Origin of the sequence: Chitinilyticum litopenaei DSM 21440 (assembly GCF_000428145.1) — a bacterium.
Taxonomy (GTDB): Bacteria; Pseudomonadota; Gammaproteobacteria; order Burkholderiales; family Chitinibacteraceae; genus Chitinilyticum; species Chitinilyticum litopenaei.
In genome coordinates, this window is sequence record NZ_ATZJ01000005.1 from 1 (window position 1) to 57,671 (window position 57,671).

Below are 57,671 nucleotides of genomic sequence, written 5' to 3' on the forward strand. Positions count from 1 at the left end.
AGCCAGCGCCAGGATGCCGAGCACCTGCACCGCTACCAGGCCGACCAGCTCGGCGAAGCCGGCCCCTGGCGCTACCGCTACGACGACTGCGGCCGTGTCATCGAGCGCAGCGAACACCGCCCGGGCTTCCGCCCGCAAACCTGGCGCTTCGCCTGGGACGAATTCGGCCACCTGCGCCAGGTGGATACGCCGGATGGCGAGCGCTGGCAGTACCGCTACGACGCCTTTGGCCGCCGCACCGCCAAACAGTGCAGCACGCCCACCCGCAAACAGGCGCCGCGCCAGCACTTCCTCTGGCTGGGCAGCAAGCTCATCGAACGCTGGGACTGGCGCGACGCCGACCAGGCCACGCCGGATGCGCCGGCTACTCCGCCATCAGTCACCCGCTGGCACTACCGCAGCGGCAGCTTCACGCCGCTGGCACAGGAAACGCTGCGCCAGCCCGACGACCCCGCCAGCCAGTGCTACCCGCTGGCCAGCGACCCCAACGGCAGCCCGCACACGCTGTTTGCCAGCAACGGCGACATCCTGTGGCGCGCCAGCCACACGCTGTGGGGCGCCGCCGTCCCCGCGCAGCTGGCCGCCCTCACGCCACACTGGGGCAGTTCGGCCAATCACGCCCCCGATTGCCCGCTGCGCTTTGCCGGCCAATGGCACGACGCAGAAAGCGGCTTGCATTACAACCTGCACCGTTATTACGATCCTGCCAGCGGCCAATACCTCAGCCCCGATCCGCTGGGCTTGGCCGGCGGCCTGCGCACGCATGCCTATGTGCACGATCCCTTGCAGTGGATAGATCCGTGGGGGTTAATCAAATGTGGGCTTACCGGAAACGATGTTGGCGATGCTACAAATTTGCCTATTATAAAACCTGGAACCCCTTTATGGAAGCAGGCTGTAAATACCATAAAAAATGGTGGAAAATCAAACTTTAGAACGGCCAACAAAGCAGATGCAGAAAAATTATTAACCGAATCCAAAGGGAGTATTGAGAAAATGGATACATATACAGAGACACCGTACAAAAGGGGCTATGAAAACCATCCAAATGAGCAAAACACAGCAAACGCCCCAGAAAATAATTTGCCACACATAAAATGGAAAGACTGGTCAACCGGCAAGTCAAGCGGCGGAACAGGGCATATTTTTCATGAATAAATTAATACTATTCAACGAAAACACCCACCCAGAGTCATGGCGAATTAACGACCCATCCTGTACATTATCAACAAGTAAAAAGAAAGAACTAATTTTTTTTGATAAAGAGCACTCAAAAAAATTATGGCACAACTGCATATCAAAAAAATACACCCACCTGTTACTACTAAATGAAAGCCAAATAAAAATCAGACACTCAGAGACTCTTGATTTCACAAATCCAAAAAAAGGCGAACTCTTCTTTAAAAATCATTTGAAAAACGCAACCCTCGTTATTTTTTTTTGGGGCCCCCTTTGTTCATGCCTGGCACCAGCAAAAACAGTGAGTAAACATTGGAATGATTTTTTCCTCCCCTCTGACGAAAACTCAATAACATATATACCAAACACAAATAAAATCATATTTTCTTTCGAAGAAAGATTTTTTGCAGGAACTATAAAAAAGTGAGAGGACATATAGGAGGCACCCATGGGCACTACAACTTCCCATAAAAATCAGATTGACGCCATATCTAACAATCACTTTTTGAAAAAAATATTCGACAGCGACATTTTTGGAGGCGCCCGATTAATAGGGATAAATTTGCACGGCGGCAACATAGCCACCTTTACACTACAAACACATGAAAAACCCAGCACCGAAGTGGGCAAATGGGGCACATTTAACCAAGACTTCAACACTATTTGCATTGAATTAACAGCCAGCCATGTGGAAGAACTAACCCTAAGCGAATGGCGTGCAGACACTCCAATAATCGGACTGAATATAATTGATGACGGCCAATTAATAACAATAACTAGCACACCCCCCCTGCATTTAAATTGATCGCTCACAGCCTTAATTTTCAACGATGTTCAACATACATACTTTCAGATGATGCAGAATAACCGTCTGCAAAAACATCCGAGCAAAGATAAGAACTGGTCACATGCTTCCAATCAAGACATCAATTAAAAACTTAGGAAACGACCTGGTTCAGTCCGGGTATGTACCACTGTATGGTCTATGGGATAGTGGATTCTATGGCTGGGGCAAAATGCTCAGCCAACAACCCATCGTTTGCAGCTATGTTCATGCATACACCAGCAAGCAAGATGGGCAGCACTGCGACATGATAATTGGACAAATCGAAGAGTTGGACAATAGCTGGATTTCATCGCCTTATGCACTAGGCCTTGAAGTAGCGGAAAACTGGGACAAGGACAAAGAATTTTTTGATCTGGTCAGCAAGAAAATTCAAAACACTGAGCCATCATTTACTCAGTTGCAACACGCCATCATTGCCGAACTGAGCAATCCAAGCCATATTTGCAAACGCGGGAAAAACCCAGTGAGGGAAGATAATTTATTGCTGGAAAAAGCTCTGCTCGAAGCAGCAATCCATTCTGGCTGGCATGCTGATCTCCGCACTGAAAATCTTGCATTATGGGGACAGAAAAACAGGGTAAATATGCCTTGCTATCCGATGTGCACTATCAAGATCTTACAAATAACTTGCCGCCATGGCTGATTTCCAACGACATTTTGAAGCTCGTTGGAACGAAAAAATGGGGACTTGAACGGCAGCTATATCAATACAATGTGCTCAGCAAGGCTTTTCTGCAAACCTGAGGTGCACTGATTTTCTCTCCACACCTGCCATACAGCACATCTTGAAAAACCTGTGCTGTCCGCGTATCCGTCGCAGCTTTCTCGTGCTGATTCAAGCCTGTATTTCAGCCTGAGTGGTCGGTGTTTCTGCGGTGGCAGTGCAGAAATTAGCGCAACGCCTCTGCTGAATTGCTTGTTTTTTCAGCAAACCAGCCGGTTTTTCCGGCGCAAGACGAGCAAAACGCACCAGGCTGCGGACAGCGCGGATGCCGGATGGTGCTGTAATGATAAACAGTTCGTCAGAAGTCATGCCTAGCCGCCCGGCATTCGGTCGGGACGGGTGTAATGTGCCTAGCCGCGCCCTTCCCGGACATCGGCCTAGGGCAAGCCGTGCTGGTGCGGGTGGTGGCCATTGTCATGATGTAATGGTATATGGCCACAACCATTTATTAGTAATGGCTGTAGCTACATACCCAAGCAACACAGCTACCAGAGGGACGCCACCGGCCGCCTCACCGCCATCCGCGAACGCCAGCACGGCAGCGAGATCAGCCAGACCCGCTTCGAGTACGACCCGCGCGACCAGATCACCGCCGTGCTGCGCGAACAGCGCCTGCCCGGCCAGGACCCGCAGCAGCGCGAACACTACCGCTACGACGCGCTGCAGCACCTCAGCAGCAGCCAGCGCCAGGATGCCGAGCACCTGCACCGCTACCAGGCCGACCAGCTCGGCGAAGCCGGCCCCTGGCGCTACCGCTACGACGACTGCGGCCGCGTCATCGAGCGCAGCGAACACCGCACGGGCTTCCGCCCGCAAACCTGACGCTTCGCCTGGGACGAATTCGGCCACCTGCGCCAGGTGGATACGTATCCAGAAAGGGGAAGCGGACTGCACTTCCCTGCTTCCGCAACCTTGCCAGCCGACATCGCTGCGCTGCATGACCCCGGCCAACGCATCACCGGTGCAGGCTGCCCTGCCCTGCGGACTGCCTCGCTGGCGAACGCGGGCTTATCCGGTCGGTGGTAGCCCGTCCCCGCCCTTGGCTGGCTTGCCGGCGCGGCGCAGCTCGATATCCAGCTGCTTGATCTGTTCGGAAATCTGCTGCACGCGATCCCAAATGTCGTGATCGAGCCGGATTTTGTGCTGCATGGCGCTGATGACCGGGATCAGCGCGTTTTCATAAGCATGCGCCAGCCCCTGCAGCACCTTCACCATTTCCGGCTGCGGCTCGATGTTCACCTCTGGGCGGATGGCGCGCAGCGCTTCGTCGATGCGTGTCAGGCCGTCACGGCATTCGCGCGCGATCACCATGCCGGGCTGCGTTTTGTCGAGCTGGGCACCAATGCCGGCCAGCGCGTCGGCGATGCGCAGGCTGGGGCGTTCATCGGCCAGCCGGCCATCGATGGCGCTCAGCGTTTCCGCGAGATGCGAGACCTGCTGCGCGATCTTGGTGGCGCCGTCGGCGTCGGCGCCGCCCATGCGCTTGTGGTGCAGGAAATCACGCTTGATCTGCGCCCAGCGCTCGGCCTCCTGTGGCGTGAGTGCGCCCTGCAGTTCGGCGAGCTTGAGCAGGTTTTCCTCGGCGCCGTGTGTCAGTGTTTGCGCCTCGCCCAGATAGTGGTCGCGCACCAGATTGATGAGTTCGGCCTCGTTCATGATCGCTGACACGCGCGCGGCCAGCTTGGCCATATTGCGGTAACTGCCCTGCAGCTTGAACGGCGGCTCGACACGGTAGGCATCGGCCTGTGCGGCAGACGCAATGTAGGCGGCATTCACCTTCATCAGCAGTTCGCGCACGACAAACAGCTTTTGCAGCACGCTGACGATTTCGCCGGCTTCGGCCGCGCCGTAGGCATGCTTGAAGTCGGTCAGCGGCACCGTGTCGCCGGCGGCCAGCCGCAGGAAGCGCTGGATGTCGGCCGGATCGCGGTTGGAGAGCGGCGCCAGCACCGGATTGGCGGTGAGGCTGTTTTCGATGTAGGACAGCGCAAACAGCGCCTCGCGGCCGGACAGCACGTCGCCAAGGTTGTAGATGTCGGCGCGGTTGGCCAGCATGTCGGGAATGCGGAAGGCCTCGCCGGTTTCGGTGTAGGGGTTGCCCGCCATCACCATGCAGAAGCGCTTGCCGCGCAGGTCATAGCTGCGCGCCTCGCCGCGCCACAGCCCTTCGATGCGGCGCGTGCCGTCACACAGCGCGATGAAGCGCTGCAGGAATTCGGAGTTGGTGTGCTGGATGTCGTCCAGGTACAGCATCACGTTATTGCTCATTGCCAGGCCGAAGTTGAGCTTTTCCAGCTCCTGGCGCGCGGCGCTGTTGCCGGCCTGCGCCGGGTCGAGCGTGGTGACGTCGTGGCCCAGCGCCGGACAGTTGATGCGCACGAACACCAGCCCCAGCCGGTTGGCGACGTATTCCATCAGCGTGGTCTTGCCGTAGCCCGGCGGCGAAATCAGCAGCAACAGGCCCATCAGGTCGCCCCGCCGGGTTTCGCCGGCGGTGCCGATCTGCTTGGCCAGGTTGTCGCCGATCAGCTGCAGATACACCTGGTCGATCAGCTGGTTGCGCACGAAGCCGGACAGCGGCTTGGCCTGGTATTGCTCCAGACGCAAGGCTTTACGGTGCTTGTCGACGCATGCCTGCCGCAGTTTCTGCAGCTCGGCAAACGGCGGCACCACCTCGTGATCGTAGGCCGAGAGGCGCAGGCGGAATTCGTTGAGATCCAGCGCCAGCTGCCCGTCCTGCACGCGCGGGTGCTGGCCCAGCAGGCCAGCCAGCGTCACGGTCAGCGCCACATTGATGCGGCGACGCGGCAGCTCGACCAGCAGGATCGCGGCGGCTTCCGGTGCGTAGTTTTGCGGCAGGTTCAGGCTGGCGGCAATGGCCTCGCACCAGTGCAGTGCCAGCTGCCAGCGCTGCGCCAGCGTGCCGGCCTGCAGGCCTTCGTGCAGCGCACCGCTGGCGCCACGGCGCTCCAGTTGCTGGCGCAGCTGCGCGACCAGATCGAGTGCATCCCCGCTCGCCGCCCAGTCGGGCTGGCCGCTGGTGAGCTCGGCCAGCAGGTAGTCGACGCTGGCTGCGAGCAGCGCACCAGCCAGCGGCAGGCCTTCGCGCTCGGCAAAGGCTGCGCAGTGTGCCTGCAGGCTGTCACGCAAGGCATCCAGCGCGGCGTTGTGGCCGAATTCCTGCGCGATGCGCCGCGCATTGTCGGCGCGCACGCGCCACACCGCCTTGTCGTTTTCCCACACGCCGAACTGCCAGCACAGCACGGCCAGTGCGCGCGGCAAGGGACCGAAGCGCAGCAGGCCGGCGTCACGATCCATCGGCAGCAACGCGGCGAGGATCAGACTGGCGTCATGGTCGTGCACGCCCTTCTGATAGCCTTCCTGATAGCGCGGCGCAGCGTAATCGCGCACCAGCGGCAGCAGGCCGCCTTCGCTGTTCAAGGCGGCAAACAGGGTATCGCTCTGCAGCTCGCCGGCGTGAAGGGCTTTGAGCATATGCCATACCAGGTATTCGGCGCGGTAGACATCGTCGTTTTCCGACACCAGCGCCTGCGCCCAGAAGGGCTTGAGTGCGTCCAGCGCCGGGTCGCGCACGGGGTCGAAGAATTCGGTGCCGGTGACATGCAGGCACAGCTCGCCGTCGCGGTTGACCAGCGTGAGGTCGACCGCCTGCGTGGCCACCGTGAAGGTGTGCTTGCCCAGCCGGATGCCCTCGGCGGAGAACAGCTCGCCCTTGTCGCGCTGAATGCGCACGGCGTTGTCGCGCAGCGTCTTGGCGCGCGCTTCCAGCGTATCGGCCTGCACGCTGTCGCCCAGCTCGCGCAACTGGCTGATCAAGTCACGCAGCTTGACGACCATCGCGTCCGCCGCGAAATAACTGTGCAGCTCTTCTGCCGTGGCAAAGCGGCTGATGCGTTTTTCGATGCTGGCCAGAATGCGCTGCGCGGCAGCCGCCAGTGCTTGCGCGCGTTGCTGGCGGGCTTCCAGCAGAATCTGCCGGCGGGCGGCGAAGGCTTCCATCACCGCCTCGCGCTTGGCGAGGATGTCGGCGAGGAAGGTTTCCTGGCCGCCGAAACGGGTTTCCAGGTCTTCGAGCTGGGTCAGCAAGGCCGTTTGCGCGTCGTCGCACTGCTCAGGGCTGGCGGCCAGATCGAGTGCATTGGCGACGCTTTGCGCGAAGAGCTTGAACTGCGCGCCGAATTCGGCGCTGGATTCGGCCACGGCCAGCGTGTCGCGGCGGCTGCGTGCGGCGGCGCGCACCTGGTTGAGCCGCGCATACACCTCGCTGACCGCATCAAGAATGCGCGTGCGTACCGTCGGATCGCCACTTTCCAGCCCCGACAGGAGTTCGGTCAGCAGATCCAGCCCGGCGGCAGTGGCGTCGAGCGCCTGCAAGTGCGGCTCCAGCAGCGCCACGCTGGCGACCACCGGCAATTCGCCGGCGATGCGCTCCAGTTCATGGTGATACGGCGCAAAGGCCTTTTCATCGGCCAGAAAGCGGATCGTCTCGTCGGCGATGCGCGTCTGCTCGCCGGCCAGCGCAGCATCGAGCTGCTCAAGGCGTACCAGATCGATATAGCGCTGCTCGCGCAGGCCCAGCAGCTCGCCGCGCTGGCGGCGCAGGCGCGCCAGGGCATCGACAAACTGCTGCGGCAGACGCCAGATGGTGGCGGCGATGTCGGTCAGCAATTGCTTGTTGCCGGCTTCGGCTTGCGCCAGTGCCTGCGCGGCCGCCTTGCGGATGCTCTGCACCTTGTCGAATTCGTCGAGCGTCAGCCTGGCCGTTTCGGCGATGGCCTTCAGTGCGCGATCCAGCTGGCCGGCCTCCTCGCTGTCCAGCCAGAAATAGCCGTCGAGAATGCGCGCAATGGCGCGCAGCAACTCGTCGTACACCAGGCGGCTGGGGCTTTGTTCGCGCGTGCTGCGGGCAATGCCGTACAGCTCGGCAATGCCGCGCACCAGTTCGGCATTGCCGATGCGGCCGAAAAAGCCCGGCGGCGGCGCGCTGGCAGCGTATTCCTCGCTGCAAAAGGGGGTAATCCAGAGCTGCATCGGATGCGTGCGGCCAGCCTCGGCCTCGGCGGTAAACAGCAGCACGCGGCCATCGTCAAAGCGCGCGTAACCGTTGGAAAACAGCGGCGAAGACAGTGTTTTCTCGATCAGGTTGTAGCCCAGCAACGCCAGCCGGCCTGCCTCGGGCGCGTAGAACACATACAGCACGTCCTCGCCATTGGGCGAGCGGATCATGCGCTTGAACTTGAAACCGCTGACATCCTCGGCAAACGTCTTGTATTCACCGCTTTGCAGATAGCAGCCGCCCGGAAACACGATGCCGTGGTCTTCCGGCAACTGCACGCACGATTGCCCGATCTGGTCGATGCGCATCACCTGCTGCGTGCGCGCATTGAACACCAGATAGCGGTATTCGGTTTCGCGATAAGGCAGGATTTTCAGCAGGATCAGCGTGCCAAGCTGCACGTAGCTGATTTCGGCATCGTTGAGCGACTGGTGGGCATCCTCGACCGGCTCGCTGTAAATGCCCCGGCCGACTTCGGTATTGTTTTCGACCTTGACCGTCAGATCGCCGCCGATGGTTTCGACGAACAGCGTATCGAGCACATTGACATGCGGGTGCTTGCCGTTGACATGGTCGGCACGCGTCGTCGGCGTCCATTCGAAATCGTGGGAAGGCGGCAAGACAATGTCGCGCTCGCCACGATTATCGATGTATTGCGCCACAGCCCCCGTCTTGTCGAGCTGCCAGCGAAATACCCGGGTATCGGTAATGCGCTGGCCGATCTGGAAGGCCACCAGCAGCTTGTCGGTGGTGACGCGCAGCTGTAGCAGGCTGGCGTTCTTGTAATAGGCGTAGAGTTCGCGGAAATCGGCGGCAAAGCGCGGATCATCCAGAAAGCTGCCGGCAGTCGCCACGCTTTCCAGCTCGATCTGCTCGCCTTCGCCGGTCAGCCGATAGAGACTGAACACATCGTCGATGCGGGTTTCCTTGCGCAGACCGATGTAGACGTTGTAGCCAAACAACAGCAGCTCGCCGACGCGCACCAGATCGCGCGCCATGCAGTTGTTTTCGGTGCGTGCGCGGGTGCGCCCCAAGAGGCGCAGCTCGGCACGGCCAAAGGCGGCAAGGCGCGCTTCGTTGAGCTGCCCGGTTTGCGCCGCCAGCGCCTCGCCCTGGGTCGCCAGGCGCTGGCGCAGCAAATCGTAACCGCCACTGGCGGCAAGGTCCTGGTCTACGGTGGTCATGGGCAACCTGCTTAAACGTCAGCGGAAAATTTCGAGCTGACTATCAAAAAAAATCCAGCACGTTTGAAAAACATCCGGGGCACAGACTGGAAAGGCGCAGCGACATCCGGCAGGGATGAGCAGCAGAACCGAGCACTAATCGCGAGCAAGCGCGCTCCTGCAAACACTCGATCAGCACTAGGCAAGCACAGCGCCTGGCGATACTCAATTCGCCGGCTTTTGCAGATAGGCCAGCAGCTCGGCACGCAGCGGATGGCTGTCCAGCCAGCTGCGCACATCCTGCAGGCGGCGGTAATCGACCGCGCCAAAGCGGCGCAGGTCGGCCTGTTCGCGGCGCTGGCGCGCTTCCATTTCGCGGATTTCGCGCTGGCCGCGGTCATTGAGCACGCGCAGCAGTTCGGTGGTTTCGCCCTGCTGCTGCAGCACCTGCCATTCCGGCGCATCAAGCCAGACCTTGCCGCAGGGCGAGCAGCGGTCGATGCGCACCGGCAATTGCGGCGACAACCGGTATTTGTGCAGCATCCTGTCGCAATCGCTGCAGAACAGCGCATGCGGTGATTGCTCGCTGACCTCGACCAGCGAGGAAAAATCGCCCTCATGCACGACGATGGCCGTTTGCAGCAGCCACTCCTTGTACTCGTCCAGATCCAGCCAGACGCCACCACAATCGGCGCAGACCTGCGCCTTCAGGCCATGCTGGATTTCGCTGCGCTGCAGCTTGCCTTCACAACTGATGCAACTGATGCCACTCATTGGGTATTGTCACCAAATCAATACTGTAAATAGGCTGCAGGCAGATACCCTCCAACCAATCGCATGAGGCGGCCCGGTTTGCGCGCGCCGCCCACTTGCTCTTACTTGCCGGGCCGGAACGACTGCAGCAACTGCGCCAGCGCCTGCTGCGTGGCCGGATTGCCGTCGGTGCTGACCTTGTGCAAGAGGCTAGCTACCGAGAGGTTCTGCAGCTCGTCGGCGGAGTTGCCGAGGCTGGACAGCAGGCCCTTGGCGTCAGTGATCAGGTCGCGCTCGCCGGCCAGATGGTCCTTCAGTGCCAGCTGCAGCATGTCGCTCTTGTTGATCGTGCCGTCGATGGCCTTGCCGATGGCCAGCGAATTGACGAACTTGCCGAAGTAATCGCCCTCGCCGCCGACAATGTCGATGCGTGCCTTGGACAAGGCTTCGCCAAGCACCACAGCCTGTTCGCGGGCGATGCCGGTATTGGCTTCGATGGCTTTCATCGTTTCGATGTGCGCGTAGTCCAGTCGCAGGCGGAATTCTTCGTGCGCGCGCACCGCATCGCTCATGCTCTGCATCGCGCCGAACTTCTCGGCCAGGCCCTTCGATTCGGCAGACAGGCGCGCTTCGATCACCGCCGCTTCGGCTTCGCCGCGCTTGGTGACGGCAAAGGCCGTGGCCTCGCCCTGCTTGGCGACCGCCTCGGCATCGGCGGCCTTCACCTGCACGTCGGCCAGACCCAGTTTCTCGCGACCGGTGGCTTCGGCTTCCATCTTCAGGCGCAGCGCCTCGGCTTCGGCGGCGCCCTGCTTGGCCACCGCGTCGGCATCGGCGATCTTGATGCGGGCTTGTGCCAGGCCATCCTTTTCCTTGGCATCGGCCTGCACCAGCATGACCTTGGCGGCGGCCAGCCCCGGCGCGGCGTCCAGCGCTTCCACGCCTTCGGCTTCGCGCTTCTTGGCTTCGGCGTCCTTCTCGGCCACCTTGAGCTTGGCGTCGGCCAGCGTCATTTCTTCGTTGGCCTTGAACTTGGCGCGGCGCTCGTCGGCCTCGGCGGCCTTCACCTGCAGCACCAGCTGCTCTTCGGCCTGTGCTTCGGCGCCGATCACCACGGCCTTGCGGGTGCGGTCGGCTTCGGCAACCACGCGCAGTTCCTTGATGGCCTCTTCCTGCTCGGCCACGGTGCGTTCGACGACGATGCGCTCGCGGATCACGTCGGCAATGGCCTTCTTCTCGACTTCGATCGCGCGTTCCTTGTTGATTTCCTGCAGCGCCACTTCGCGTTCGCGGTCGACGATTTCCAGCGAGCGGGCGCGGGTGACCTTTTCTTCCTCGATGGCCACGGCACGCTTGCGGTTGTTCTCCGCGACTTCCTTCTCGCGCTGCATGTTCTCCATCTGCACGGCGATCTGCTGGTCGGCCTGGATGCGCGCCAGTTCGGCCTTGGCGTGCTCCTCGGCGGTCACACGGTCGGATTCGGACTTCTCGCGCGCCTGCACCGAGGCGATCTCGCGCTGCTGGCGCGCTTCGGCTTCGGCCTGCTGGCGCTGCAGTTCCAGAATCGTTTCGGTGGTTTCCACGTCCTTTTTCTTGATCTGCATCTGCTCGTTGCGCTGCAGCTCGTTGGTGGTGACGTGCTGGATGGCGGTCAGCTCGGTGATCTTGCGAATACCCTGTGCGTCCAGGATGTTGTTCGGGTCGAGGCGATCCATCGGCGTCTGTTCTAGGTAGTCGATGGCCGCGTCTTCCAGCACATAGCCCGACAGGTTGTCGCCGATCTGGCGGATGATTTCATCGCGGAACTTGTCGCGTGCCTGATAGAGGTCTTCGAAGTCCATGGCCTTGCCGACGGTTTTCAGCGCCTCGGCAAATTTGGCGGCAAACAGTTCTTCGAGCGTTTCCTGGCTGGAGGCGCGCTCGCAGCCCACCGTTTGCGCGACGCGCAGTACGTCCTCGGCCGCCTTGTTGACATGTACAAAGAAGGTGACTTCGATATCGGCGCGGATGTTGTCGCGGCAGATCAGCCCGGCGTTGCCCGCGCGCTTGATGACGATGGTCTTCAGCGAGATGTCCATCAGCTCCATCTTGTGGATGACCGGATAGACCATGCGGCCGGTGAAGGTGACTTCGGGCTCGCTGCGCAGCGTGTTCACGATCATCGCCTTGCCCTGCTCCACCTTGTGGTAGAACTTGATGAACATGAGAAAGCCGCAAAACAGGACGAAGGCAAAAATGCCGATCGCCAGTACGATGGGGGTCATGGCTGCTCCGGTTTCGAGTAATTCATTCATGGGTATAAGTCCAAAGGTCAATAAGTAATTGGCTTGCGTTAAAATACCCCGTCATCCAGCTCGGTGACGGTAAAGGTGTCGCTGGTGGCGTCGTAATCGGTAATGAGCGCCTTGCTGCCCTTGGCCAGCGCATTCGGGCTGGTAGCGCTGATGCGGATATTGAAGGGTGCGCCGCCGCTGGCCACCTCGGCGCGGCCGAATTTCTCGTCGACGCTTTGCGTGCTGACCTTGCAGACGCTGCCGACCAGCACCGCCTTGTTGATGGCGTTGTGCGTGACAAACAGCCCGCGCAAGGGGCGCAGCGTGATGGCGGTGGCCGGCAGAGACAGCGCGAAACTCGCCAGCAGCAGCACCGCGCCGACCAGGTAGTGCAGCAGCGGTGGCAGCCACAGCAGGAACTGGTGCACCAGCGCGGAGGTCAGCCAGCCATACAGCGCAATCAGTGTCACGACCAGCGAGAACGGCACGCCGCCCAGGCCCATGGCCATCAGCTTGGCGGCGAAATCGCCCATTTCATGACCATCGGCATGCAACTCGGCATGCGCGTGGTGCTGAACATGCAACGCGTCGTCGACCAGACCGATCAGCGAAGCCAGCCAGTAGAGCAGCGCGACACCCAGCAGCACCGTCCAGATGGCGGTGGGAAAGGTGGTGATCGTGGCGATCAGGCTATCCATAGTCTTGTTCCTGCAAATGCAGAATTGTTATTGTCAGCACGCCGCTGAATTCACCGTTCTTCTTCGCGCCAGAGCGGGGTTTTGCAGTGCGCACACACAATCCGCCGGCGGAAATCGGTGTGGCGCAGCAAGCCCGTATCCAGTGTTTCCTGCGCACCACAGCAGCGGCAAACCAGTCCGCCATGCCGGTCGCGATAAACGTCGCGCTCGGGAAGCGACTCCCACTCCTGCTGTGCGCCGGGTGGGTAAATGGCAAGCCAGTAATACAGGCCTGCCAGCAGCAGCAAGAACGGCGGCCCCCATATTTCAGGCATCATACGCTTTCCTTACTGGCAAACTCAATCAAAGCCTGCAAGACGCGTTCCTTGATTTCCAGCCGCTGCTGCTCGGCCAGCCCGTAGCGCCGTGCCAGCTCGCGGTAGTCGTCATCCGACAGCGTAACGGTCAGGCGCGGGCGCTTGGGACGGCTGGAGACAGAGAGGCCGAGCACCTTGCGAATCTGGTCCGAGTTGCTCAGATTGTGTTCAAAAGCGGCGCGGCGCACGGCCTGCAGCACGCGATCCTCGACATCGAAAGCCACCTGGACGGCGCGGATCGCGGGTTCGGACGTCTGCCAGCGCTCGGGCAGCTTGCGGCTGCTCATGCGTCATCTGCCGGCTTGTCGCTGGCGCCCTGCTCCGGATTGGCCTCGGGCTGCGCGGCGCCGGCGCGGCGCGCCTTGAGGCGGGCCAGCACCTCACCCTTGCGGGCGCCGGTGTCGCCAATTCCGGCGTCGGCCAGACGCTTTTCCAGCGCCCGGTTGCCAAATTCGGCATCCAGTTCTTCGGCGGCGGCCATGCGGTCGGCGGCCTGGGTATGGCGCTGCTTGATCCGCTCCAGCGACTCGCGTGCATTGCCCAGCGTGGAGGCGCCGCTGCCCATGCTGGTGGAAATCGACTCGGTCGCGCGATAGACGCTTTCGGTGGTCTTGGCGACGGCCAGCTCGCGCTCATGCTCGCGAATGCGCGTTTCCGCCGTGCGGATCAGCCCCTTCAGATTGACGATGTGGCCGGCAAACTCGGCCTGTGCCTTGACCTGGGCAGCCCGTTCGGTTTCCAGTTCGGCGATGTGGGCGGCCACCTCTTCGGCCAGCTTTTCCTCGGTCTTGTCGAGTGCGGCCAGCGCGTGCTCTTCGTAACGGGAAACTTCCTTGTCCAGCCGTTCAATTTCTCTCTGGGCGGCCTTTTCCTGCGCCATCACCAGCGTCAGGTCCTGCTTGGCCTTGGCAATCGCAGCCTTGGATTCGTGGATTTCCTGTTCGTAGATGCGGGTGGCGTTGTTGTCGACCACGCTTTCGCCGATTTCGCGGGCGCTGCCGCGCAGGGCGGTAAGAATCTTGCTGAAAATGGACATGTCGTTCTCCTAGCTGCGGTGCATTTGCCTGCAAGGGACAGACAAATGCCGGGTAAACACAAGGCGGACTTGCTCAGCGCACCTGCGGCCGGTCAGTGCAGGTACTCGGCCATGGCTTCGAGCGCATCGATGGCGTTGTCGCTGAGCGCGAGCAGATCCTGCACCAGATCGTCGGTGCCGGCGTCGCAGGCCAAGGCGCCATACAACAGGTATTTGTCAGCGATGCGGCCAAAGGACGACAGCGGAATCGCCACGTTCAGGTCGAGCATGGCTTCGAGCATCTCCAGGCGCCGTGCCGGCAGTACATCGGCTTCGGTCCACACATAACAGATGCAGAGCAGCTGGTTGTCGGCCTGGGTGATGAAAATCGGCAGCTCTTCCCTGCCGGCAATCGTCAGGCGAAAAACCTCGACCTCGCCGCTGATGCGCGCGGTTTCCACTGCCCCCAGCACCGTCGCCAGTTGCTGGCCGGCGGCCTGAATGCGTTGATGCAAAGCTGTTTCCATGGCCTCTCCTCGCTGTTGATGACTCAGACTAGGCCTGCCGACATATGATGTCAAGACATTTTATGACGAACTTTGCGTATGTCGTTCAGTGCGCGACAAGCGGAGTGAAAGCATGGCCTACAAGCGCAACAAGATCGGCCAGATACGACGCTTACTGGCGCAGTGCGGCGTAGATCGCTTCCGCCAGCGCGGCATGAATGCCATCGACCTGCATCAGATCGGCCACGCTGGCCGCCTTCACGCCCTGGATACCGCCAAAGCGGGTCAGCAGCTTCTGCCGGCGCCTGGGGCCGACGCCGGGAATGTCCTCAAGACTGGAGGCCACGCGCGTCTTGGCGCGCCGTGCGCGATGGCCGGTAATCGCGAAGCGGTGGGCTTCGTCGCGCACCTGCTGGATCAGGTGCAGGCCGGGGTGATTGGCGGGCAGACGCACGCTGGCGTGCGTGCCCTCGACAATCAGCTGCTCAAGGCCGGCCTTGCGGGTTTCGCCCTTGGCCACACCCAGCAGCACCGGATCAGCCAGGCCGATTTCCGCCATCACGGCCTCGGCCTGCGTCAGCTGCCCCTTGCCGCCATCAATGAGGATCAGGTCTGGCACCACGCCTTCGCCAGCGGCGATCTTGCTGTAGCGGCGCGTCAGCACCTGCTTCATCGCGGCGTAATCATCACCGGGCGTGATGGCATCGGCGCGCGCGGCCTCGCCGGGCTTCAGGGTAGCGATGTTGTAGCGGCGGTATTCCTTGGGCTGTACATCGAAACGGTCATACACGACGCAGGAAGCCACCGTAGCTTCGCCCATGGTGTGCGAGATGTCGAAACACTCGATGCGGCGGGTGTCCTCGGGCAGATCCAGCGCCTCGATCAACGCCTGCAGCCGCCCCTGCTGCGTGGCAGTAGCGCTTTGGCGCTGCAGGATGGCCAGTTCGGCATTGCGGCGCGCCATTTCCAGCCAGACGCGGCGCTCGCCCTTGGGGTTGCTATTGAGGTATACCTTCCTCCCCGTTTGCTCGCTTAGGGTTGCAGCCAATACCCCTGAGTCGGCAGGTTCGGGAGTACAGAACAGCACGGCCGGTACAGTGCGATTCAAGTAATGCTGCGCGATGAAGGCGGCCAGCGCCTCGGCTTCATCGTATCCCTCGGCATGGCTGGGAAACAGATTCTTGTCGCCCACATGCCGCCCGCCACGCACCATGGCCAGATTCACGCACAGCAGCCCGTCCTTGAGCACACAGGCCAGAATATCGGCATCCAGATCGCTGCCCTTGCTTTCCACGGCCTGCTGTTCCTGCGCACGCGCCAGCGCGGCAATCTGGTCGCGCAGGACCGCCGCTTCCTCGAACTGCCATTGTGCAGCATGTTCGTGCATGCGCACCTCCATGCCGGCCAGCAGCTCGCTGGTCTTGCCCTGCAGAAACTGCACGGCCTTGTGCACGTCGGCCCGGTAAGCTTCCTCCGAGATCAGCCCGACGCACGGCGCGGTGCAGCGTTTGATCTGGTGCAGCAGACAGGGCCGCGAACGGTTGGCGTACACGCTGTCTTCACAGGTACGCAGCTTGAAGACCTTCTGCAGGAGCTGGATCGACTCCTTGACGACATAGCCATTCGGATAGGGTCCGAAATACTGGTGTTTCTTGTCCAGTGCCCCGCGGTAATAGGCCAACCGCGGAAAGGCATGGCCAGACAGCATCAGGTAGGGATAGCTCTTGTCATCGCGAAACAGGATGTTGTAGCGCGGACTGAGTGCCTTGATCAGGTTGTTTTCCAGCAGCAGCGCCTCGGCCTCGCTGCGCACGACCGTGGTTTCCAGTCGCGCCACCTGCGTGAGCATCAGGCGGATGCGCGGGCTCTGGTCGGATTTCTGGAAGTAGCTGCCAACCCGCTTTTTCAGGCTGAGCGCCTTGCCGACATACAATACCGTGCCGTCGGCGGCGAGATAGCGGTACACGCCGGGCAGATCGGGCAGGCTTTTGACTTGCTCAAGCAGTTCGGGCGAAAAACTCGGAGATTCGGCAGGCATGGGCAACAGTACGGCAAGCAAACCTGCCGATTCTAGCCCGGAATTCATCCGCACGACGCCGAATGGCGCGGTTATTCTGGTTTTCTGCGCCCTTATTGGAACGAGACCGCAGCCAGGGTGCGTCTTGCGTGAGAAACCAGCAAAAACCGAGAAGAACAAGCCAGGCTCGCAGCAGCAAGCATCCGGGCACAGCACACGCCAAATACAACAAGCAAACCCGCAGCGCGGACGATGAGAAACTACTCGGCAAGCGACCGCGGCAGGATCGGGAAATGCTCACGGCCAAGAACCGTACGGGCAAGGTACTGCAGAAGCCTGCCCTGCCGACTTACAGATAGAACAGGCTGAAGATGAAGAGCGCCAGCATCGTACAGGCCAGCACCATCAACAGCGCAAAGCCTGGGGCACCAGGGTCGGCATTGAGGTTTTCACGGCTGAGCACGCCGTTGGTTTTGCTAAGCCTGGGCAGGTTTCGGCAACTGATGCTGAGCACCGTACAGGGAATTTCGGGCCGCGTTTCCGCCCGGCGCGCCCCACTGAACAGCAGCCAGGCCAGCAAGAGCGCCACCAGCAACACCACTCCAAGCAGCAGCAAGCGGGACAATTCCATCGGGATAGAACCCTGCGTATCGACCCGCCAAATCTAGCAGCAAAGAAAGTTTATTGCAAGAATTAGGAAATACTTAAATAGATATTCCCCATCGCCAGCTGACCCGGCTCAAAAAATCACCAGGGCAATTCTTCGCCGTTATAGCGGTAAAAACGTCCGCTGTGCCCGTCATGCAAACCGGCGATGACGGCGCGCATGCCGCTGACGCTTTCTTCGGCGTCGATCAGCGCGGCGCTGCCGCCCATATCGGTGCGCACCCAGCCCGGATGCAGCAGAATCACCGGATGCCGGCCGTACAGGTCGACCGCCATGCTCTTGCCGATGGCATTGAGCGCTGCCTTGGATGCCCGGTAGGCATAGTCGCCACCGGAGCCGTTGTCGGCCATGCTGCCCATGAGGCTGGTGACATGCACAATGCGTGCCGCAGGCCGCAAGGCAGACAGCAGGGCCCTAGTGAGCTGGAGTGGCGCCAGGGCATTGATGGCCATGACCCGCATGAACTCGCCCGGGTCGAGATCGGACAATTGCTGATGTATGCCGCCGTAAACCCCGGCGTTGTTGATCAGCAGATCGATACCCTCACCTGCCAATGCCTGCGGCAAGGCCGCGATGGCTGCGGGGTCGGCGACGTCCAGTGCGTACTGGCGCAAGTGCTCTGGATGATCTTGCTGCAATTCGTCCAGCCAGGCATTGCCCTGACGGCGGGCGGCGATGACCCGCCAGCCCTCGCGCAGATACTGGCGGACAAACTCCAGACCCAGGCCGCGGCCAGCGCCGGTAATGAACACGGTTTGCATGTTTGTGCCCTTGTACGTCAGAAGCCGCGATTACCGCCGCCACGGTTGCCACCACCACGATTTCCGCCACCACCACCACCGCCACGATTGCGGCGCGGAGTGTCGCCAAAATACGCCCAGAGTGGCGTATTTTCATTGCTCAGCGGCTGTGCGTCGGGGTCACGGCGACGGGGATTGTCCTGCGCCGCTTTGGGCTTGCCCTGGCCCTGGCCCTGCGGCTGAGCCTGCGGCTTGCGCGGCTTTTGCTCACGCGGCTGGCCATTACCGCCCCCCTGCCCCTGTCGGGGCTGACCGTTGCCAGCCTGACCCTCGCGGGCGCCTGGCTTGCGACGGCGGCGCTTGTTGCCGCCATTGCGCGGCGCCTGGCCATCCGCACCGGCATCACCGGCCTGCGGCAGGTCTGTGGCGGATGCTTCAGTACCGGCTGGCGGCACGGCATTGTCACTGACACCACTGCCACCCATCAGGGCAGCGACCGGAGCAGCCTTGCGTGCACGCGGGGGGCGCTTCGGAACATCCTGTGCCGGCTGTTCCGCAGCCGGCGTAGCCGTCGCAGCGGACGGCTTGGCCCTGGCTGGTGCGCGCGGTGGCTTGGCCGCCCGCGGAGCACGAGGCTCGCGCGGTTCACGCGGCTTGCGCAGTGGTTCCGGCGCAACGCTGAGATCGGCCTCGAAGCCTTCGAGCGTAAAGCGCGGCAGTTCGCGTTTCAGCAATTTTTCGATATCGGCAAGCAGCTTGAATTCATCAACGCACACCAGCGACAGCGCTTCACCTTCAGCACCAGCACGGCCGGTGCGACCGATACGGTGCACATAGTCTTCCGGCACATTCGGCAGTTCGAAATTGATCACATGCGGCAATTCGGTGATGTCGATGCCGCGCGCTGCGATGTCGGTAGCCACCAGCACCTGCAGTTCGCCGGACTTGAATTCGGAAAGCGCCTTGGTGCGCGCGTTCTGGCTCTTGTTGCCATGAATCGCCATCGCGGTGACGCCGGACTTGTTCAACTGTTCGGCAAGGCGGTTGGCGCCATGCTTGGTGCGGGTAAACACCAGCACCTGGTGCCAGTTGTTGTCCTGGATCAGCTTGGTGAGCAGCTCGCGCTTCTTGTCACGATCAACGATGTGGACACGCTGCGCGATCGTTTCGGCGGCGGCATTGCGGCGCGCCACTTCAATCAGGACAGGCTGGTTCAGGAGCTTGTCGGCAAGCGCCTTGATTTCATCGGAATAGGTGGCCGAGAACAGCAGGTTCTGGCGCTGGGGCGGCAGCAGGGCCAGCACCTTCTTGATGTCATGAATGAAGCCCATGTCGAGCATGCGATCGGCTTCATCAAGAACAAGGATTTCAATGCCGGACAAATCCAGCGTGCCCTGCTGGGCATGATCAAGCAGGCGGCCCGGCGTGGCCACCAGGATGTCGACGCGCTTTTGCAGCTTCTTGATCTGCGGATTGATGGCAACACCGCCGAACATCACCATGGAGGGCAACTTCAGATGGGCGCCATAGGCCTGCACGGACTCTTCGACCTGTGCGGCCAGTTCGCGAGTCGGCGCGAGAATCAGCGCGCGGATCTTGCCATCCGCCCGGGGCGGGCGGGTATTGAGCAGCTGCAGCAGCGGCAGGACAAAACCGGCGGTCTTGCCGGTGCCCGTCTGGGCGCCGGCGAGAATGTCGCCACCGGCCAGCACGGAAGGAATAACCTGGGTTTGAATGGGGGTGGGCGTGGTATAGCCACGCTCCGTCACGGCACGGACGATTTCGTCCGACAGGCCGAGGGCGGCAAACGACATGCAAGCTCCGGAGTGCATCGTTGCATCTGCCAGCCACCGTCGGGAGACGGCACCAGTCTGCGGCAGCGCGAATCAATCAAAGGGAATCGATTTTTCGTCACGCGCAGGACGCGCGCGGGTCATCAGACTGGAGGATGACACTCGCGCATTATAAGCACGCGTCCGGCAAACATGAAACCGAAATCTTGCCGGCCGGCACCATGGCAAGAACAGCGGCAACTATCCCTGCCGCAGGGCGGACAGACGGTCCAGCTCATCAGCATGCAGCTCGGGGCACACGCGCAGCCCTGTTTGCGCACTCGCCAGTGCCGCCTCCAGAATCGCCATCACCGCAACGCCTTCCAGCGCACTGACCGGATTGACGCCCTGCTGGCGGATCGCCGCAGCCACCGCTGCGTAATAGGCCGGATAATCACCGGCAGGCAGATCAATACCCCCCTCCCGCATCACGCCATCCGCAAAGAGCTGATTAGGGTTTGGGTCAATACCCCACTCCGCCACCCCGGGCCGCAGGCCGGCCTTCAGCTGGGCCTCCTGCTCGTCCAGCCCGTACTTGATCCAGCTGCCACGCGTGCCATGCACGGCAAAGCGCGGCACACCACCACTGACCAGCATGGACGCATGCAGCAAGACCGCCAGGTCGGGATAGTGCAGCTCGACATGCGCCCAGTCCGGACTCAAGCCGCCCGAGCGGCAGGTACGAATGTCGGCACTGACGGCGGCAGGCACGCCAAAGAGGCAGAGTGCCTGATCAATCAGGTGCGGCCCGAGGTCATGCCAGAGCCCGGCCCCGGGACCATCGCCTTCGCGCCAGCGCGCCTGCACTTGCGGACGAAAACGGTTGAACTGGCTATCAAACTGCACAATCTTGCCGAGCTGGCCGCTATGCAGCAACGCCTGCAAGCCAAGAAAATCGGCATCCCAGCGCCGGTTCTGGAACACCGACAGCAGCCGGCCGGCCGATTCGGCCAGTTGGGCCAGCGCCCGTGCTTCGGCCAGCGTCACGGCAAAGGGCTTGTCGATCACCACGTGCTTGCCGGCCCTGAGTGCGGCTTCGGCCATCGGTGCATGCAGATGATTGGGGGTGGCGATGACAACCAGTTCCAGCCCGGGATCGGCCAGCACCGCCTCCAGCGTACTCACAACCCGTGCCTGTGGGCAGACTGCGGCAAGCTCGTCGTGCCTGCTGCTGAGAATGGTGTCGACCGCCAGTGCAGGACAAGCCTGCAACAAGGGCAAATGAAAGGTACGGCCAGCGTAGCCAAAGCCCAGCAGGGCAGTCCTGATTGGCATGATTCACTCCGGTGCGCAGTAAGGGGTGCGCCTGCATGGCACTATGCCCGATTTGGCGCCAGGCTTCACTGCCGGCAAGGATGGATTGACAAGCGAACGGACGTTCACTACGCTAAACGGCGAACGGTCGTTCTGCAAATCACTGGCCTGCCGGCAAACTGCGGCGGCCCAGTCACTGACGCCGGCTGGCCATTCAGCAACCGACGTTCAGCCACTGCCTTGCCCGCAGCGCTGGCCTGGCGCGGCAAGCCTGATTGGCCAACGGACATGGTGCAGCCGAAACACTGTTCAAGCATCCCTTGCAACCTTCTAGCCAGCCGGACTTCGCCATGGGCAACCCGAACCGCGACCACGAATACCTAGCCAAGCTGCAGGACTATTTTGCCAGCTACCGCAGCCTGCCCTCCTACGCCGTTATCGGCGAGCTGCTCGGCATGGCGTCAAAATCCGCCGTCTCCGCGCTCGTCAAGCGCCTGACGCTGGCCGGCTTTGTCGAAATGAGCCCGGACAAGCGCCTGGCGCCAACCAAGCGCTTCTTCGAGCGTGAAATCGCCGATTTCAATGTGCCGGCAGGCCTGCCTGCGGCCGCCAACGACGCAATGAGCGACTCGCTGTCGGTTGACGAATTCCTGATCCCCCGCCCTTCCACCTCGCTGCTGGTGCGCATCAAGGGCGACTCGATGATGGACGCCGGAATTTTCGACGGCGACATTGCGGTCATCGAAAAACGGCATGCCGCCAATCTGGGCGATTTCGTACTGGCAATTGTCGACAACGAATACACCCTCAAGGAACTCGGTCGCGACAAGCAGGGCTATGTGCTGCTGCCGCACAATCGCGACTACCAGCCCATCCGCGCCGAGCAAAGCCTGGAAATCTTTGGCGTGATGACGGGATTGATCCGCAAATACCGTTAGCCACTGTTGATGCTTGATTGCTGTTTACGCAGCCGCGCCAGCTTGCCGCGGCCCGAAACCAAGCTCAAGCAAGTGCGGGTACTTGCGAGCATTGGTGACAAAACATCCGGCAAGAAGGTAAAAGCCAGTCCATGCAGGCGTGGCGAGTCTGCCGATTTTCTAGCGGCACGATAAAAAGCTTGCAGGCGGGAATGAAACACCGTATAGTCCGGCCTCTCGATTGCTGGCGGCAACGCCGGAAATCGAAAAGGCAGCGCACCCGTAGCTCAGTTGGATAGAGTATCTGGCTACGAACCAGAGGGTCGGGCGTTCGAATCGCTCCGGGTGCGCCAGCCAGCTCCAGGTCCCCATCGTCTAGAGGCCTAGGACACCGCCCTTTCACGGCGATAACCGGGGTTCGAATCCCCGTGGGGACGCCAGCTCAGGCTGGCATGAAAACAACCGGCGCAAGCCGGTTTTTTTACGCCCCTTGCTCGAGGAAACACAAGAGCGGCAAGGAAGAGTGTTACGTTTCCGGATGCCTTCTCCGCGCCAGACCGACGCGCCCCTTCTAGCCGTTTCGGTACAGAAGCCAGTCTCGTCTTTATTCGGGCCAAGCTGCTGCAGAACAAGCCAAAAGCCTATCGCAATCGGCTGCACATGCACTACTCGCGCGACTGTGGCCAGTCCAGCGCATGTGCCACGAGCGTCTCCAGTGAAACCAGATTCAGCAGCTGCTCATCGGTCGCTGCCAGATACAGGGGCGGCGCCACGCCAGCCTGCAGCGCCTCAACCCAGCGCAAGGCGCACAGGCACCAGCGCTGGCCGGCGCGCAGCCCCGGAAAACCAAACTCGGGACGCGGCGTACTCAGATCGTTGCCTCGGCTGCGGGAAAAAGCCAGAAACGCATCGCTCAACTCAACGCATACCGTATGCTGGCCCGGATCATCGGCCAGACTGCGACAACAGCCATCACGCAGATAGCCCGTCAAGGGCGACATGCTGCAGGGCTCAAGCGGCTCGCCCAGCACATTCAAAGCTTCTTTCATCCCATTCATCCAGCCTTCCCTCTTGGTTGTTGGCAAAACGGCCTCAGCCGCACGCGATTGATGCGTCAGCAAGCCGACTCAGGAACGCGGGCGCAGAATCATCGTGCCATCGCGCAGCAGTACATCAAAGCGGTTCAGCACATTCATGCCCAGCAAGGCTTCGGCGCCCAGCTGCGGCACCACCACCGCACGCACTTGCTGCAGGGTAAACGGTGGCACATCAAGCTGAGGCAGCACGGTTTCATAACCCTCGACCACACCGTTGGCGGTCTGGCTGCGCACCCGCGCACCGCGCGGCAAGCCAAGGCGCTCGGCCATGGCCTGATCCAGCGTTACCGTAGTGGCGCCGGTATCGAGCAAAAACGGCAGCACCTGCCCGCCCACCTGACCGCGCACGCGATAATGACCATCGGCGGCGCGCGGGATTTGCAATTCGCCGGCGCCTGACACGGTTGTGGCAGGAGCCTGGCGCTCGGTGAGGAAATCGCCAAAAAACCAGTAGCCGCCACCCAGAATGGCCAGCCACAGCAGAATCAACACCGGGGTGGAACGCGTCACGATTACTCCATCAAACAGGCTGTTGAAAAACCGCCTGCGGCCCGTTTTTCTCGGCAAAGCCGGGAAAAATGCATGAAAACAAAAATACGTCCTTGATGCTTCAGAGGGATTTGCGCCGGGCTTTGCCTGGTGCCTGGTGTCGGCCGAAAATCTGATCGTTCAATACCCTTCCAATGTATTGACATGCAAACCACAGCCAGCATGAGCTACCGGGCAATACCCTCAGAAAAAAGGCGCATGCCATCATAAGCAGGCACCACCCCCGCCGGCAGTCGCGCCGACAGGGCATGATATTCAAGCTCGTGCGTCATATGAATGAGCACGGTACGCCGCGCACCGATGCGCGCAGCCCAGTCCAGAGACTCGGCCACACTCAGATGGGTCGGATGCGGCGTATCGCGCAGGCAATCCAGCATCAGCACGTCCAGCCCCTGCAGCAGCGCAAGACTGCCATCCGGAATGGCGGAGACATCGGTGAGGTAGGCGACATCCCCCACGCGCCACCCCAGAATCGGCCACTTGCCATGCGTCAGCGATATCGGCTGCACCGTTACGCCGGCAATAGTCAGCGCAGCCTCATGCACCTCGTGCAGCGTCAGTACCGGCTTGTCCCAGTAAGCGTTCGGCGGCAGGATGGTGTAGGGAAAGCGCTCGCGAATGTGCGTCAGCATCAGCCGGTTGCCGTACACCGGCAAGGCCGCTTTCTGCAGCCAGCAAAAGGCGCGCAGATCGTCGATGCCGTTGATGTGATCCGCGTGCGGGTGCGTGTAGAGCACGGCATCGACGTGCAGCAGCTTTTCCCGCAGCGCCTGCTGGCGCAAGTCCGGGCCGGTATCGATCAGGAAGATCTTGCCGCCCGCGCGCAGCACGGCCGAGGCGCGCGTGCGCACATTGCGCGGATCAGTGGACGTGCAGGTCGGGCAGGTGCAGCCAAGCGCAGGTGTGCCGCCGCTCGAGCCCACACCCAGCAGCAGCACCTCGACGGACAGGGCGGCTGCCATCTCAGGCCGCCCTTGCCTTGGCGAACAGGCGGAAGAAATTCGCCGTCGTCACTTCGGCCACCTCCTCTACGCTGACGCCCTTCAGCTCGGCGATGAATTCGCCGACATGGCGCACCCAGGCCGGGCGGTTGAGCTTGCCGCGATGCGGCACCGGCGCCAGATAGGGGCTGTCGGTCTCGATCAGCATGCGCTCCAGCGGCACATGGCGCGCGACGTCCTGCAGCTCGGTCGCCTTCTTGAAGGTAACGATGCCCGAGAAGGAAATGTAGAAGCCCTCGGCCATCGCCGCATCGGCCACGGCGGCGCTCTCGGTGAAGCAGTGCATGACGCCGCCGGTCTCCACCGCCCTTTCCTCGCGCATGATGGCCAGTGTGTCCTCGCTGGCCGAGCGCGTGTGGATGATCAGCGGCAGGCCAGTTTCGCGCGCGGCGCGGATGTGCGTGCGAAAACGCTCGCGCTGCCACTCCATGTCGGCAATGCTGCGCCCTTCCAGCCGGTAGTAATCGAGTCCGGTTTCGCCAATGGCGATGACCCTGGGGTGTGCGGCCTCGCGCACCAGCAGTTCGACCGAAGGCTCGGGGGTATCTTCATAATCGGGATGCACGCCGACGGAGGCGAACAGATTGGCGTGGGCTTCGGCCAGCGCCAGCACCGACGGGTATTCGGGCAGGTTCACCGCCACGCACAGCGCGTGGCTGACCTGCGCGGCCTGCATGTCGGCCAGCTGCTGCGGCAGGTCTTTCACCAGCTCGTCAAAATTCAGATGGCAATGCGAATCAACAAACATGTTTATCCAAGCAAGAAAAAGGCCGCACCGGGCGGCCTGTAGCAAAACTGGCGCAAGCCAGCCTACATCGTGTGCGTCGTGCGGCCGGAGTTGAGATAACCGCCAAGCAGGTTTTCAATCTTCACCCGCGCCTGGCCGCCCGCTTCGTTGTTGGAGAACTGCACGCCGATACCCTGCTGGTGATTGTTGTGCGCGCCCTGCGGGGTAATCCACACCACATGGCCGGAAACGGCGATCTTGGCCGGATCATCCAGCAGCGAGAGCAGCATGAAGACCTCGTCGCCAAGGTTGTAGCTCTTGTTGGTCGGAATGAAGATGCCGCCGCCTTTCACAAAGGGCATGTAGGACGCGTACAGCGCGGCCTTTTCCTTGATGTTCAGCGACAGGACACCGGGCCGGGTCACCGGCTGACGGGTGGGTTCACTCATAGATTTTTTCTCTCAGCACCACAGGCCCCATCCGGGCCTGTCACCTCTGTTGCGGCCAAACCGGCAAGGAAGTCATCCCGACCTCTTGCCGCCCTTGCCGCGCAATCCGTCCAGATAGGCGAACAGCAGGGATTCGTAAACCAGTCTGGCATTCAGCGGATGATGCGCCAGTTTGCGCGCGTCCAGCAAGGTTTTCTGCCAGTCCAGCAAGGCAGTAGCCCGCACCGACAGGCGCTGCAGGTCGTCACGCCAGTCCGGATAATAGCGAACTTTGCCACTCAGCCCCAAGCTGACTATGTCGTGCCCCCATTTCTGCAACCAATCGATCACCAGTGCGGCGTCAAGCTTCTGCTTGTCCAGCGTCTGCGCGACGCCGATCACATCGAGCGCGGCCGGATTGGCCAGGTGGCCGAGCAGCTCCGTGCGCTGCGCCAGCCAGCTGGCGCCCGCATCCTCGAGCGCCGCCAGCGGTGCGCCGCCGGTGTGCGCCAGATGCAACTGCGGATTCACCACGCCCTGCCCTTCGAGCCATGCGCTGGCTGCACGCGCATCGGGCATGGCCAGCGGAAACTGCCGGCAGCGGCTGCGTATCGTCGGCAGCAGGCGCCGCCAGTGATGCGCGACCAGGATGAATACCGCGCCCGAGGGCGGCTCTTCCAGCGTTTTCAGAAAGGCATTGGCGGCGGCCACGTTCATCGCCTCGGCCGGCGTGACTATGGTCACGCGCAGGCCCCGGCGGTGGGAGGTCAGATTGACGAAGTCCTCCAGCTCGCGGATCGCATCGACCGGAATCACCGGCTGCTTGCGGCGGGTTTTGCCGTCTTCGTCCTCTTCGGCCTCGGCCGGCGTCAGCAGGCGATAATCCGGGTGGTTGCCGGCGAGAAACCAGCGGCAGCCTTCGCACTCGCCGCAGGGTTCGTTCTGCTGCGGCGCCTCGCACAGCAGCAACTGCGCCAGCCGCTCAGCGAAACGCTGCTTGCCGATGCCGGCCGGGCCGGTCAAGAGCAGCGCATGCGGCAGGCGCGCGCGGTCGCGCAGCAGCGTTTGCCAGTCATGACTTTGCCAGGGATAAAGCGCGCTCATGCTGCTGTCCGCCCGATCCAGCCCAAACCGGCCAGCAGGCCGGCCAGCTCGGCCTGGATCACCTCCAGCGGCCGGTTGGCATCGATGACACGAATGCGCGCTGGCGCGGCGGCGGCGCGCTCGAGATAGGCCGCACGCACGCGCGCATGGAAATCCAGCGCCTCGCGCTCGAAGCGATCCAGCACGCGGCCGTTCGCCATGCGCGCCTGGCTGACTTCCAGCGGCACGTCGAACAGCAGGGTCAGCTCCGGTTCGATGCGTGCAGCCCCTTCGCCCTGCACCCAGTTTTCCAGCGCGGCAAAGCGCTCCAGAGCCAGGCCGCGCCCGCCGCCCTGGTAGGCATAGGTGGCATCGGAAAAGCGGTCGCACAGCACCCATTCGCCCCGCGCCAGCGCCGGGCGAATGACGCTGGCCAGGTGCTCACTGCGTGCAGCAAACATCAGCAACGCCTCAGTATCGAGCTGCATCCCTTCGCGCAAAAGGAGTTCACGCAGATACTCCCCTACCTTTGTACCGCCCGGCTCGCGCGTCAGCAGCAGCGGGATACCCTGTGCGCGCAGATGCTCGGCCAGCCACGCCAGATGCGTGCTTTTGCCCGCGCCGTCGACGCCCTCCACCGAAATGAAGCGCCCCTGTTTGTGTCCTTGCGTCATGACCCGTTCCGTTGCGAATTGCGCATGATTGTCGCACAGCAACACCGTGTGCTGCTGAACGGCGTACAGCAAAAAGCCAGCATCACGCTGGCTTTTTGCTGGGCGGGAATCACTCCCACTCGATGGTCGCCGGCGGCTTGCCGGAAACGTCGTACACGACACGATTCAGGCCACGAACCTCATTGATGATGCGGTTGGACACCCGGCCCAGCAGCGAATAGGGCAATTCAGCCCAGTGGGCCGTCATGAAGTCGCTGGTCACCACCGCGCGCAGCGCCACCACATAGTCGTAGGTGCGGCCATCGCCCATCACGCCGACGGACTTCACCGGCAGGAAAACCGCGAAGGCCTGGCTAGTCAGGTCGTACCAGCTCTTGCCGGTCTTTTCGTCCACGGTGTTGCGCAGCTCTTCGATGAAAATGGCATCGGCGCGACGCAGCAGGTCGGCGTATTCCATCTTCACTTCGCCCAGAATGCGCACACCGAGGCCCGGACCCGGGAACGGATGACGATAGACCATTTCGTGCGGCAGGCCGAGCGCCACGCCCAATTGGCGGACTTCATCCTTGAAGAGTTCGCGCAGCGGCTCCAGCAGCTTGAGGTTCATGTCGTCCGGCAGGCCGCCGACGTTGTGGTGGCTCTTGATCGCATGCGCCTTGCCGGTCTTGGCGCCGGCCGATTCGATCACGTCCGGGTAGATGGTGCCCTGCGCCAGCCACTTGGCGGTGGTCAGCTTGGCGGATTCCTGCTGGAAGACTTCGACGAACTCGCCGCCGATGATCTTGCGCTTTCTCTCCGGGTCGGTGACGCCGGCCAGCTTGCCCATGAACTGCTCGGTGGCGTCGACGCGGATCACCTTCACGCCCATATTGCGCGCGAACATGTCCATGACCATATCGCCTTCATTCAGGCGCAAGAGGCCGTGATCGACGAATACGCAGGTCAGCTGGTCGCCAATGGCGCGGTGGATCAACGCGGCGGCTACCGAGGAATCGACGCCGCCGGAGAGGCCGAGAATCACTTCTTCGTCGCCCACCTGCTCGCGAATCTTCCTGATCGCTTCGTCGATGTAGTTGGGCATGGTCCACGATGGCGTGGCGTCGCAGACGTGCAGCACGAAGCGGTGCAGCATTTCGCTGCCACGCTTGGTATGGGTGACTTCCGGATGGAACTGTACCGCGTAGAAGTGGCGCGCCTCATCGGCCATCGCCGCAATCGGGCAGGACGGGGTTTCGGCGATCACCTTGAAGCCATCCGGCAAGGCGGTGACCTTGTCGCCATGGCTCATCCAGACATCAAGGAAACCGTTGCCGGCATCGTCGATGCGATCCTGCAGGCCTTCGAACAGCTTGGAATGGTGGCGCGCCTTGATTTCGGCGTAACCAAACTCGCGCTTGTCGCCGCTTTCCACCTTGCCGCCCAGCGTCTGCGCCATGAACTGCATGCCGTAACAGATCCCCAGCACCGGAATGCCCAGCTCGAACAGCGCACGATCAGCCTGGTAGTCGGATTCGTAGACCGAATTCGGGCCGCCGGACAGGATGATGCCCTTGGGATTGAAAGCCCTGATGTCGTCCAGCGACATGTCGAAGGGATGCAGTTCGCAATACACGTGGGCTTCGCGCACGCGACGCGCGATGAGCTGGGAGACCTGGGAGCCGAAGTCCAGAATCAGAATCTTGTCCATGCCGGGCAATTCCTGGGAGCGAGGGAAAGGAAGCGGCGCATTTTACTGCAGAGCGCCGTCCACAGCGAGCACGGCGACCGGCGGGCAGCAAACAGACGGTCAACAGCATGGGTATACACGTACAGCCAATCAACAGATTGAGCTACAACCTTATACCTTGCCAGGCATGCAATCAGATGCCCGGTGTGACCAGCATGCGCAGCCGACCATGTCGCCAGCGGAGCCGCCCGGCGCGCCACACTGGCGACATGGTCGGCCAGGCGCTACGGTGCAGACAGGGAGAACGCTGATCATTCGCAGAGGTGCACGATGGATCGCACACGCTTTTTCCGGCAACTCTGGCAGCACTACGCCGCGCTGACGCCGCAGTCCCCGGTCATCCGTGCACTGTTCGGCGGCGACGCGGTCATCAACGACCACGTCGCGTTCAGGACCTTCGCCGATTCGCCCGTCAGTCTGGCAAGGCTTGAGCCGCTGCTGGCCGCGCTGGGCTACCGCCGGCACGCGCCCTACGCCTTTCCCGACAAGCACCTCGCCGCCTGGGGTTATGTCTGCGACGCCGATCCCGACGCACCGCTGGTGTTCCTCTCCGAACTCGACGTTTCTGCCTTGCCTGCGGCCTGCCAGGCGATATTGCGGCCCTTGATCGCCACCATCGCCGACAACGCGGCGAGCGATCCGCAGGTCTTGCATGCCGGCCCCCTGTGGCCGGCGATCAGCAGCAGCGAATACGAACTGCTGGCCAGCGCCAGCGAATACGCCGCCTGGCTGGCGGTGCACGGCATGACGGCCAATCACTTCACCATCGCCGTGCACCGCCTGAACCCGCCCCTGACGCTGGAAGCGGTGTGCGAGCGCGTTGCGACCGCCGGCTTTGCGCTGAACACCGCCGGCGGCACGATCAAGGGCACGCCCGCCGAACTGCTGGAACAGGCCAGCACGCTGGCCGACCGCCAGGATTACCGCTTCGCCGACGGCGTGACGCTGATGGTGCCGACCTGCTACTACGAATTCGCCCGGCGCTACCCCGATCAGGACGGCAAGCTGTATCAGGGCTTTGTCGCCGCCAGCGCCAACCGAATTTTCGAATCGACCGACCGGAGGCCGACATGACGCCGCTGCTCGTGATCGGCGCCGGCAAGATCGGCGCCAGCCTGGCCCGCCTGCTGGCCGATTGCGGCGACTATGCGGTGACGGTCGCCGACCGCGACGCCGAGGCGCTGATGCGGCTCAATGAGCATTGCGAGGTGCAGACGCGCGTGCTCAATGTGCGCGATCCGGTCAGCCTCGCGGAAGCCATGCAGGGCCAGCACGCGGTGATTTCCGCCGCCAGCTTCGACGTCAACACGCGCATCGCGCGCACCGCGCTCGCCGCCGGCATCAGCTATTTCGACCTGACCGAAGATGTCGCCACCACGCAGGCGATACGCAGACTGGCTGCCGGCAGCCGGGCCGGCCAGATCTTCATGCCGCAATGCGGGCTGGCGCCGGGCTTCATCGGCATTCTGGCTGCCGACATTGCGCGGCGCTTCAGCACGCTCGACACCATCAAGATGCGCGTCGGCGCCCTGCCGCAATACCCGGACAACCGCATCAAGTACAACCTGACCTGGTCGACCGACGGGCTGATCAATGAATACTGCAACGCCTGCGAGGCCATCCGCCACGGCAGGCTGACTACCGTGCACGCGCTGGAAGGGCTGGAGCATTTCGCGCTGGACGGGCTGGAATACGAGGCCTTCAACACCTCCGGCGGGCTGGGCACGCTGTGCGAAACGCTGGCCGGGCGGGTAGAGGACATGGATTACAAGACCGTACGCTACCCCGGCCACCGCGAGCTGATCGATTTTCTGGTCAACGGCCTGCGCCTGGGGCGCGACCGTGCGCACCGGCAAACGCTGAAGAAAATCCTCGAGGAAGCGGTGCCGATCACGCTGCAGGATCTGGTGCTGGTCGTCGTGTCCGTGTCCGGCCAGCTCGACGGCCAGTTCCGCCAGATCAGCGACGCGCGCAAGATCTACCACGGCAGCTACCACGGCCAGCCGTGGAGCGCGATCCAGCTGACCACCGCCGCCAGCGTCGCCGCGATCATCGACCTGCACGTCGCCGGCCTCTTGCCGGACACCGGCTTCGTGCGCCAGGAGGATGTCCGCCTCGCCGATTTTCTCGGCAACCGCTTCGGCCAGCACTACGACGTGCCGCGTCTGGCGGCGGAAATCCCGGTTTAGACAAGCTAACACCTGATCACACAAGGCTTCAGCCAAAACCAAAGCTGATTTGCCAGATTTTTCAGCAAAACCCGACAACCACAGCGACACAAAGATCACTGAGAAAAGCCGGAGGAAATCTGATGTATTTCTCGGGGTTTTCTTCCTCTGTGCTCCTCCGTGCCTCTGTGGTGAATGGGGTTTCGCGCACGCTGAGCAATGTTGCCAATCCGAACCACACAAGGAGTACCGCCCATGTCCGAAACCCTGTTCCAGGCCTGCGGCATTGCCCGCTGGCGCCAGCAGGATTGCTGGCCCGCCGCCGTGCTCGATGGCCGGGCGCATTACGACGCCGACGTGCGCCATCCACTGGCCACACCGATCGACGGCAGCGCGCTGGGCTGGCTCGGCCATGCCACTCTTTCACATACCCACCTAGGGATAAACTCCGCACACAATGCCTACTTGAGCTGGCGACTGATACCCGCCCCACAGCGCGGACAATTGATTGCCTGCATCGCCGGCAAGCTGCGCGCGCGCCGCGCGGCCCTGGCCACGCTGATCACGCTGGAAAGCGGCAAGATACTCGGCGAGGCCGAGGGCGAGGTGCAGGAATGGCTGGACATGTGCGACTTCGCCGTCGGCCTGTCGCGCCAGCTGCACGGGCTGACCATCGCCAGCGAGCGCGCCGAGCACCTGCTGCTCGAACAATGGCAGCCGCTGGGCGTCGTCGCGGTGATCACCGCCTTCAACTTCCCCGTCGCCGTCTGGGCCTGGAACGCCATGCTCGCCCTGGTGTGCGGCAATGCGGTGATCTGGAAGCCGTCGGAACAAACCCCCTTGTGCGCGCTGGCCGTGCAGGCGCTGGTCAGCGAAGCGCTGCAGGAATGCCAGGCGCCCGCCGGGCTGTGCCAGCTGGTGAACGGCGACGCCGCCACCGGCGGCCAGCTGGTGGCCGACCCGCGCGTTGCACTGATTTCGGCCACCGGCTCCTGCGCGATGGGGCTGGCGGTGGCGCAGGGGGCAGCGCGGCGGCTGGCGCGCACGCTGCTGGAGCTGGGCGGCAACAATGCGGCAATTGTCACGCCCAGCGCCGACCTGGCGCTGGCGACGCGCGCCATCGTCTTTGCCGCCGCCGGCACCTGCGGGCAGCGCTGCACCACCCTGCGCCGGCTGATCGTGCACGAGGACATCGCGCCGGCGCTGCTGGCCGGGCTGGTAAATGCCTACCGCAGCCTGCCCATCGGCGACCCGCGCCAGCCCGGCGTGCTGGTCGGCCCGCTGATCAGCGCGTCGGCGCGCACGCGCATGCAGGCGGCGCTGGCCGAGGCGATCCGCGATGGCGGCGAGCTGCTCACCGGCGATGAACAACTGCCGGTCGGGGCAAGCAACGGCGCCTATGTGCGCCCGGCCATCGTCGTCATGCCCGCGCAGACCGCCATCGTGATGCGCGAAACCTTTGCCCCCATCCTGTATGTGCTGCGCTACCGCGATTTCAGCGCGGCGATCGCGCTCAACAATGCCGTCAGCCAGGGTCTGTCGTCGGCGCTGTTCAGCAACGATCTGCGCGAAACCGGCCGCTTTATCGGCCCGGCCGGCTCCGATTGCGGGCTGGCGAATGTCAACACCGGCACCTCGGGCGCCGAAATCGGCGGCGCGTTCGGCGGTGAAAAGCTCACCGGCGGCGGACGCGAGAGCGGCTCGGATGCGTGGAAGAACTACATGCGCCGCGCCACCAATACCATCAATGCCGGCACGGCGCTGCCGCTGGCGCAGGGGCTGGTGTTTGGCGAGCGGCCGTGAGCTCGCTGGCCGCAGCGGCAAAATCTTACAAACTCATGGGGTATTTGTTTTTATTTCACAACATTGCTTTCCCAGTATTTACTTGATGCCATCAAAAAACGCTGGATGCGTCTGATTTTCATCCACTAGAATGGCTGCGCCCCTCAACGCCGCCGGTGGATTCCCATGCTGAAGCAATCAATCGCAAGCCAGGCCTTGCTCCTCGCCGTTTACGCAAGCAGCAGTTTCGCAAGCCAGCCGGCCCCGCAGCCATGGCGGGAAGGCATCAGTTATGCACGCGGCGAGCAGGTGATTTATCAGGAGCAAGGCTATGTGGCGCTGGTTGCGCACACCGCCTACTCCGGCAGCAACTGGAATCCGCAGCAATCGGCCACGCTCTGGCAGCCCTTGCCGCAGCAGGCAGGCAGCAGACCCGTCACGAGCGCCACACCGGTCAGCACCATCACCAACTGGAGCGAAGGACGCACGTATGCCCAGAGCGAGCGGGTCAGGCACGCCGGCATCATCTATGCCGCCCGGGTCGCGCACACCGCCTTTGCCGGAAGCAACTGGCAGCCGCAGCTGACCCCGTCCCTGTGGTATCCGCTGACCGTGGTCGACCCGATCCGCAAGCCGACCTCTGCCCCAACCCCGAGCACAACGCCATCCGCTACGCCCAGCCCTTCGCCAAGGCCCAGCGCCATCGTGACGGCCACCCCCTCCCCCAGCCTGCCACCCGTGCTGACACCGCCGCCGACGCCCGTGAGCACGGCCACGCCGCTGCCTTTCCGCCAGCTGGAAGATGCCGACGCGCGGGAGAAAATCAGCGACTGGATGAGCATTCTGAAAGACAGTCGCCAATACCCCACCGCCGTCCTGTCGCCGGTACCCAGCCAGCCCATGTCGGTACCGGTCATGCCGGTACGCCCGGAACATGGCCTGCTGCTCGAGCAAAATCCGCCGACCTTCACCTGGCCGCTGCCCGCGCCAACCAGGGAATATCAAAGCACGGAGTTCATTCTCGAAATCCGTCATCCGGACGGCCAGATCGAAACGGTCAGCAGCCCCTACAACTGGTATCTGCCACGCAAGCTGTATGCGCCGGGCACGTACGCCTGGCGGGTCACGGGCAAGGGTCTGGATGTGAAGCCCAATCAGGGCAAGGATCTCGTCAGTGGCTGGCGCAACTTCACCATCAGCGCGACGGCCATGCCGCTGGTCGATCAGGAGCAGCTGGCCTGGTTTGCCAGCGACAGCAGCTGGTACCGGCATGTCAGCGAAACGGCGCACCCGCGCCTGCTGCCGGAAGCGGACATCGAAGCCCTGCGCCCCGTGCTGACCACCGGCGAGCGCGCGGCCATGTTCCGTTCGCTGATCAGTGACGTGAAAAACCAGGCCAATCGCATCATCGTGCGCGACAGGAACAATGCGGTACTGGTGGACTACAACCTGCCCGCGATGCCGGTACTCGGCACCGAACCGGTCAATGGCGTGCCGCCGCGCCAGGCCTACATCCTCAATTCGCAGGCCGTGCCGGTGCGCGAACACCGCTACATGTCCAATGCGGCGCTGGTCTGGCGTGTCTACCGCCACTCCGCCAAGCCCGAAGAGCAGGAGCTGGCGCAGCTCGCCTTCAAGGACCTGAAGGATAGACTGCTGAATCTGGCCTCCTGGCCGGGACTGGGGCTGGATGCCTATGTCGCGGATACCGACTCCGGCGCGCGCTGGACCATGCTGGCGCTGATGCTTGGCTACGATCAGCTGCACGATGCGCTGAGCCCGGCCGAGCGCGCGGCCATCGTGCAGAACATCCGCACCCGCCACAGCAATATGGAAAAGGTGCTGATCGGCAAATTCCGGCAGATCGAGCGCCACCCGATGGATTCCCACAATGTGCCCGGGCTGCTGGCCATGGGCGCCGTGGCCGCCGTGATGGCCGGCGATGGCAGTGCCGGGCAGGCGCTCTTCGATGAAGCGACCTTTGCCCGCTATGTGCCACTGATGTATGCCTTTGGCAGCCCCTGGGGCGGCAGCGATGGCGGCTGGGGCAATAGCGGCGCCTATGGCATGTGGCAACCCGACAATGCCTTCCCGCTGCTTGATGCGCTCAAGCAGGCAGCCCAGGTCGATCCCTACCGCCTGATGCAGCAGCGCAATTACATGCGCTGGCACATGCTCTCCATCCTGCCGGGCAATATTCCGGCGCCCTTTGGCGATGGCGTGATTCCGGAGGGCAAAACGCCGGGGAACTATGCGCGGATCATGTACAGCCGCAACCCCACGCAGGATCTGGCCTGGTATTCCACACAGCTGCCGCCGGCCACCGGCTGGCGCTCGCACGCCTATCTGACTTCGCCGGTCATCTCCGACGCCAAGGGGCTGGCAGGCCCGGCGGAGCGGGCCACGTCCGCGCTGTTTGAATCGGTCGGCCAGGTGACGATGCACAGCCGGCTCGAAGATCCCGCGCGCACCACCATCCATTTCCGCTCCAGCCCCTATGGCGCCTACAACCACAGCCATGCCAACCAGAATGCCTTCACGGTCGGCGGACAGGGCAATGCCCTGCTGATCAGCACCGGGGTTTACGATTATTACCACTCCCCGCATGCACTGGGCTGGGCGCGCCAGACCAGGGCCAGCAATGCGCTGACCTATGATGGCGGCATTGGCCAGCTGGCGACACGGGCTTACGGAGCGACCGGGCGCATTCGTGTGTTTCATGATGCAGGCGACTTCACCATCACGACGGGAGACGCCACGCGCGCCTATGATCCGGCCACCATCCAGCGCGCCCTGCGCACGCTGGTATATCTGAAGGACAATCTGCTGCTGGTGCATGACGATGCCAGCGCCACCAGACCCGTGAGCTGGGAATGGAATTTCCACACGCTGGAAGCCGCCAGTGCGGCGGGCGGACCACAGGGCATGATTGCGGTGCAGCGCGGCCAGGCCAAACTCTGCATGCAGCAGCTGGCGGGCTCGCCACTGGCCCGGCTGGCGCAAACCGACCAGTATGCGGTCAATCCGTCCACCAGCAACTGGACGCCGACCCATCACGCCGTCTGGTCGGTGGCCACGCCAGGCACGAGCTTTGAAAGCCTGGTACTGATCGACATTGGCTGCCAGGAAGGCAGCAAGCCGGTGGTACAGCGCGATGGCAGTGCGCTGCTGGTCAAGGTACGGGATCGCGAATTCCGCTTCGAAGCCGGCAAGCTGCCGCAATATCGCTGAAGCGCCCGGGCCGCCTGACGATGGCGGCCATGCGGCCCGGCCTGCGCCGGAATCAGTGCCCGGCGCGTGGCGGCACGCCAAACTGATCAGATGAGCTGATTAGCCAGCTACCTCAGCAAAGAACAATTCGTCATTCCCGCGAAAGCGGGAATCCATGTGCAATGCCTGTTCGAGCGATGCTCTGGATACCGGCTTTGACCGCGGGAATCCCCGTGGGACGCCGGCATGACGCGTTGCCGGGCTGACCAAGCAATCAGGAAAAACCAACCTGATGATGTCTCTGCTTCAGAATCGTCATTCCCGCGTACGCGGGAATCCAGATGACGGTGTGAAATCAAGCGTTCTCTGGATGCCCGCCTTCGCGGGCATGATGAAAAGGGGTTCTGAAAGAGAGGCATAATCAGGAAAACCAATAAGGTATATCGCCACAGCCCTTTATATGCATTGGCTGCAGCCATATACCTGCAACCCATCAACTACAGGCATCCCTGCCCCCCGACGGCATGCGCGCAAACTGGCCGCCGCGATTGGCACGGACCAGGGCGATGCTCAGCGCCATTCGCCGCGCAACACGCTGCGCGTCAGCGCATCAAGCACAGGCACGCCACGGGGGGCTTCGGCGTGGTTGATGATGCCTACCAGCGCCCAGTTCTTGCCCTTGTCATCGCGGACATAACCGGCAATCGCGCGCACATCGCGCAACGAGCCGGTTTTCAGGTGCGCGAGACCTGCCTCGCCGGGCTGGGTGAGGCGTTTTTTCATCGTGCCATCCAGCCCGACCAGAGGCAGCGAGGACACAAACTCGGCGGCCAGCGGGCTGCGCCAGGCCTGCCGCAGCAGGTCGGCCAGATGGCGGGTGCTGATGCGCTCCCGGCGCGAGAGGCCGGAACCGTTTTCAATCACCAGCTCGGGCCAGTCCAGCCCCTCGCTGGTCAGCCAGCCGCGCACCGCTTCCTGGGCGGCGATATCGGTGGGGGTGCCGGTGGCGGAGCCGCCGGCCTGGTGACTGCCAAGGGTAAGGAACAGCTGACGGGCCATCACGTTGTTACTGAACTTGTTGATGTCGCGCACGATGGCCGTCACATCGGGCGAACGGGTGGACGCCAGGATTTGCGCGGCCTCGGGCACGGCACGGCCTTCCGGCTTGAGGCTGTGACCAGACCCCTTGCCACCCTCGGCGTACCACAGGTACCAGAACAGCGCCGCCGTGTAATCGCGGGGGGTCAAGGCCGGCACATAACGCACCGCCCGGCAGCCGCGCGGCATTTCTCCGACGAACTGCACCAGCCAGTGCACGCCGGTCACCTGGCCGGCACGCTGCTGGATGCGCTTGCTCCAGTTCGCGCAATCTCCTGCCTCACCCAGCGCCAGATCGTTGCTCACCCGCACCTGGTTGAGCGGTGGTTCGGTCTGGATCTGCACGCGCTCGCCGGTGGAGTCGATGGTGATGCGCAGCGTGCGGAAATTGCTCAACAGCGCATCGGGCTGCACCAGAAAGGCACGCTCCGTATCGCCATCGTCTTCATAGTCCTGCGGCAGCGCCAGCGGACCGAACACGCTGCCATCCAGCACCAGCCGCCCGCGAATGTCATCCACGCCTGCGGCGCGCAATTCGCGCACCAGCAGCCACATGCGCTCGATGGTCAGCTTCGGGTCGCCGCTGCCGCGCAGATACAGCTCACCGTCGAGCACGCCATTCACGGGCTTCTGCTCGGCCAGTATGTCGGTTTGCCATTGCCAGGCCGGGCCCAGCAGATTCAGCCCGGCCCAGGTCGTGACCAGCTTCATCGTCGAAGCGGGGCTCACCGCTTCGTCGGCCCGGATGTGGGCAGGCCTGCCGCCATCGAGCGGCAGCAGGGACACATGCAGGGCCTCAGCCGGCAGGCCGGATGCTTTCAGCGCCTGCTGCACGCTGGCCGGCAAGCCGGCCGCCAGCGCGGCTGGCGCAAGCAGGGTCAACACCCCCAGGGCAAGAGAATGGCGAAGAGAATGACGAAGACGATTCACGATGCGGATTCCTCTTTGGCGGGCTTGGCGGGATGGCGCTGCTGCCAGGCCAGCAGATCGCGACGGTATTGCTGCAGTTCTTCAGCGTAGGTATCGAAGATGCAGGGATTGCAGCCGCTGCCGCAACAGGCTTCCAGCGGCGGCTCTTCGGGAGGCAGCGGGCGCGGGTCGCTGTCATCCAGAGCAACAAGATTGGGCTGATTTGGATTGATCATCTGCATGCGCTCACACATTCAATGACTGGTTTTCGGGACGGCTGGCGCGCAACCACTCGCGCATTTCCTGCAAATCGGCCAGATCAACCGCATCACCCAGCGTGCCATCCTCCCTGACCCATTTCACCTTTGCGCCGTCCCGGCTCAGGAACAACACCTTGCCGTACCAAAGCGGCGTGCGGCGCGACTTGCGCTCACTGTCTTTCAGGCTTTCCTTGGTTTCCACCAAGCGGATCAGCGGCTCGTCGCCCGGATCATGCGCAAGGCAAACGATGAAATCCGGGTAGAAGAAATGCTTGTGCTCGGCGCGCACCACCCGCACGGCATAGCGTTTGCCTTCGCCGGGCGGATTACGATGCCACCACTCGACAAACTCGGCACGATCCAGTGCTTGCGCAAAATCCAGTTCATCGCCGTTGAGCGACAGACTTTGATCGTACTTGCCAGTGATGCAGACGCCGTCATCCACTGTCCATTCCTGTTCACGCAACAACTTGCGTGCCTCGGGCAGCAAAGTCTGTTCAACCTTGGCCAACTCGTCCGCATCTGGCGGCAAGACTCCATAAATATTGCGCTCAGACGCCACCAGCGGCAGCGCTAGCGGAAACAGCATGAAATCCGGCAGGCGACCGGCATCTTCCAGCTGGGCCTGCTGACTGACCAGCCCGTGCAGCCGCTCTCGCAGGCCATCCGTTTCACTGCGCGCAATCCAGCACGCCACATCGCGCACGACTTTCTGCTTTTCCTGCTCGACCAGCACAAGACCTTCAGCGACCAGCATCACGTCAATCGCCGGCAAGGCGCGCAATGCCAGCTCTTGCAGAATGATGGCGACATCGGCCTCCTCGGTCTGCGGCAACAACTCCAGCAACTTGCGCCGCGCTTCGCGGGCCAGCGCCACACGATCCGTCACAACATCGACATTGCTCGCGTGCTGTTCATTACTGGTCAGCTCGGTGCGCTTCTCCTTCGCCTGCAAGCGATTCATGGCCGCTTTCAGCGCGGTGCCCAGCAGTTTTTCGTCCAGTGGCAAATCGCGGGCGGCCAGTCGGGACAACTCGCTCATCGCCAGCAAGGCTGGACGGCGCTCGCGCTTGAGTGCTGCGGGCAGATTGCGCACATCGCAGCGACGCGGGTAAACCCGGATCCCCTGCTCCGCCAGCCACGCCACCAGCGTCGTCTGGTTTTGCGGCAAGCTGGCGGCGTTTGGCACGGCAGGCGTATTGGCAGGCATCACTACCGTATCCAGTTCGATGGTTGGCATATCCGCAAACAGATCGGGCTGCGGCCCGCTGGTGGGCAGGGTGTATGCGCCCTGCGGCTCATTGTCTTGCGGAATACCATCACCCATGAAAACGGGCGCCATGTCGTAAGTCAGCGGAAATTGCGGCGTCGGGGTATTGGTAAACACCGACGCGCCGGATTTCGTCTGCCGCTCGACCAGCTTCTCGGTCTGCCCTTCCAGCTGGCTTTTCACCTGACCGGCAACAGCCACCGCAGCAGCAAAGCCCTGCTGCGCCTCGGCATTCGCCAGATACACATAGGCCGTATTGAAGTGCGGCGGAATGTCATCCACCGCGGCAAAGCGCTGTCGAATCGGCCCGGCCACGCGCATCACCCGCCCGATGAACTGCATGGCAAAGTCGGCATCGTTCACCGCCTTGGTCGAAGCCAGCACGAAGGCGCGCGGCGCGTCGAAACCGGTGCCAGCCGACTGCTTGAAGATCAGCACTTCCTTGCTCAGATCAGAGGCAATGGCCGCCATCAGCACCGGATCAGGCGCATCCGCCGAATGCTTGCCAATCGCCGCAGGCGGCACCTTGCACAACTCGATCAGCTCGCGCTCGGCCTCATCCACCGTTTTGTCGCCGTTGGCGACCTGTACCAATAACAGCGGCGTAAGCGGAATGCCTGCTTTTGCCAACTCGACTTTGAGCCACTGATTGCGCGCCCAGGCCTGGCGCAACACGGTCTGCTTCAGGTCAGTCACCGACTGCAAACCATGCTGCAGGTCGTACACCACCGCTTCGATGTATTGCTTGTTCAGCCGCGCGCTGACCACATCACTGCGGCTGACGCTGAAACTCTCGAACGCCCCGCGCCCCGAGGCGGCCAGAAACTCGGACAGCCGCGCATCCCTGGGCGTGGCGGTCGCCATCAGCAGATATTCCGGCTTGAGCCACTGGGCAAACTTGCCGAACTCGGTCCCCTTGTCGAGCGCAATATGCGCCTCATCGACCACCAGCCCCAGTTGCAAACCGTGAGCGCGGGCGCGCATGACCCACTGCGCGACTGAGCGCACCTCATCGTCGCCGTCCGCGTCGTAGCCCTTGGTGCGCGCGGTTGCCTTCGCCACGCTTTGCGCGGTGGCAATCAGCACCTGCCCGGCCTGGCCGTCCTGATTGCGGCCATGCGCCAGCAGCAGTGGCGTCAGGTCATTGGCATTGCTCTTGATCGCGTCCAGCGTCTGCGCCACCAGATTCACAAAGGGCACAAACCACAGCCAGACCATCTCGCGCTCGGCGCAAACTTCAGCCAGCACGCGCGTCAGCATGAAGGTCTTGCCCGAGCCGGTGGGCGCATGCAGCAGGCAAGGCGGGTGATTGTCGCGCTGCAAGGCCGCGCCGATATTGGCAATCAGCGTGGCCTGAAAGCCTTCCGGCGCCAGCACATCGCCCTGCGCCGTGGTCACAGCCAGATTCAGATTGGGGGCGTTCATGCTGCTCTCCCCTTGCTTTGCTGGCCGCGCAGCAAGGCATCATGCAGGCTGTAGCTCACCACCGGGCGGCCGGCGTCTTCGCAGAGCTGGCGCACCGTTTCCGGGCGCGGCGAATACACCACCAGTCGCGCCGCCGGCAAAGCCAGCAGTGCCGCCAGCGCAGCCTCATCCGGGTCGGGCAGCAGCAATACTGCGGCCTGGCCGTCAAACGCAATGGGTATCAGCCCGGAGCCATTACCCTTGTTTGGCTGCAGCGATATACCCGCAAAGGCGGCCCGATTGTGCTGCAGACTCAGCAATTGTGCGGCGTGTTCCGGCGTGGCGTCGAACAGCACATCGGCCGCTTCGATCTTGTCCAGCTGCAGGTAGGCAAAACTGCCGCCCAGCCCCGGCTTGCCACCATAGCCCTGCATCACGCGGCGGATACGCTCGGCGCACACCTCGCGACAGAGGTTTTTTTGCGGCTCTTTGGCGGTGGCTTCGGTGCTGGAGCACAGGATGAAGCGCCGCCCGCCGTCGTCCTCGGCATTCAATTCCAGCACCGCCTGCCCGGTGGTGCCGGAGCCGGCAAAGAAATCCAGCACGATGTCGCCGGGTCGGGTAGCCTGCTGCAGCAGGTTTTTGATCAGCGAGAGGGGTTTGGGGTAAGAAAACTCACCTCCAATCCCAATTTCTTTCAGATTCTTTGAGCCTTCACTTGTCTGGCCACTGGCAATACTAAAAATATCGTCACTGCCATCTTTACCTAATTCAGCAATCCAGCTTGATAAAGGTTGAGCATCTGACTGAACTTTGCTTTTGAAAGTTTTAAATCTTGGCTTGTAAAAACCAATTTTTTTAAACAACCAAAACTCCAGATCATCTTGAGCACCAAGGTGCGGAGGGGCCTTCCCTTCCCTGACATCCGCAAGAAGATCTTCGATCTTTGTATAATACGCAGGGCTTTTTTCTTCGGGAAAATTCACGCCATTTCTGGAAACAAGTTCTTCCATCGTTTCCGTTCGTACTTCCTTTCCATTCAATCGAGCCGCCGTTGCTCTTGCCCATACACGATTAGGATTGCAAGGATACCAAATATCTGTTTCTGGATTGTGCAACGGATAGAACAAGTTCTTTCGCTGCTCTTTCGTAAAACCCAGAGTCAATTGAGTTGATGCCCACCAGTCTTTTTGAACATCATCCCATTGATCATATTTGTCCCAATTTTTAGCTGAGCCAAGAAACTTGAAACCGGCACCGCCATACACAAGCACATGCTCATGATCGCATGAGAAAAAGTTATCCAAGCCTGCTGCATTACTTGCTCGGCGCTTTTTCCATACTAAGCTCCCCACCCTGCGCCCCGGCATCACCTCGTCGAGCAGCAATTCCAGCCGCGCGCGGTTTTCGTCGTTGATCGATACCAGCAGCACGCCGTCGCTGGTGAGCAGGTCGCGCGCCAGCGTCAGGCGCTGATAGAGGAATTCCAGCCATTGCGAGTGACGGTATTTGTCGTTGGCGCCCACGTAGTGGTCGTTGTACACCCAGTCCTTGTTGCCGGTGTTGTACGGCGGGTCAATGTAGATCACCCGCACCTGCCCGCGATGCGTGGCGCGCAACAGGCGCAGCGCGTCGAAGTTGTCGCCTTCGATGATCAGGTTGTTGACAACGCCATCCGGCGGCAGATTGTGCGAGCTGTCCGGCACGAGGCGCGGGTAAACCAGATCGGCATTCAACGCGGCATCGCGCTCGATCAGATTGGCTTCCCAGCGCAAGCCAAGCTTGCGCTCGGTGAGGTGTTCGGCAAGCACGCGGCGCAGTTGTTCGGGGTTCAGTTGCTCAAGTTGGGCAAGCAGTTGGTCGTGGCTCATGGCAATCGGGGGCGGGCGAAACAAGCGGGCATGTTACGGCAATCGGAGCAAGGTGGCAGCCCCTGCATCCGCAGTCAGGCAGCCGGGTTCTGGCGCTTGCGCAGCGCGGTCAGCGTCTTGCCGCCATGCAGCCAGTAATCCGGGCCGCGTGCTGCGGTGACGGTACGACCGATTGCCTGCAGCGCGCGCACGGCAGCGGCCGACAAACTGAGCGTTGCACCATCAAACCGGACCCTGTTGTTTTCAAGCACGGTACAGGTGATGTCCGGCGCCAGCTTGAACTGCAATACATCACCGGGGTTTATATCCAGAAGCGACATATCTAAAGGGCTTTGGCGAGATACGTTTGAAATTGCCTGCAGTTCGTTCAGCAGCGTTTCAAACGTTGACGATGGATTGCTGCCGGATGGCGAGACAGCCGCCCGCTCGCCTCGTGCCGCTCGGGTCTCTGGATTACGCCCTCCAGCATCGGCAGGCTCGTCGCAATCGATTTCGGTGTAAAAGTTCTCGCGGTCATCGCTGGCGCGCAGGGACAGATCAAAACCGTCCAGAACCTGCCCCCCTGCTTTCCGCGCTGGCGGCGCAAAATCCGCAAGGCGTTGCCGGGGATGGCTCAAGGCTCGGGTTCCAAGAAAGACGCTGACGACAAAATCGCGCACTTCGCTCAAGACTGCTTGGATGTCCGGCTCTGCGCCGTATTGGGCTGCGCTGGCTGCATGATCAAACCAGGCCCCAACGGCAATATCGAGCGCCGCCAGCGCCTCGCTGACCAGAAATGCGAGCGTTTCGCCTGCGCAGTAGTCCCGATCGAGCCCCATGCAATCCATCAGCGTTTCTCCCAACGCAGCTCGGGTGTGCCAGGCTGGCAAAGCGACATAATCCGGATGCTGACCAGAGAAAATCTGCGCAAGCCGCGCATTTTCCTGATAGTGCTTCGGCATCGCGACCGCATCCTGACAGCAGGCAAAACGCTCCAGGATGTAATCACCCAGCAAACCGGCTAGAACATCGGGACTGCCTAGATAATTGGGCTGAGCCGCTGATTGCAAGGCGGCCAGCAATCCGTTTCCGGCATGCGCCGCACCGTTCTGCAGCCACTGCAGCAATGCCAGAACTTGCTGTTGATCTTCCGCGGCATCCTGGCAGGAGTACTGATCCTGACAGCGGTTGGCCAGGAAATGGGTGGCGCGCAGACCCTTGCCCTGGTTGGCAAAGTGAATCTGGTAAATGCAGAAACCGGACCAGCTGCGATGCAGGTGCAGCACATTGTCGGCAAACCATGCGAACCATTTGTCTTCCATCGCCTGAGGAACAAATCCCTTGCGAATGGCCCTGGCCTGTTGCTCGCTCAGCGGCAAGTCCAGAGCCTGGGAACAGTGCTGTTCCGGCATAACCTGGATGGGCCAATCCCAGGGTTGTGCGCAGTGATAACGGTCACGACAGGCCTCAGGCAATACCACTGCCAGATGTTCATCCAGCCATTTGCTTACTGCGCGAAGAATTGCCAGATCACGTTGCTGACCTTTTTTGCTGCTGCTGCGCTGAATCAACTTGGCCGCATGCTCGAAGTTTGCCCAGCACAAGTGCCAGGTTTCCCAGCCTGGCTGATCTGGTTCACGAGCGAGCGGCCTCATGACAAAAAAGGCCGTGCTACCGGTATCGCCGTGAAAAGCATCTGGCAATACGCCAATGATTTCCGCGTGATAGCCAGTTTCTTCGTACACCTCGCGCAATGCGGTTTCTTGCGGCGAGTCGCCTGGCTCAGGGCGGCCCTTGGCAAAAGTCCAAGCGTATCCACCAAAGTGATCGGCCGGTTCGCGCAACAGAATCAAGCCATCCCGGGCCAACAAGACCCCACCGTAGGCACCCGCCTTGGTGATCGTGCTGCTCACTCCTTCCATGTCTCCTCCCTGGTTATTACTTCTCAAGCGCCAAACCCATCCATATGCCTGACGCAACTTGGAACTTTCCAGCAAAGACAGCATTGAAACAAATCGTTGCCATGATATACAAGGCCATTCCTTGACCCGTGACTGTACGTGTGGCGCTTTCCCGCCACCATCCTTTAGCCCCCTTCTGCTAGAATCGCCGCCATGGCCTACCAAGTACTCGCGCGCAAATGGCGCCCCCGCAATTTCGCCCAGCTCGTCGGGCAGGAACACGTCATCAAGGCGCTCGCCAATGCGTTCGCCAACGAACGCCTGCACCACGCCTATCTGCTGACCGGCACGCGCGGGGTCGGCAAGACGACGATCGCGCGCATCATGGCCAAGGCACTCAACTGCGAAACCGGCGTTACGCCCGAGCCCTGCGGTGTGTGTTCGGCCTGCACGCAGATCGACGCGGGCCGCTTTGTCGACCTGCTGGAAATCGATGCGGCGTCGAACACCGGCATCGACAACATCCGCGAAGTGCTCGACAACGCGCAGTATTCGCCGACCGCCGGCCGCTTCAAGGTCTACATCATCGATGAAGTGCACATGCTCTCGAAGAGTGCCTTCAATGCGATGCTCAAGACGCTGGAAGAGCCGCCCGGCCATGTGAAATTCATCCTCGCGACGACCGATCCGCAAAAGGTGCCGGTCACCGTGCTGAGCCGCTGCCTGCAGTTTTCCCTGCGCAACATGACGCCGCAGCAGGTGATTTTCCACCTCGGCCGCGTACTCGACACCGAACAGATCACTTATGAAGCCGGCGCGCTGAACCTCCTGGGCCACGCCGCGCACGGCTCGATGCGCGATGCGCTGTCGCTGCTCGATCAGGCCATCGCCTATGGCGCCGGTCAGGTCGAGGAAGCCGGCGTGCGCGCCATGCTCGGCGCGGTCGACCAGAGCTACCTGTTCGAGTTGCTTGATGCACTGGTGGCTCAGGATGGCGAACGCCTGATTGCCGGTGCCGATGCCATTGCCGGCAGGGGGCTGTCCTATGAGGCGGCATTGCAGGAGCTGGCCCACCTGCTGCACCAGATTGCCATGGCCCAGCTGATGCCCGGTGCACTGGCCGATGATCTGCCGATCCGCGCCGACCTCCTGCGCTTCGCCCAGGCCATCAGCCCGGAAGATGCCCAGCTCTATTACCAGATCGCCATTCATGGCCGCAACGACCTGGCGCTGGCCCCGGATGAATACGCCGGCTTCACGATGACGCTGATGCGCATGCTCGCCTTCGCCCCCGTGGCAGCCGGGCAGCTGCCTGGCGCCAGTGGAAACGGCGGCGGTGGCGGCAGCAAACCCATCCGGCAGGACTCCCCCCCTGCGGCGGCGGCAGAAAGCGGCAGCCCCCGCGAGCAGGCTGCCGCGACTGACAGCGGCAGCAACACCCCCGGCATGATTCCGGTCCGTCCCGCTGGCGCGCTGACCCAGCAAGCCGTTAGCGAAACACCCGAGCCGGAACCCGAACCGGCTGCCGTGGCGCCCCCTGCCCCCGCAGAAATCCCGCGCCCGGAGCACTTTGACGGCAACTGGCCAGGCCTGATTGCCCAGCTGCGGCTAGGGGCCGCCGGCATGCTGGCCCAGCATGCCGAGCTGCTGCGTTTCGATGCGGATTGCTACTACCTGCGGGTCGCCGAGGAGCACCGCGCCGTCGCCACCCGCGATTACCAGGACAAGCTGCGCGAGGCCATCAGCGACTATTTTGGCCGCCCGCAACGCGTGCAGGTCGAATTTCACGGTGACACAGGCGACACGCCGGCACAGCTGGCGCAGCGTGAGCGCCAGGCGCGCCTCGATGAAGCGGTCGAGGCCATCCAGAATGACCCCTTCGTGCAGCAGCTGGTCCGCGACCTGGGCGGCACGGTTGTCAGTGACTCCATCCGCCCCCTGCCCGCCAGCGGGTCGGTACAGTGATCACCGCGCAACGTCAGCAGATTTGAGCTTTTGATTTCCAATTCCTGCCGGCAAGCCTTTGGCGACCCCGGCAAAGACAGACAAGGAGTTTAGCGATGTTTGGTAAAGCAGGTATCGGGCAGCTGATGCAGCAAGCCCAGAAGATGCAGGAAAACATGAAGAAGGCCCAGGACGAACTGGCGCTGGTCGAAGTCGAAGGCCAGTCCGGCGCAGGCCTGGTCAAGATCAGCATGACGTGTGGTCATGTGGTCAAGCGCGTCGCCATCGATGACAGCCTGCTGGCCGACGACGACAAGGACATGCTGGAAGACCTGATTGCCGCCGCCTTCAACGACGCACTGCGCCGCGTGGAAAGCACCAGCCAGGAACGCATGTCCGCGCTGACGGCCGGCATGCCGCTGCCGCCGGGCATGAAGTTCCCGTTCTGAACGCGGCAGGCCAGCAAAAAGCCCGGAATGATTCCGGGCTTTTTGCTGTTTGCGGCATCAGCCTGTGTCACTTGCAGTTTTTTTCCAGGAATTCAGTCTGCGTGCGGATTTCTTCCTGCTTTTTCTTTTCGTCGATGAACTCCATCTGGCCCTTGTCGTTGCTGACATTCTTGTAGAGCTTGGCACCCTGCAAAAAGGACAGGCGCTTGCGGGCGTCTTCGCAACCCGGCCCGTTCGGATCCTTTCTGGCCACTGGCGAGGGCATGACCTCCGGCTTCGACGCCGCCACGCTGGCGGAGGCCTTGCCACCACCGGATGACACCGAGGAAACGGCAGCACCCTTGGTATCGACCACCTTGGCCTGCCCGCCCTTGCCCGGCGGCGGCTGATCCGAGTAATGCACGCGACCGCTGTCGTCAGTCCATTTGTAAATCTGCGCCTGGGCGCCAGCGGCCAGCAGCAGGGCAAGAATCAGGGTAAACCGTTTCATTTCGGGGTGCTCCGCTTGATCATTCATCAATTGAATTTATCAATTAAATCTAACGGCTGCCAGCAAGGCTGACAAGCACTGATTGGCGTGAGCCCACCGTTCATTCGGTCACAAGGCGGGTAGCGACTGCCGACTAGAATGCAGCGTCTGGCTTTTGCCACCGGCAATCACATTTCAAAGCGTATGCTCAAGACCTCCCTGCCTCTCTGTGCCGCCCTGCTGCTCGCGGCCTGTGCCAGTACCCCGCCTGCCCCGGTCGCGCCGGACGCATCGGCACCGGCAAGCAACACGCCACTCCCCACACCAACGTCGATTCCAAGCCCGACGCCGACCGTACAGCCCACCCCCACGCCTGTCAGCAGCCCCAAACCGGCACCCAGCGCCCGACCGGCCGGCAGCCTGGGCGAGGCCGAAGCGCGCGCCCTGCTGCAGCGCCTGCTGCCGGCGGACATCAAGGACAAGACGGGCTGGCATGCCGACATCTTCGATGCCTTCACCGCGCTGAAAATCCCCTACACGGCCGAATACTTCTGCGCCGCCAATGCCATCATCGAGCAGGAATCGAGCTGGCAGGGCGACCCGGTGGTGCCGGGCCTGGATCGCATCGTCTGGCGCGAGATCGAAGAAAAAGCCGAACGCATGAAGCTGCCGATGGTCGCGGTCAAGACGGCGCTGCTCAAGCCCTCGCCGGATGGCCGCAGCTACAAGGCCCGCATCGACAGCCTGCGCACCGAGCGGGAAATGAATGCCCTCTATCAGGATCTGGCGCGCGAGGCCCGCTCGCTGGGCTTGCCGATTGCCCAGAAAAACCCGATCCGCACCGGCGGGCCGATGCAGGTCAGCGTCGCTTTTGCGGAATCACACAGCAAGGCCTGGCCTTACCCTTATGCGCGCAAGGGCACGATCCGCGATGAAGTATTCACCCGGCGTGGCGGCAGCTATTTCGGCATCGCCATCCTGCTGCAATATCCGGCGCCCTACGGCCGGGACATGGTGTACTGGTTTGCCGACTTCAATGCCGGCCGCTACGCCAGCCGCAATGCCGCATTCCAGGCGGCGGTCAATCTGCTGGCCGGCGCCAGCCACGATCTCGACGGTGACCTGCTGCGCTATCAGGGCGGCGAAGTCTCGGCCACGCCCAGCGCCACCAGCCGCGAGCTGGCGCGCCTGGCGCCGCGCCTGGGCCTGAGCGCCCCCCAGATGCGCGCAGACTTGCAGCAGGAAAAAACCGCCGGCTTCGGCAGCAGCCAGACCTGGCAGAAAGTCTTCGCGCTGGCCGAGCAACAGGCCGGCAAGCCGCTGCCGCGCGCGGTGATTCCGCAGATCAATCTGAAAAGCCCGAAAATCACCCGCAAGCTGACTACGGAATGGTTTGCCAAGCGGGTGGACTGGCGCTATCAGAACTGCCTGGCAAGGCGCTGAACACGGCGGCCATGTGCAGATGCAATCCATAGGGTATGCGCCTGAAAGCCTTCATATGAAAAGGCTGCAGGCATATACCTAAAAGAGTGAGCTGATTATGTCTCTGCTGCAGCATCGTCATTCCCGCGTACGCGGGAATCCGGATGACGGTGTGAAATCAAGCTTTGCTCTGGATGCCCGCCTTCGCGGGCATGACGAAAAAAGGGTTTCTGAAGGCGAGGCATAATCAGGAAGAGTGATGCCAAACAAAACGCCCTGCAATGCAGGGCGTTTTGTTTGGGTTTGCAAGGCGATTATTCTTCGCTTTGCGCCACCGGCTGGGCTTCCGCTTCCAGCAGTGCCTTGATCGACAGGCGGATACGACCCTTCTCGTCCTGCTCGAGCACCTTCACGCGCACGATCTGGCCTTCCTTCAGGTGATCGGACACATTCTTGATGCGCTCGTTGGCGATCTGGCTGATGTGCACCAGGCCATCCTTGCCCGGCATGATGGACACGATCGCGCCGACGTTGTTGTCGAGGATCTTCACGACCGGACCTTCGTAGACGCGGCCGATTTCCACTTCGGCGGTAATCTGCTCGATGCGGCGCTTGGCTTCGTCGGCGCCTTCGCTCGAAACCGAGGCGATGGTGATGGTGCCGTCTTCCTGGATGTCGATCTGCGTGCCGGTTTCTTCGGTCAGCGCGCGGATCACCGAGCCACCCTTGCCGATCACGTCACGGATCTTGTCCGGGTTGATCTTCATGGTATAGAGACGCGGAGCGTGCGTGCTGACTTCTTCACGCGCGCCTTCCAGTGCCCCCTGCATGATGCCCAGGATGTGCAGGCGGCCTTCCTTGGCCTGCTCCAGCGCCACCTTCATGATTTCCTTGGTGATGCCGTTGATCTTGATGTCCATCTGCAGCGCGGTGATGCCGCCGTCGGTGCCGGCCACCTTGAAGTCCATGTCGCCCAGGTGGTCTTCATCACCCAGGATATCGGACAGCACGGCAAAGCGGTTGCCATCCTTGATCAGGCCCATGGCGATACCCGCCACGTGCTTCTTCAGCGGTACGCCCGCATCCATCAGCGCCAGCGAACCGCCGCACACGGACGCCATCGACGAGGAGCCGTTGGATTCGGTGATTTCGGAAACAACGCGCATGGAATACGCGAACTCGTCATTGCTCGGCAGCATGGCGATCAGTGCGCGCTTGGCCAGACGGCCGTGACCGATTTCACGACGCTTCGGCACGCCGACGCGACCGGTTTCACCGGTGGAGTACGGCGGGAAGTTGTAGTGCAGCATGAAGCGGTCGGTGTATTCGCCGTGGATGGCGTCGATCTTCTGCTCGTCCATCTTGGTGCCCAGCGTCGCCACAACCAGCGCCTGGGTTTCGCCACGGGTGAACAGTGCGGAGCCGTGAGTGCGCGGCAGCACGCCGGTGCGGATCGAGATCGGACGCACGGTGCGGGTGTCGCGGCCGTCGATGCGCGGCTCGCCATTCAGGATCTGGCCACGCACGATTTCGGCTTCCAGGCCCTTGAAGATCGACTTGATCTCGTTGGCTTCCAGCGTGCCGGTTTCTTCCGTGATCAGCTCGGCCTTCACCAGCGCCCAGGTTTCGTTGATCTTCTGGGTGCGCAGCTGCTTCTGGCGCAGCTTGAATGCCTGCTTCAGGCCTTCGCCGGCAATGCCGCGAATCTTTTCAGTGAGCTCGACATTGACTTGCGGCTCTTCCCAGTCCATCAGCTCCGGGTTGACTTCGTCGGCCAGCTCGTTGATCGCCTTGATGGCGGTCTGCATCTGCTCGTGACCGAACACCACGGCGCCCAGCATCACTTCTTCCGACAGCTCGTTGGCTTCGGATTCAACCATCAGCACGGCCTGCTCGGTACCGGCGACCACCAGATTCATCTGTGAGCTTGCCAGTTGCTCGTTGGTCGGGCACAGGATGTACTGGCCGTCGACATAACCGACGCGCGCAGCGCCGATCGGGCCCTGGAACGGTACGCCGGAAATCGCCAGCGCGGCAGAGGCGCCCAGCATGGCGGCGATGTCGGAATCGATATTCTGGTCAACGGACACGGTAGTCGCGATGATCTGGATATCGTTGTAGAAACCTTCGGGGAACAGCGGACGGATCGGGCGATCGATCAGGCGGGAAGTCAGCACTTCCTTTTCGCTCGGCTTGCCTTCGCGCTTGAAGAAGCCGCCCGGGATCTTGCCGGCGGCGTAGGTGCGTTCGAAATAATCGACGGTCAGCGGGAAGAAATCCTGACCCGGCTTGACGTCGCGTGCGGCTACCACGGTAACCAGTACAACGGTGTCATCCATGCTGACCAGCACGGCGCCGCTGGCCTGACGGGCGATTTCGCCGGTTTCAAGCGTGACGGTATGCTGGCCGTACTGGAAGGTTTTGACGATCTTGTTGAACACTGATGTTTTCCTTTTCACATTTTTCGTACCGGGTCATGGCACGGCGCATTTGCAATAATCTGCAGGCGATTGTCAGCAGGACCCGAAAAGCGGGCTGAGCCCGGTTTTCACTGCCGCCGGTTCCGGCACAACCTCCCTCGCACTGACCGCCGGATCCGCTGTTAGACCAGGCGAGGGTTTGGGCAGCAAGCCCGGGGCCGTCGAGTCCGGAGCGGATCTCCACGGCATCCCGGGCTTTCGACACCCGGAAAACAAAAAAGTCGCAGTCCTGAGACTGCGACTTTCGGGGGATGCGCTTACTTGCGCAGACCCAGCTTCGCGATCAGCTCGCGATAGCCTTCCAGATTGGTGCGCTTGAGGTAGTCCAGCAGGCGACGACGACGCGAAACCATCTTCAGCAGACCACGACGGGAGTGGTGATCCTTCTTGTGTTCCTTGAAGTGGGGGGTCAGGTCGTTGATGCGGGCGGTCAGCAGGGCCACTTGTACTTCGGTGGAGCCGGTATCGCCAGCGGCGCGCTGGAATTGCTTAACTACTTCAGCCTTGCTTGCAACAGTTACAGTCATTACTTTCTCCAAATGGGCCGGTTTCCCGGCCAGACGAGCCAGGGCCAGTCGCAACCAGCCTTGGCTTCTCGCTCGCCGTCAGGCATCGGAATGATGCAGATCGGCCAGCAGACGTTTGGACCGCAGTTCGCAGGCTTGCTTGCCCGCCACCACTTCGCCCAAACCAATGAACCGGCGATTATCCGGCTTTTCACCGGTGACGTAAAGGCGATATTCGCCAACCGGACACGCGGCCAGCGCGGGGCGCTGACCATGGCGGATGGCGTCGAACTGGCTGTCGTCGAGCAGCAATTCGGGCAGATCGGCCAGCAGCACGTCGGGCGGCAGCAGCAGGGCTTCGCGCTCCGCCATCTCCAGCGCCTCGAAGGCGGCGATGTCCACCGTGCCCGCCAGCGTGAAGCCGGCGGTCTGCGTGCGGCGCAAGCCGGTCAGATAGGCGCCGCAACCCAGCGCCCGGCCGATGTCGTCGGCCAGCACGCGAATGTAGGTGCCCTTGGAACAGCGCACATCGATCACCAGCTCCGGGGCGGCATAACTGACCAGTTCGATGCTGTAAATGGTGATCTGGCGTGGCTGGCGCTCGATTTCGATGCCTGCGCGCGCGTATTCATACAGCGCCTTGCCATCGCGCTTGAGCGCCGAATGCATGGGCGGCACCTGGCTGATCACCCCAAGGAAGGATGCCAGCACACGCTCGATCGCGGCGCGCTCGCTCGGCGCGACGCCGGTTTCGCTGATTTCGCCCTCGCCATCGAGCGTCGTCGAACATTTGCCCAGGCACAGCGTGGCACGATAGCCCTTGTCGGCATCCAGCATGCGCTGGGCAAACTTGGTCGCTTCGCCGAAACACAATGGCAAGAGGCCGGTGGCGAACGGGTCCAGCACGCCGGTATGGCCGCCCTTTTCCGCCTGCAGCAACCAGCGCGCCTTTTGCAGCGCCTGATTGCTCGACCAGCCATGCCCCTTGTCCAGCAGCAATACACCGTCGATTTTACGTTTTGCCATATACAACCAACCGTATAACCCTGCAGCCCTTTGCAGAAAAAGGCTACAGACCAATACCCATAAGGATCAGCATAAAAAACAGCAATGCCGGCAGCGCCGGGCCTGCCAGGGAAAATGCTTGCGTCCCAGCCCCGCCTGCGCGGCAGGCAGGCAACTTATTCTTCGTCGGGCGCCTTGGGCAGGCTGGCCGCCTGGTTGATCAGGCTTTCCAGCTGCATGCCGCGCTCGACCGAATGGTCGTAGACAAAATGCAGTTCGGGCATCTTGAACAACGTGAAGCCCCGGGCCAGCTCGGAACGCAGGAAACCCTTGGCCTGCTCCAGCTTGGCGGCGATGTCGGCCTGCGCCTCGGCATCGCCGAGGAAGGTGTAGAAAATCTTGGCGTGCGAATAATCGCGGGTAACCTCGACATCGGTCACCGTGATCAGGCTGGCCTTGGGGTGGTCCAGCTCGCCGCGAATCAGCTCGGCCACGTCGCGCTGAATCTGCTGCGCCACGCGGTCGGAACGGGAAAAGGATTTTTTGGGCATGATTGTGCGTGCGGAGTAAGGGGTGAGGAGTGAGGCGCACCGTCACCGCAAAATGAAAAAGGCGCAGCTTGCACTGCGCCGGAAAATCCGGAGAGAGGCTTTACACCTCACACCTCTCTCCTCACACCTTACAGGGTACGGGCCACTTCGACGATTTCGAAGACTTCCAGCATGTCGCCTTCGACGATGTCGTTGTAGTTCTTCAGCTGCAGACCACACTCGAAACCGGCCTTGACTTCCTTGGCGTCGTCCTTGAAGCGCTTGAGGCTTTCCAGCTCGCCCTGGTGCACCACCACGTTGTTGCGCAGCAGGCGTACGCCGGCGCCGCGCTTGACCACGCCTTCGTGCACCAGACAACCGGCAATCGAGCCGACCTTGGAGACAGTGAAGACCTGGCGGATTTCCACCATGCCGATGATCTGCTCGCGCTTTTCCGGCGCCAGCATGCCCGACAGTGCGGCCTTCACGTCATCCACGGCGTCGTAGATGATGTTGTAGTAGCGGATGTCCACGCCATCGGCCTCGGCCAGCTTGCGGGCGGCCGCATCGGCGCGCACATTGAAGCCGATGACCACCGCCTTGGAAGCCAGCGCCAGGTTGACGTCGGATTCGCTGATGGCGCCAACGGCGTTGTGCAGGATCTGCACACGCACTTCGTCGGTCGACAGCTTCTGCAGGCTGCCGGCCAGCGCTTCGCTGGAACCCTGCACGTCGGCCTTGATGATGACCGGCAGGTTCTGCACCTCGCCCTCGGTCATCTGGGCAAGCATGTTTTCCAGTTTCGCAGCCTGCTGGCGCGCCAGCTTGACGTCGCGGAACTTGCCCTGACGGAACAGAGCGATTTCGCGCGCCTTCTTCTCGTCGGCCAGCACCATGGCGTCTTCGCCGGCGGCCGGTACATCGGACAGACCGAGAATCTCGACCGGAATGGCCGGGCCGGCTTCGTCGATCGGCTTGCCATTTTCATCCAGCATGGCGCGAATGCGGCCATAGACCTGACCAGCCAGCAGCATGTCGCCCTTCTTCAGCGTACCGCTCTGCACCAGGAAAGAGGCGACCGGGCCACGACCCTTGTCCAGACGGGCTTCGATGATGATGCCCTTGGCGGGCACATCGACCGGCGCCTTCAGTTCCAGCACTTCAGCCTGCAGCAGGATGGCGTCGAGCAGTTCGTCGATGCCCAGGCCCTTCTTGGCGGACACGTGCACGAACTGGGTATCGCCGCCCCAGTCTTCCGGCACCACTTCGTGGCTGACCAGTTCCTGGCGGATGCGCTCGGTATTGGCTTCCGGCTTGTCGATCTTGTTCACGGCCACAACGATGGGCACGCCCGCCGCCTTGGCATGGTGGATCGCTTCAATCGTCTGCGGCATCACGCCGTCATCGGCAGCAACCACCAGCACCACGATGTCGGTCAGCTTGGCGCCACGGGCACGCATGGCGGTAAACGCCTCGTGACCCGGGGTGTCGAGGAAGGTGATCATGCCCTTGTCGGTTTCGACGTGATAGGCACCGATGTGCTGGGTAATGCCACCCGCTTCACCGGCCGCCACCTTGGCGCGACGGATGTGATCAAGCAGCGAGGTCTTGCCGTGGTCGACGTGACCCATGACGGTCACAACCGGAGCGCGCGAAATGGCTTCGTGCTCGCCAGCGGCATCGTCGCCCAGATAGGTTTCCGGATCGTCGAGCTTGGCGGCAATCGGCGCATGGCCCATTTCTTCCACGACGATCATCGCGGTTTCCTGGTCCAGCACCTGGTTGATGGTCACCATCATGCCCATCTTCATCAGGGCGCGAACAACTTCCACACCCTTGACGGCCATCTTGTGCGCCAGATCGGCGACCGAGATGGTTTCCGGAATGCTGATTTCCTTCACCTGCGGTTCGGTAGGTGCCTGGAAGCCGTGCGCATTGTTGTCATTCTGCTGCTGGCGCTTGCCACCCTTCTTGCCGGTTTTCCAGTCATTGCCGGTATCGCCACCGCGCGTCTTGATGCCCTTCTTGCCGCGACCTTCTTCCCAGCTGCTCTTGCCGTCCTTCTTGTCCTTGCGGTCGGCAGGCTTGGCCGCCGCCGGTGCGGGAGCGGCCGGCTTGACCGGCTCCGGCGCGCGCATGGGCTTGTCGCTGGGCTTGCGCAGCTCGACACGCTGACCGACACGCGGACGGTTGTCGGCCGGGCGACTGTCAGTACGGGCTTCCGGCTTGCGCTCGGCGGCCGGGCGCTCGCTGCGCGGCTCGACACGCGGCGCATGGCGCGGCGCAGCGGCTTCGCTGACCACGGGCGCGGCCTCGACCGGCGCGGCAACCGGCGCTGGCTCGGCGGCAGCAACGGCGGACTCTGCAGCCGTTTCGGCAACCGCCACCTGGGGTTCATTGCGCTGTTGTTTGGCACGCATTTCGGCAGCCTGGCGCTCACGCAATTCAGCCTGGCGACGGGCCTGCTCTTCGCGCGCGGCCTGTTCGCTGGCGTCCAGGACCGGTGGCATCCGCACTTCGGGCGGAGCACTGGCACTCAAGGACTCGGGAGCCACCACCACGCGCTTCTTGCGCGTTTCCACGGTAATGGTCTTGGCCTTGCCGGTGGCGTCGGTCTTGCGGATTTCGCTGGTTTCCTTGCGGGCCAGCGTGATCGGCGCCTTGGCGCCGCCGTGCTTCTGCTTCAGGTAATCAAGCAGGCGCGCCTTGTCGGCTGCGGTCAGCAGATCGGCTTCATTGTTCTTGTTGACTCCCGCTGCACGGAGCTGCTCAAGCAACTCCTGCGGCGGCATGCGTAATTCGGCAGCAAATTGACTGACTTTCAGTTCACTCATGCGTTTTCCTCCTGCGCATCAGCGAACCAGTGCTCCCGCGCTTTCATGATGAGTTGTTTGGCCGAGTCCTCGTCGATACCCGTCATTTCGGTCAATTCGTCCACCGCGAGCTCGGCCAGATCATCGCGGGTATGTATATCGTTCTCGGCCAATGTGGCGAGAAGCTCTGGAGTAATACCCTCCAGGGTTTTGAGATCTTCTGCCTGGTGCTCGAGCTTTTCTTCACGAACGATGGCTTGCGTGAGCAAGGCATCGCGAGCCCGGGCGCGCAGCTCGTTGACGGTGTCTTCGTCAAAGGCTTCGATTTCCAGCATTTCATTGAGCGGCACATAGGCCACTTCTTCCAGGGTGGTGAAGCCTTCCTGGACCAGCACGTCCGCCACGTCCTCGCCGATGTCGAGCTGCGCGATGAACAATTCGCGGATCTTGCTGAATTCTTCTTCGTGCTTCTGCTCGGCCTGCTCGACGGTCATGATGTTGAGCTTCCAGCCGGTCAGCTCGGAAGCGAGCTTCACGTTCTGGCCACCACGGCCGATGGCCATCGCCAGATTGGATTCGTCAACGACCACGTCCATGCTGTGGTTGTCTTCATCCACGATGATGGAGCTGACTTCGGCCGGCGACAGCGCGCCGATCACGAATTGCGCCGGATCCGGCGACCACAGCACGATGTCGACGCGCTCGCCGGCCAGCTCGTTGGTCACGGCGTTCACGCGGGTGCCGCGCACACCGATGCAGGTGCCTTGCGGATCAACGCGCGGATCGTTGGATTTCACCGCGATCTTGGCGCGCATGCCGGCATCGCGGGCCACGCCCTTCAGTTCGATGAAACCGTTTTCGATTTCCGGCACTTCCATTTCAAACAGCTTGGCCATGA

General features: G+C 62.1%; 47 protein-coding genes and 2 tRNA genes (1 of these 49 running past the window's edge). 15 read left to right on the top strand and 34 right to left on the bottom strand.

The genetic code is table 11. The annotated features are described in order from the left end of the window. Positions 1-180: 180 nt before the first annotated feature. From C515_RS19295 to C515_RS23420, 4 genes are all read left to right on the top strand, one after another. Positions 181-1,158, top strand: a complete 978-nt coding sequence (locus C515_RS19295; RefSeq protein ID WP_211233970.1) for an RHS repeat-associated core domain-containing protein — start codon at positions 181-183, stop codon at positions 1,156-1,158. Then, positions 1,151-1,606 (top strand): hypothetical protein, encoded by a 456-nt coding sequence (locus tag C515_RS23410; protein WP_144290314.1) that lies wholly within the window; start codon positions 1,151-1,153, stop codon positions 1,604-1,606. The genes C515_RS19295 and C515_RS23410 overlap by 8 nt, the downstream gene beginning before the upstream one ends. A gap of 21 nt (positions 1,607-1,627) precedes the next feature. Continuing rightward, entirely contained in the window at positions 1,628-1,984 is a 357-nt protein-coding gene (locus C515_RS23415; protein WP_144290315.1) for a hypothetical protein, read from the top strand. 103 nt (positions 1,985-2,087) lie between these two features. Continuing rightward, the gene (locus C515_RS23420; RefSeq protein WP_144290316.1) at positions 2,088-2,669 is read left to right on the top strand and encodes a hypothetical protein; all 582 of its coding nucleotides are present in this window, start codon (positions 2,088-2,090) and stop codon (positions 2,667-2,669) included. A 192-nt stretch (positions 2,670-2,861) separates the two neighbouring features. Here C515_RS23420 and C515_RS23425 read toward each other — a convergent pair whose 3' ends face one another. Further along, positions 2,862-3,059: a hypothetical protein gene (locus C515_RS23425; RefSeq protein WP_144290317.1), complete on the bottom strand. Its 198-nt coding sequence runs from the start codon at positions 3,057-3,059 to the stop codon at positions 2,862-2,864. Positions 3,060-3,218: 159 nt separating this feature from the next. On the opposite strand from C515_RS23425, the gene C515_RS24995 reads away from it, so the two are divergent. Then, on the top strand, positions 3,219-3,572 hold the full coding sequence (locus C515_RS24995; RefSeq protein ID WP_505621092.1) for a hypothetical protein: 354 nt from the start codon (positions 3,219-3,221) through the stop codon (positions 3,570-3,572). A gap of 186 nt (positions 3,573-3,758) precedes the next feature. On the opposite strand, the gene C515_RS0103085 is transcribed toward C515_RS24995, so the two are convergent. The 13 genes from C515_RS0103085 to C515_RS0103145 form a co-directional block, all read right to left on the bottom strand. Beyond that, positions 3,759-9,011, bottom strand: coding sequence for a DNA repair ATPase (locus tag C515_RS0103085; protein ID WP_028454333.1), 5,253 nt, complete (start codon positions 9,009-9,011; stop codon positions 3,759-3,761). A 204-nt stretch (positions 9,012-9,215) separates the two neighbouring features. Next, the gene (locus C515_RS0103090; protein WP_028454334.1) at positions 9,216-9,764 is read right to left on the bottom strand and encodes a TFIIB-type zinc ribbon-containing protein; all 549 of its coding nucleotides are present in this window, start codon (positions 9,762-9,764) and stop codon (positions 9,216-9,218) included. Positions 9,765-9,865: 101 nt separating this feature from the next. Continuing rightward, positions 9,866-12,007, bottom strand: coding sequence for a hypothetical protein (locus C515_RS0103095; protein ID WP_028454335.1), 2,142 nt, complete (start codon positions 12,005-12,007; stop codon positions 9,866-9,868). Between the two features lie 68 nt (positions 12,008-12,075). Continuing rightward, positions 12,076-12,714 carry a hypothetical protein gene (locus tag C515_RS0103100; protein ID WP_028454336.1) on the bottom strand — a complete coding sequence of 213 codons (639 nt, stop codon included), beginning with the start codon at positions 12,712-12,714 and terminating at the stop codon, positions 12,076-12,078. 50 nt (positions 12,715-12,764) lie between these two features. Then, positions 12,765-13,031 carry a hypothetical protein gene (locus C515_RS0103105; RefSeq protein ID WP_051304576.1) on the bottom strand — a complete coding sequence of 89 codons (267 nt, stop codon included), beginning with the start codon at positions 13,029-13,031 and terminating at the stop codon, positions 12,765-12,767. Further along, positions 13,028-13,357, bottom strand: coding sequence for a hypothetical protein (locus tag C515_RS0103110; RefSeq protein ID WP_028454338.1), 330 nt, complete (start codon positions 13,355-13,357; stop codon positions 13,028-13,030). The genes C515_RS0103105 and C515_RS0103110 overlap by 4 nt, the downstream gene beginning before the upstream one ends. Further along, the gene (locus C515_RS0103115; RefSeq protein ID WP_028454339.1) at positions 13,354-14,106 is read right to left on the bottom strand and encodes a PspA/IM30 family protein; all 753 of its coding nucleotides are present in this window, start codon (positions 14,104-14,106) and stop codon (positions 13,354-13,356) included. The genes C515_RS0103110 and C515_RS0103115 overlap by 4 nt, the downstream gene beginning before the upstream one ends. 92 nt (positions 14,107-14,198) lie before the next feature. Further along, positions 14,199-14,612 (bottom strand): DUF2170 family protein, encoded by a 414-nt coding sequence (locus C515_RS0103120; protein ID WP_028454340.1) that lies wholly within the window; start codon positions 14,610-14,612, stop codon positions 14,199-14,201. Positions 14,613-14,763: 151 nt separating this feature from the next. Beyond that, complete coding sequence (uvrC, locus tag C515_RS0103125; RefSeq protein ID WP_028454341.1) at positions 14,764-16,629, bottom strand: excinuclease ABC subunit UvrC; 1,866 nt, start codon at positions 16,627-16,629, stop codon at positions 14,764-14,766. 328 nt (positions 16,630-16,957) lie between these two features. Continuing rightward, positions 16,958-17,239 (bottom strand): hypothetical protein, encoded by a 282-nt coding sequence (locus tag C515_RS0103130; RefSeq protein WP_028454342.1) that lies wholly within the window; start codon positions 17,237-17,239, stop codon positions 16,958-16,960. A gap of 116 nt (positions 17,240-17,355) precedes the next feature. Further along, positions 17,356-18,036, bottom strand: coding sequence for an SDR family oxidoreductase (locus tag C515_RS0103135; protein ID WP_028454343.1), 681 nt, complete (start codon positions 18,034-18,036; stop codon positions 17,356-17,358). Between the two features lie 17 nt (positions 18,037-18,053). Further along, positions 18,054-19,829, bottom strand: a complete 1,776-nt coding sequence (locus tag C515_RS19300; RefSeq protein ID WP_081686720.1) for a DEAD/DEAH box helicase — start codon at positions 19,827-19,829, stop codon at positions 18,054-18,056. A 219-nt stretch (positions 19,830-20,048) separates the two neighbouring features. After that, positions 20,049-21,122, bottom strand: coding sequence for an oxidoreductase (locus C515_RS0103145; protein ID WP_028454344.1), 1,074 nt, complete (start codon positions 21,120-21,122; stop codon positions 20,049-20,051). A 329-nt stretch (positions 21,123-21,451) separates the two neighbouring features. Here C515_RS0103145 and C515_RS0103150 point away from each other — a divergent pair, with 329 nt between their 5' ends. The 3 genes from C515_RS0103150 (at position 21,452) to C515_RS0103160 (ending at position 22,458) form a co-directional block, all read left to right on the top strand. Continuing rightward, positions 21,452-22,039: a LexA family protein gene (locus C515_RS0103150; RefSeq protein WP_028454345.1), complete on the top strand. Its 588-nt coding sequence runs from the start codon at positions 21,452-21,454 to the stop codon at positions 22,037-22,039. Positions 22,040-22,294: 255 nt separating this feature from the next. Next, positions 22,295-22,371, top strand: a tRNA-Arg gene (locus C515_RS0103155). 11 nt (positions 22,372-22,382) lie between these two features. Further along, a tRNA-Glu gene (locus C515_RS0103160) sits at positions 22,383-22,458 on the top strand. A gap of 225 nt (positions 22,459-22,683) precedes the next feature. Here C515_RS0103160 and C515_RS0103165 read toward each other — a convergent pair. The 8 genes from C515_RS0103165 to guaA form a co-directional block, all read right to left on the bottom strand. Further along, the gene (locus C515_RS0103165) at positions 22,684-23,067 is read right to left on the bottom strand and encodes a DUF2237 family protein (protein WP_028454346.1); all 384 of its coding nucleotides are present in this window, start codon (positions 23,065-23,067) and stop codon (positions 22,684-22,686) included. A gap of 78 nt (positions 23,068-23,145) precedes the next feature. After that, a complete protein-coding gene (locus C515_RS0103170; protein ID WP_051304577.1) occupies positions 23,146-23,625 on the bottom strand; it encodes a retropepsin-like aspartic protease family protein in 480 nt (159 codons plus the stop codon). Between the two features lie 206 nt (positions 23,626-23,831). Continuing rightward, complete coding sequence (locus C515_RS0103175; RefSeq protein ID WP_043647912.1) at positions 23,832-24,626, bottom strand: MBL fold metallo-hydrolase; 795 nt, start codon at positions 24,624-24,626, stop codon at positions 23,832-23,834. A gap of 1 nt (position 24,627) precedes the next feature. Further along, on the bottom strand, positions 24,628-25,413 hold the full coding sequence (locus tag C515_RS0103180) for a TatD family hydrolase (RefSeq protein WP_028454349.1): 786 nt from the start codon (positions 25,411-25,413) through the stop codon (positions 24,628-24,630). Between the two features lie 62 nt (positions 25,414-25,475). After that, positions 25,476-25,841, bottom strand: a complete 366-nt coding sequence (locus tag C515_RS0103185) for a PilZ domain-containing protein (RefSeq protein ID WP_028454350.1) — start codon at positions 25,839-25,841, stop codon at positions 25,476-25,478. A gap of 72 nt (positions 25,842-25,913) precedes the next feature. After that, entirely contained in the window at positions 25,914-26,924 is a 1,011-nt protein-coding gene (gene holB, locus C515_RS19305; protein WP_051304578.1) for a DNA polymerase III subunit delta', read from the bottom strand. After that, entirely contained in the window at positions 26,921-27,577 is a 657-nt protein-coding gene (gene tmk / locus C515_RS0103195) for a dTMP kinase (RefSeq protein ID WP_028454351.1), read from the bottom strand. The genes holB and tmk overlap by 4 nt, the downstream gene beginning before the upstream one ends. Before the next feature lie 109 nt (positions 27,578-27,686). Then, positions 27,687-29,264, bottom strand: coding sequence for a glutamine-hydrolyzing GMP synthase (gene guaA, locus C515_RS0103200; RefSeq protein ID WP_028454352.1), 1,578 nt, complete (start codon positions 29,262-29,264; stop codon positions 27,687-27,689). A gap of 309 nt (positions 29,265-29,573) precedes the next feature. Here guaA and C515_RS0103205 point away from each other — a divergent pair, with 309 nt between their 5' ends. The 4 genes from C515_RS0103205 (at position 29,574) to C515_RS19315 (ending at position 36,484) form a co-directional block, all read left to right on the top strand. Beyond that, positions 29,574-30,377 (top strand): DUF1338 domain-containing protein, encoded by an 804-nt coding sequence (locus C515_RS0103205; protein ID WP_028454353.1) that lies wholly within the window; start codon positions 29,574-29,576, stop codon positions 30,375-30,377. Beyond that, positions 30,374-31,492, top strand: coding sequence for a saccharopine dehydrogenase family protein (locus tag C515_RS0103210; RefSeq protein ID WP_028454354.1), 1,119 nt, complete (start codon positions 30,374-30,376; stop codon positions 31,490-31,492). Before C515_RS0103205 ends, C515_RS0103210 begins: the two co-directional genes overlap by 4 nt. A gap of 234 nt (positions 31,493-31,726) precedes the next feature. Continuing rightward, a complete protein-coding gene (locus tag C515_RS19310) occupies positions 31,727-33,274 on the top strand; it encodes an aldehyde dehydrogenase family protein (protein ID WP_051304579.1) in 1,548 nt (515 codons plus the stop codon). Positions 33,275-33,439: 165 nt separating this feature from the next. Continuing rightward, positions 33,440-36,484, top strand: a complete 3,045-nt coding sequence (locus C515_RS19315) for a carbohydrate-binding protein (RefSeq protein WP_051304580.1) — start codon at positions 33,440-33,442, stop codon at positions 36,482-36,484. A gap of 549 nt (positions 36,485-37,033) precedes the next feature. Here C515_RS19315 and dacB read toward each other — a convergent pair. The 5 genes from dacB to C515_RS22250 all read right to left on the bottom strand — a co-directional run bounded on the left by dacB (position 37,034) and on the right by C515_RS22250 (position 45,260). Beyond that, positions 37,034-38,491, bottom strand: a complete 1,458-nt coding sequence (gene dacB, locus C515_RS0103225; RefSeq protein ID WP_028454355.1) for a D-alanyl-D-alanine carboxypeptidase/D-alanyl-D-alanine endopeptidase — start codon at positions 38,489-38,491, stop codon at positions 37,034-37,036. Next, on the bottom strand, positions 38,488-38,712 hold the full coding sequence (locus tag C515_RS0103230) for an oxidoreductase-like domain-containing protein (protein WP_245574977.1): 225 nt from the start codon (positions 38,710-38,712) through the stop codon (positions 38,488-38,490). The genes dacB and C515_RS0103230 overlap by 4 nt, the downstream gene beginning before the upstream one ends. A 4-nt stretch (positions 38,713-38,716) precedes the next feature. Beyond that, positions 38,717-41,425 carry a DEAD/DEAH box helicase gene (locus tag C515_RS0103235; protein WP_028454357.1) on the bottom strand — a complete coding sequence of 903 codons (2,709 nt, stop codon included), beginning with the start codon at positions 41,423-41,425 and terminating at the stop codon, positions 38,717-38,719. Next, entirely contained in the window at positions 41,422-43,275 is a 1,854-nt protein-coding gene (locus tag C515_RS0103240) for a site-specific DNA-methyltransferase (RefSeq protein ID WP_043647917.1), read from the bottom strand. The genes C515_RS0103235 and C515_RS0103240 overlap by 4 nt, the downstream gene beginning before the upstream one ends. A 74-nt stretch (positions 43,276-43,349) precedes the next feature. Next, positions 43,350-45,260 (bottom strand): NUDIX hydrolase, encoded by a 1,911-nt coding sequence (locus C515_RS22250; RefSeq protein ID WP_144290318.1) that lies wholly within the window; start codon positions 45,258-45,260, stop codon positions 43,350-43,352. Between the two features lie 108 nt (positions 45,261-45,368). On the opposite strand from C515_RS22250, the gene dnaX reads away from it, so the two are divergent. Beyond that, positions 45,369-47,120, top strand: coding sequence for a DNA polymerase III subunit gamma/tau (gene dnaX / locus C515_RS0103260; protein WP_028454359.1), 1,752 nt, complete (start codon positions 45,369-45,371; stop codon positions 47,118-47,120). Positions 47,121-47,215: 95 nt separating this feature from the next. After that, on the top strand, positions 47,216-47,548 hold the full coding sequence (locus tag C515_RS0103265; RefSeq protein ID WP_028454360.1) for a YbaB/EbfC family nucleoid-associated protein: 333 nt from the start codon (positions 47,216-47,218) through the stop codon (positions 47,546-47,548). A 67-nt stretch (positions 47,549-47,615) separates the two neighbouring features. Here C515_RS0103265 and C515_RS19335 read toward each other — a convergent pair whose 3' ends face one another. Next, positions 47,616-48,038, bottom strand: a complete 423-nt coding sequence (locus C515_RS19335; RefSeq protein ID WP_144290319.1) for a DUF4124 domain-containing protein — start codon at positions 48,036-48,038, stop codon at positions 47,616-47,618. A 183-nt stretch (positions 48,039-48,221) separates the two neighbouring features. Between C515_RS19335 and C515_RS0103275 the strand changes: the two genes are divergently transcribed. Beyond that, positions 48,222-49,460: a DUF1615 domain-containing protein gene (locus C515_RS0103275; protein WP_144290320.1), complete on the top strand. Its 1,239-nt coding sequence runs from the start codon at positions 48,222-48,224 to the stop codon at positions 49,458-49,460. Between the two features lie 293 nt (positions 49,461-49,753). Here the strand turns inward: C515_RS0103275 and pnp are convergent, their stop codons facing one another. The 6 genes from pnp to nusA form a co-directional block, all read right to left on the bottom strand. Next, complete coding sequence (pnp, locus tag C515_RS0103280; protein ID WP_028454362.1) at positions 49,754-51,880, bottom strand: polyribonucleotide nucleotidyltransferase; 2,127 nt, start codon at positions 51,878-51,880, stop codon at positions 49,754-49,756. A gap of 296 nt (positions 51,881-52,176) precedes the next feature. Beyond that, positions 52,177-52,446, bottom strand: a complete 270-nt coding sequence (gene rpsO / locus C515_RS0103285; RefSeq protein WP_028454363.1) for a 30S ribosomal protein S15 — start codon at positions 52,444-52,446, stop codon at positions 52,177-52,179. 78 nt (positions 52,447-52,524) lie between these two features. Continuing rightward, positions 52,525-53,451 carry a tRNA pseudouridine(55) synthase TruB gene (truB, locus tag C515_RS0103290; protein ID WP_028454364.1) on the bottom strand — a complete coding sequence of 309 codons (927 nt, stop codon included), beginning with the start codon at positions 53,449-53,451 and terminating at the stop codon, positions 52,525-52,527. A gap of 155 nt (positions 53,452-53,606) precedes the next feature. Beyond that, a complete protein-coding gene (gene rbfA, locus C515_RS0103295; RefSeq protein WP_028454365.1) occupies positions 53,607-53,981 on the bottom strand; it encodes a 30S ribosome-binding factor RbfA in 375 nt (124 codons plus the stop codon). 128 nt (positions 53,982-54,109) lie between these two features. Continuing rightward, on the bottom strand, positions 54,110-56,794 hold the full coding sequence (infB, locus tag C515_RS0103300; RefSeq protein ID WP_028454366.1) for a translation initiation factor IF-2: 2,685 nt from the start codon (positions 56,792-56,794) through the stop codon (positions 54,110-54,112). Continuing rightward, positions 56,791-57,671, bottom strand: partial view of a transcription termination factor NusA gene (gene nusA / locus C515_RS0103305; protein WP_028454367.1) — the 3' portion only. Its footprint extends 616 nt past the window's final position; 881 of the gene's 1,497 nt are visible here — the last part of the coding sequence; its start codon lies off the right edge, out of view — the gene reads right to left on this strand; its stop codon occupies positions 56,791-56,793. The genes infB and nusA overlap by 4 nt, the downstream gene beginning before the upstream one ends.

Bases quoted from the DNA above. Each gene is read 5' to 3' on its own strand.
- C515_RS0103180 (WP_028454349.1), bottom strand. From the start codon at position 25,413: ATGTTTGTTGATTCGCATTGCCATCTGAATTTTGACGAGCTGGTGAAA.
- C515_RS0103105 (WP_051304576.1), bottom strand. From the start codon at position 13,031: ATGATGCCTGAAATATGGGGGCCGCCGTTCTTGCTGCTGCTGGCAGGC.
- tmk (WP_028454351.1), bottom strand. From the start codon at position 27,577: ATGACGCAAGGACACAAACAGGGGCGCTTCATTTCGGTGGAGGGCGTC.
- C515_RS0103120 (WP_028454340.1), bottom strand. From the start codon at position 14,612: ATGGAAACAGCTTTGCATCAACGCATTCAGGCCGCCGGCCAGCAACTG.
- C515_RS0103085 (WP_028454333.1), bottom strand. From the start codon at position 9,011: ATGACCACCGTAGACCAGGACCTTGCCGCCAGTGGCGGTTACGATTTG.
- C515_RS0103145 (WP_028454344.1), bottom strand. From the start codon at position 21,122: ATGCCAATCAGGACTGCCCTGCTGGGCTTTGGCTACGCTGGCCGTACC.
- C515_RS19315 (WP_051304580.1), top strand. From the start codon at position 33,440: ATGCTGAAGCAATCAATCGCAAGCCAGGCCTTGCTCCTCGCCGTTTAC.
- C515_RS23415 (WP_144290315.1), top strand. From the start codon at position 1,628: ATGGGCACTACAACTTCCCATAAAAATCAGATTGACGCCATATCTAAC.
- C515_RS0103240 (WP_043647917.1), bottom strand. From the start codon at position 43,275: ATGAGCCACGACCAACTGCTTGCCCAACTTGAGCAACTGAACCCCGAA.
- truB (WP_028454364.1), bottom strand. From the start codon at position 53,451: ATGGCAAAACGTAAAATCGACGGTGTATTGCTGCTGGACAAGGGGCAT.
- C515_RS0103110 (WP_028454338.1), bottom strand. From the start codon at position 13,357: ATGAGCAGCCGCAAGCTGCCCGAGCGCTGGCAGACGTCCGAACCCGCG.
- C515_RS0103090 (WP_028454334.1), bottom strand. From the start codon at position 9,764: ATGAGTGGCATCAGTTGCATCAGTTGTGAAGGCAAGCTGCAGCGCAGC.
- C515_RS0103135 (WP_028454343.1), bottom strand. From the start codon at position 18,036: ATGCAAACCGTGTTCATTACCGGCGCTGGCCGCGGCCTGGGTCTGGAG.
- C515_RS19310 (WP_051304579.1), top strand. From the start codon at position 31,727: ATGTCCGAAACCCTGTTCCAGGCCTGCGGCATTGCCCGCTGGCGCCAG.
- C515_RS0103175 (WP_043647912.1), bottom strand. From the start codon at position 24,626: ATGGCAGCCGCCCTGTCCGTCGAGGTGCTGCTGCTGGGTGTGGGCTCG.
- C515_RS23425 (WP_144290317.1), bottom strand. From the start codon at position 3,059: ATGACTTCTGACGAACTGTTTATCATTACAGCACCATCCGGCATCCGC.
- infB (WP_028454366.1), bottom strand. From the start codon at position 56,794: ATGAGTGAACTGAAAGTCAGTCAATTTGCTGCCGAATTACGCATGCCG.
- dnaX (WP_028454359.1), top strand. From the start codon at position 45,369: ATGGCCTACCAAGTACTCGCGCGCAAATGGCGCCCCCGCAATTTCGCC.
- uvrC (WP_028454341.1), bottom strand. From the start codon at position 16,629: ATGCCTGCCGAATCTCCGAGTTTTTCGCCCGAACTGCTTGAGCAAGTC.
- C515_RS0103165 (WP_028454346.1), bottom strand. From the start codon at position 23,067: ATGAAAGAAGCTTTGAATGTGCTGGGCGAGCCGCTTGAGCCCTGCAGC.
- C515_RS0103205 (WP_028454353.1), top strand. From the start codon at position 29,574: ATGGATCGCACACGCTTTTTCCGGCAACTCTGGCAGCACTACGCCGCG.
- C515_RS0103235 (WP_028454357.1), bottom strand. From the start codon at position 41,425: ATGAACGCCCCCAATCTGAATCTGGCTGTGACCACGGCGCAGGGCGAT.
- C515_RS0103275 (WP_144290320.1), top strand. From the start codon at position 48,222: ATGCTCAAGACCTCCCTGCCTCTCTGTGCCGCCCTGCTGCTCGCGGCC.
- C515_RS0103210 (WP_028454354.1), top strand. From the start codon at position 30,374: ATGACGCCGCTGCTCGTGATCGGCGCCGGCAAGATCGGCGCCAGCCTG.
- C515_RS0103150 (WP_028454345.1), top strand. From the start codon at position 21,452: ATGGGCAACCCGAACCGCGACCACGAATACCTAGCCAAGCTGCAGGAC.
- C515_RS22250 (WP_144290318.1), bottom strand. From the start codon at position 45,260: ATGCTGTCTTTGCTGGAAAGTTCCAAGTTGCGTCAGGCATATGGATGG.
- C515_RS0103130 (WP_028454342.1), bottom strand. From the start codon at position 17,239: ATGGAATTGTCCCGCTTGCTGCTGCTTGGAGTGGTGTTGCTGGTGGCG.
- C515_RS23420 (WP_144290316.1), top strand. From the start codon at position 2,088: ATGCTTCCAATCAAGACATCAATTAAAAACTTAGGAAACGACCTGGTT.
- rbfA (WP_028454365.1), bottom strand. From the start codon at position 53,981: ATGCCCAAAAAATCCTTTTCCCGTTCCGACCGCGTGGCGCAGCAGATT.
- C515_RS19335 (WP_144290319.1), bottom strand. From the start codon at position 48,038: ATGAAACGGTTTACCCTGATTCTTGCCCTGCTGCTGGCCGCTGGCGCC.
- rpsO (WP_028454363.1), bottom strand. From the start codon at position 52,446: ATGACTGTAACTGTTGCAAGCAAGGCTGAAGTAGTTAAGCAATTCCAG.
- holB (WP_051304578.1), bottom strand. From the start codon at position 26,924: ATGAGCGCGCTTTATCCCTGGCAAAGTCATGACTGGCAAACGCTGCTG.
- C515_RS19300 (WP_081686720.1), bottom strand. From the start codon at position 19,829: ATGTCGTTTGCCGCCCTCGGCCTGTCGGACGAAATCGTCCGTGCCGTG.
- guaA (WP_028454352.1), bottom strand. From the start codon at position 29,264: ATGGACAAGATTCTGATTCTGGACTTCGGCTCCCAGGTCTCCCAGCTC.
- C515_RS0103115 (WP_028454339.1), bottom strand. From the start codon at position 14,106: ATGTCCATTTTCAGCAAGATTCTTACCGCCCTGCGCGGCAGCGCCCGC.
- C515_RS0103100 (WP_028454336.1), bottom strand. From the start codon at position 12,714: ATGGATAGCCTGATCGCCACGATCACCACCTTTCCCACCGCCATCTGG.
- C515_RS0103265 (WP_028454360.1), top strand. From the start codon at position 47,216: ATGTTTGGTAAAGCAGGTATCGGGCAGCTGATGCAGCAAGCCCAGAAG.
- C515_RS0103230 (WP_245574977.1), bottom strand. From the start codon at position 38,712: ATGCAGATGATCAATCCAAATCAGCCCAATCTTGTTGCTCTGGATGAC.
- C515_RS0103185 (WP_028454350.1), bottom strand. From the start codon at position 25,841: ATGAGTGAACCCACCCGTCAGCCGGTGACCCGGCCCGGTGTCCTGTCG.
- C515_RS0103095 (WP_028454335.1), bottom strand. From the start codon at position 12,007: ATGACCCCCATCGTACTGGCGATCGGCATTTTTGCCTTCGTCCTGTTT.
- C515_RS23410 (WP_144290314.1), top strand. From the start codon at position 1,151: ATGAATAAATTAATACTATTCAACGAAAACACCCACCCAGAGTCATGG.